Raw genomic sequence first — 54473 nt, 5'->3', positions numbered from 1 at the left:
CGCGGTCGCCAAGCTCGCCACCGAGCGGGACGTGCACGTCATCGTCGTCAGCAAGCCGCAGAAGGACGGCCCGACCGAGAAACTCGTGCGGGAACTGGCCCTCGGCGACCGCGTCCGGTTCGTCAGCGGCATCAGCGACGGCGACCTGGGCGACCTGCTGGCGTCCGCGGAGATCGCCGTCGTCCCGTCCCGCTACGAGGGCTTCTCGCTGCCGGCCGTGGAGCACATGGCGTCCGGGACGCCGCTGGTCGCGAGCCGCGCCGGCGCGCTGCCGGAGGTGGTCGGCGACGCGGGCGTCCTCGTCCAGCCCGGGGACGTGGAGGAGCTGGCGGCGACCCTGCGCCGGCTGCACGACTCCGCCGGCGAGCGCGCGCGTGCCGGCGCCGCCGGCCTGGCCCGCGTCCAGGAGCGTTTCGCCTGGCCCGCGGTGGCCAAGGCCACGGTGGAGCACTACCGGGCCGCCATCACCCAGCAGAACTACCTGCGGCTCGCCGCGGGCAAGGCCAAGGGCTGAGGGACGTCCCGACGGCGTTCCCCTGTATGGAAGGAGCACGACCCTGCTGACCGTGGATTTCCAGCGGTTCCGCGTCACCCCCGGAGACCGCGTCCTCGACATGGGATGCGGCGCCGGACGGCACGCTTTCGAGCTGTACCGCCGGGGTGCGCACGTCATCGCCTTCGACCAGGACGCCGAGGAGCTGTCCGCCGTCGAGAAGATGTTCGGGGCGATGAGCCTCGAAGGCGACGTGCCCGAGGACGCGACCGCAGAGACCGTGCAGGGTGACGCGCTCGACCTGCCGTTCCCCGACGACCACTTCGACGCGATCATCGCGTCGGAGGTGCTGGAGCACATCCCCGACGACATGCGGGCGATGCGCGAGCTGCTGCGCGTCCTGAAGCCGGGCGGCAGGCTCGCGGTGACGGTGCCGAGCTGGCTGCCCGAGCGGGTGTGCTGGGCGCTGTCGGAGGACTACCACACCGCGCCCGGCGGGCACGTGCGGATCTACACCCGCGCTGAGCTGGAGGCCAAGCTGAAGTCCGTCGGCTTCCGGGTCGGCGGCCACCACCATGCGCACGGGCTGCACGCCCCGTACTGGTGGATCAAGTGCGCGGTCGGGGTGAACAACGACGGCAACCCGCTCGCCAAGGCCTACCACCAGATCCTCGTCTGGGACATCATGAAGCGCCCCCTCGCCACCCGGCTGGCCGAGCGCGCACTGAACCCGGTGATCGGCAAGAGCGTCGTCGTCTACTTCGCCAAGCCCGCGGCGCCGGGCACGCCTGCGGCCCCGGCCAAGGAGACCGCGGATGCGGTCTGAGACCGGCCCGCCTTCCGTGAGCGGGGTCCTGTCGACGGACGACGTCGTCGCGACGGCCCAGAGCATCGCCGCGCAGCAGGAGGAGTCCGGCGCGATCCCCTGGTTCTCCCCCACCGGCGGCGTCCCGGGGCACGTGGACGCCTGGAACCACATCGAGGCCGCGATGGCGCTGTCGGCGGCCGGGCTGGGCGCGGAGGCCAGGCGGGCGTACGAGTGGCTGCGGAGCGTCCAGCGGCCGGACGGGTCGTGGCCCGCGAAGTGGGTGCTGGGCGAGGTCACCGAGCCGGGCGGCGAGTCCAACCACGCCGCCTACTTCGCGGTGGGCGTCTGGCACGAGCTGCTGATGACCGGGGACGAGGAGTTCGCGCGGCGGATGTGGCCCGCAGTCCGGCGGGCGATCGAGTTCGCCCTCGGCCTGCAGACCCGGCGCGGGGAGATCATCTGGATCCGGCACGAGAACGGCGAGGCGTCCGACCACGCGCTGCTGACCGGCTGCTCGTCGATCCACCAGTCGCTGCGGTGCGCGGTCGCGCTGGCCGAGCATCTCGGCGAGCACCAGCCGGAGTGGGAGCTGGCCGCCGACCAGCTCGGGCACGTCGTCGCCGCGCATCCGGAGGCGTTCGCCGACAAGAGCCGCTGGTCGATGGACTGGTACTACCCGGTGCTCGGCGGCCCCGTCCGCGGTGAGGACGCGGCACGGCGGTTCGACGAGGGCTGGGACACGTTCGTCGTGCCGGGCCTCGGCTGCCGCTGCGTGTCCGACCAGCCGTGGGTGACGGCGGCCGAGAGCTGCGAACTGGTGCTGGCGCTGGACGCCGCCGGCGAACGCGACCGGGCGCTGGAGCTGTTCCGCACCATCCAGCATCTGCGGCACGAGGACGGCTCGTACTGGACGGGCTGGCAGTTCGAGAACCGGCGGCACTTCCCCGGGGACCGTTCCACCTACACGGCCGCGGCGGTCATCCTGGCGGCGGACGCGCTGGCGGACGCCTCCCCCGGCGCCCGGCTGTTCAAGGAGATCGCGGGACGGCCGCTGGGGCCGTCCGAGGCGTCCGACCCGCTCGCGTGCGGCTGCGCCCTGGTCTCGGTCGCCAACCCGATGCGAACGAACCTCTAGGACGGTCCGAGAGCCGCGAAGGGCCGCACCGGACTCCCGTGCGGCCCTTCGCCGTGGCCTTCGTCCAGCGTCAGGCGTCCGGGCGGCGGGGGTGGACCGGGTCGGTGTCGTTGACGCGTTCCAGGACGCGCAGCGAGCCTTCGGCGCGGCGTTCCTCGAACGCGCCGCTCTCCAGTGCCCGCAGGTACACGTGGTACGGCGGCTGTCCGCCGTCCTCGGGGTCGGGGAAGACATCGTGGATCACGAGGGCCCCGCCGACGGCGACGTGCGGGACCCAGCCCTCGTAGTCGCCCTGCGCGTGCTCCTCGGCGTGGCCGCCGTCGATGAACAGCAGCGCCAGCGGTGTCCGCCAGAAGGCCGACACGGTGCGGGACTGCCCGACGACGGCGACGACCTCGTCTTCGAGCCCGGCGGCCGCGATCGTCTTCCGGAAGGCGGGGAGCGTGTCCATCCGCCCTGTGCTCGGGTCGACGAGGGAGGGGTCGTGGTGCTCCCAGCCCGCCTGGTTCTCCTCCGAGCCGTGGTGGTGGTCGACGGTGACCAGGATCGTTCCCGCCGCCCGGGCCGCGGCCCCCAGGTAGACGGCGGACTTGCCGCAGTAGGTGCCGACTTCCAGCATCGGGCCGGCGCCGGCGAGGCGCGCCCCGTACTCCAGGGCCGTCTCGTACAGCGCGAGGCCCTCGCCGTCCGGCATGAAGCCCTTGGCGTAGCGCGCGGCCCGCAGCAGGTCGGCGGGGATTCCGGGGGTGGGCGTGCCGGTCGTCCCCGGGCCGGTGGACGCCTTGGTGTGGGTCATCGATTCCTCCCAGTCCGGCACCTTATCCGAGATCCGCTCAGTGGGACCCGCCCTTGCCGCCCCATATGGAACCTGTTCTACTTTCGGGGTCGGGAGACCACTCCGAATCACATTCGGTAAGTTGGCGGGCGAAGGTGGTACCGGCATGCTCACGGCGGGAACGGAGAAGGCGATGAGAGTACGAGTCGATCCTCTGGTGTGCGAGGCGAACGCCGTGTGCGTCGGGCTCGCACCCGAGGTCTTCGACCTGAACGAGGATGACGAACTGGAGATCCTGAAGCCGGACGTCCCGCCGGAGGAAGAGGACCGCGTCCGGCATGCGGTCCGCTCGTGCCCGAAGGCCGCGCTGACGCTGGAGGAGTAGGCCCCGGCGGCGCGGTGTGCCGCCCCGGGGCGCGTTCACGAGGGCGGCACGCGGTGCCGGGACGCACGCGTATCATCCTTGTCGTTCGGTCGGACTCCCTAGTCGATCATGGAGCGCGGGTGGTGCACGGTCTCCGGAGGCTCCTGGCCGCGAGCGTCCTCGTCGCACCGCTGGCCGCGCCGGCCTCCGCGCACGCCGCGGCGCCGTCGGTGCGCATCCGCGACATCCAGGGCGCCGCGCACATCTCGCCGCTGAACGGCTCCGCCGTCGCCCGGGTCCCCGGCGTCGTGACCGCGCTGACCGGCAACGGGTTCTGGATGCAGGACCCCCGCCCCGACAAGGATCACGCGACGTCCGAGGGCGTGTTCGTCTTCACCCGGACCCGGCCGGACGTGGCGGCGGGCGACTCCGTCCGGGTGGACGGCGAGGTCGCCGAGTTCCGTCCGGGCGGCGCCTCGTCCGGCGGGCTGACCCGCACGGAGATCGACGCCACCGCGACCACCGTCGAGGCGCACGGCACGGCGCCACCGCCACCGGTCGTCATCGGCCCGAAGGGCCGCAGGCCGCCCGGGCGGGTGATCGACCGCGGGTACGGCAACGTCGAGCGGGGCGGCGCGTTCGATCCCCGCCGCGACGGCATCGACTTCTACGAGTCCCTCGAAGGGATGCGGATCGAGATCCGCGACGCCGTCGCGGTGGGCCCGTCCCGCTACGGCGAGATCCCGGTGCTGCCCGCGAACGGCGCCGGCTCCGGGACGCGGACGCCGCGCGGCGGCATCCTGCTCCGCGACGGCGACGCCAACCCCGAGCGGATCATCCTGGACGACGCCCTGGCCCCGCTGCCCGGGATGAACGTCGGCGACCGGCTCCCCGGCGCGAACCGCGGCGTCCTCGACTACGAGTACGGCGACTACCACCTGCTGCTCACCACGACCCCGCGCCGCGCGTCCGGCGGGCTGCCCCGCGAGGTCACCCGCCCGCAGAAGCCCGGCGAACTCGCCGTCGCCACCGCCGGGCTGGACGGGCTGAACCCGGACGCGCCGCCCGCGCGGTTCGCCGGGCTCGCCGGCGACATCGTGACCGGGCTGCGCTCCCCCGACCTCATCGCGGTCAGCGGCCTCGGCGACAACAGCGGACCCGACGACGACGGCACCGTCGCCGCCGACCAGACCGTCGCCCAGCTGATCACGGCGATCAGCGCGGCGGGCGGCCCCGCCTACGACTGGCGGTCGGTCGCCCCGCGCGACAACGCCGACGGCGGCGAGGAGGGCGACAACCTGCGGGGCGGGTTCCTGTTCCGCACCGACCGCGGCCTCGCGTTCGTCGACCGCCCCTCCCTCACCGAGCCGCTCCCGGACGAGCCGCCCGAGGGCCCCGACCCGGCCGTGACGCCGGTCCGCGCCGTCCGGCACGGCGGGGCGGCCGGGCTGTCGCTCAGCCCCGGCCGCATCGCGCCGGGCGACGCCGCGTGGGCGGGCACCCGCAAGCCCCTCGCCGGGGAGGTCACCTGGCAGGGCCGCCGCATCATCGTCATCGCCAACCAGTGGTTCCCCCGCACGACCGACGACCAGCCGCTGTTCGGCCGGCACCAGCCGCCGGCCCGCCCCACCGAGTGGCGGCGTGCAGCGCAGGCGCGCATGGTGGCGGGGTTCGTGCATTCGGTCCGGAAGGTGGACACGGACGCACGGGTGATCGTCGCGGGTGAGCTCAACGACGGTGAGACCTCCTCCCCCGTCCGCACCCTCGTCCAGGGCACCGGGCTCACCGACCTGCCGGCGCGGCTGCCCCCGGGCGACCGCTACACGGCGGTCACCGGCGGCAACTCCGAGGTCCTCGACCACATCCTGCTCAGCCCGTCCCTGCGCAAGGACCGGCACGAGTTCGACGTGGTGCACCGCAACGCCGAGTTCGCCGGCCCGGACGACCGCGACCCCACCGTCGTCCGTATCAAGGTGTCGGGCGAATAGCCGCGGCCGCGATCGCGGCATTTCCGGAGAGTGAACACCCACGTTCACACGGTTACGGCAGTCCAATTTGGGATGTGCCAAAAAGATCGTCTGGGACCGGCCCTGAATGCCGCCGGTGTTTTCTCCCGGACCCCCGGGGCAGCGAGTGATCGTCAGACCCCCACCGGGAGGAGACGCCTTACATGGCGACCCGATACCGGCCGCACATCAGCCTGGTCGGCCTCATCTACATCATCATCGGCGTGTTCATCGCCTGGGACCGCGGTTACATCGACGAAAGCCTGATCCGCCGCGTGGGCAGCGCGCTGCTGGCCATATTCCTCTGGGTCCTGATCCTGCTCGGCGTGGACCTCCACATCGACGCCTGAGCCGCGAGCCAGGCACGGGCCGTCCCGAGTTCCCCGCCACGGGACGGCCCGTGTCCTGCACGACAGAGTCACCTCGCGCCGACGGTCATAGACCGCACAGTGCGGCGGACGGTACTTTCCGCGCATGACGAAAAAAGACTGCAGTTGCGGACACGGCGGCGGATGCTCATGCCCGAAGGGATGCTCCTGCGGCTGCAACGGCTGACCGCCCCCGCCGCTACCGCGGGACGCGGGCCTTCCAGAGAAGCGGGATCTCCGAGCGCGGGCCGTCCGTGACTCCTGTGGCCAGGACGGCGGGACCCATGGCGGTCAGGACGGTGAGCCGCTGGTCGCCCGCCCCGGACAGCCCGGGAACCGGGAGCCGCCGCCACGTGCCGCCGTCCGCGGACGCCAGGACCACCGCGTTCCGCGCCGAGGTGACCGCGGCCACGACGAAACCGTCCGGCGTCGACGTGATCGCGGTGGCGTTGAAGTCGCCGCCGAGCCCCCGCGCGCCCCAGGTCGTCCCGCCGTCGGCGGAGACCAGCGGGGCACCGTCCGCGCCGATCGCCACCAGGATGTTCCCGTGGGCGGCGACATCGGTGAGCGGCCCGGTGGCGAGACCGGCCGGAAGTTCGGCGGCCGTCCACGTCACGCCGTCCGCCGACGTCCAGACGGCCGGCGCCTCCCCCCGGGCACCGACCGCCACGTACTTCGCGGCCGCCGCCGCCACATCGGACGGGGCGCCGTCGAGGTCGGTCCGCTTCCACGTTTTGAGATCGGCCGTGCGCCACATCGCACCCGCTCCGGCCGCGACGTAGCCGGCCGGCCCGGTCACGACGGCCACGGGCGGAGGTCCGGCGGGGAACGCGGCCTTCTGCCAGGACGCCCCATCCTGCGAGGTCATCACGAGCGGTGCGGGTTTCGCGCCGGACGTGCGGCCCACCGCGAGCCATCCCTTGCCGCCGTGGACGACGTCCGAAAGCCAACCGCCGGCGCCGGGGAACCGGGCACGCTGCCAGGTGCGGCCGTCCGGGGCCGTCCAGATCGCCGCGCCGCCATTGGTGCCGCCCACCGCGACGGAGCGGCCCGGAACCGCCGCGAGGGACCTGATGGCACGTTCCGGGCGGACGGCCCCCGGCACGGTCCGCAGATCCACGCCGTGCAGGTAGGCGTCGTCGCCCTGCCCCCCGGAGATCGCGATCGTGCCGCCCGAGGCGACCGTCAGCCCGCTGCTCCGCACGGGCGCGGCGACGGTGCCGCCCGGCTTCCAGGTAGCGCCGTCGGTGCTGCGCAGAATCCTGCGGGCGCCCTTCTCGCCCTGCACCAGCACCGCGAAACCGGCCCGCGTCCCACCGAACAGCTCGATGCCGTACCCCGGGAAGCGGCTCGCGACCCGCCACTTCAGGCCGTCCGCCGACGTGAGCAGAACCCCGGAGCGCGCCGTCTTGCGGCGCTTCTTCGGGCCGCTCGTGCGCTTGGCCTCGCGGACGGTCGCGAACCCGCCGGGGCCGGACGTGAGGCCCTTCGCGGGCCCGTAGGAGCCCTGCGCCTGGGGGATTCTCACGCCGGTCCACGTCCGGCCGCCGTCCGTCGAACGCCAGGTCCCGGGGGTGGGCACCGTGCGCGTGACCTTCTTCCCGCGCCGCTTCCGGGTGACCTTCCTCGGGTACGTCCCGTGGGCCACCAGGACCGTCCCGGAGGACGCAACGCGATCAAGGCCGCTGATCCCCTTGAGGCCCTCGACGCGCTGCCAGGCGCCGCCGTCCGCCGAGAGCCAGGCGACGGCCCGGCCGTCCGCGGCGCCGACGGCCACGAAGCCGTCGCCGGTGCGGGTCACGTCGTTCATGGTGTCGGACGACCGGAACGCGGCGCCGAGGGTGTGCCTGGTCCAGGTCTTGGCGTCCTGGCTCGTCCACGCCACCGTGCCGCCGTCGGACGACCGTCCGAGCGCCGCCCACAGGCCGTTGCCGCCGGAGACCATGCCCGGGTCGTCGCCGAACGGGAGTTCCGAGCCGTCCGGCGTGGCGATCCGCCCCAGCGACCAGGCGTGGCCTCCGTCGACGGAGAAGAGGAACCGGGTCCGTTCCCGTCCCGGGACTCCGTCGCTCTCGGTGCCCGCGGCGACCAGCGTCCCTCCGGCGGCGGCGACGGTGGCGAGGTCCTGGACGAGCCCGTCGGTCGTGGCGGCCGGGTCGGGCGCGAAGAGTGCGTCCGCCGCCACCGGACCCGGGATGCCCGGCTCGTCCGAGCCGCTCTCCTCCTGGGACACCGTGAAGATCACGCCTCCGGCGACCAGGACGAGCCCGGTCACGACCGCGAGCCGCGAACGCAGCCGGCGCGCCGGGCGCGGGGGCGGCGCCTGCTTCCGTGCGGCCATGCCGGGCCCGGCGACCAGGACATCGTCGGGGTCGGGCGCGGCCTTCCGCGGCGCGGGCTTCTTCGGGGCGGCCTTCTCCGGGGCGGGCTTCGTGCTCTCGGTCTTCGCCGGGGCCGGCCCGGCGGGCTCGGGCTCCGTCGTCGCGTCCGGACCGGTCTCCGGCGCCTCCGCCAGGCGGACCGCGTTGACGCCCGCCGCGTCGCCGACGGCCCGTTCGCGGGGCGGGGCACCATGGCCCCAGCTCAGCCCGGCGGCCCGCCACGCCTCGTACGCGCGCTGCCAGGGTGACAGCGCCGTCCGCATGCCGGCGAGGTCGCCGGCGACGCCGAAGGTCAGCCGTCGCCGGACCTGGCGGGAGCCGCCCGTTTCCTCCTCGGCCGTCCGCCGGGCCTCGTCCCGCTCCGGGGTCCTCGCCGTCACACGCGCTCCTTCACGGTCCTGTCGGACCACCATCGAATCGCGCCACGCGGGTGCCTGTACGGACATCCTGGTGACCGGCGGCCAATGGGGCCGCGGGAGCGTTCTATCACCTCAGGCCCGGCGTATTCGATCTTTCGCCTCGATCGTTCCCTTGTAGGCATAACCCCGGACATGCACGACCGGTGAACCGGCGGACGGAACGCCGTGGACCTCGGTGGAGACGCCCACACCGTCGGTCTCCACGCGAACACCCGGAGGCACGATGATCTCCACCGAGGACTTGTAGGCCAGGATCCGGAGCGTGGTGACGGGCCCGTCCAGCTCGGCGGCCCGCAGGTCGAGCAGGCTCGTCCCCTTGTAGACGACGGTGGTGAACCGCTCGGGCAGCCGCCAGCGGCCGGCGCGCGTGATCGAGCTCTTGTAGGCGACCTGGAACCGCCCGGCGGGTCCGGAGCCCTCCGCAACCGCCCGTCGCCCGTCACCGGGCAGGTCGGCGGCCACGGCCCCGAGGTCCTCATGGGTGACCGCGGCCAGGACCAGGTCGATGCGCTCGTCGAGTTCGGCCTCGCTCAGCCGCCCCTCGGCGAAGGAGGTGTGCAGCCGGACGAGCATCTCGTCGCGGTCACGGTCCGAGGCGCGCAGCGCGGGCGCGGTCTGGGGATGCTGCTCGACGCTCATCGCATGTCTCCTTCGGGACGGTCCGCCTCCGCAGACTCGTCCCTCCCCCTGGTGGAGGGTCAAGTCCAAGACACGATGTATCTTAACCTGCCGCCCCTCTGCTTTCGAGACATTGGCCGCATCCCGACGCGCGATCTTGCCTGCGGCCCCGCCGGACCTCCGTCCGCTAAATTCGGAGAAGCCGAGGTTAGGGGGATGATCCATGGGCGGGACACTCGGCCGCGCACATGGTCCGTACACGCTGTACGACCTGGACGCGCTGCCCGAGGAGGGCCGCCGCTACGAACTGGCGGACGGGTGGCTGAACGAACTGCCGGGCGACCTGTGGCACGACCACGCCGCCGAACGGCTCAAGGGCATCCTCAAGGACGCGGCCCGCCAAGCCGCCGCCGACGTCCACGTCGCGGGGGCCCCGCAGGACGTGACCACCCCCGCGGGCATCCGGAAGCCGGACGTCTTCGCCGTGACCCGCGACGTGGCCCGCGCCGCCCTGGAACGCCAGACCCGCACCTACTACGGCCCGGACCTCATCCTCGTCGCCGAGGTCGTCACGCCCCGCACCGTCAACGAGCAGACGGACCGCGTCCGCAAGGTGAGCGAGTACGCCCTGACCGGCATCCCCCACTACTGGCTGGTCGACCTGGAACCCCGCCCGACGATCACCATGCTGGAACTCAGGGACGACCACTACGAGGTGGCCGCCAAGGCCCGCTCCGGCGAAACGATCACGCTGGACCGCCCCTACCCGATCGTCTTCGACCCCGCCCGCCTCTCCGAAATGGACTGACCATTCATGATGGTGACCATGACCAGCGGTGCGGCGATTGAGAGCGCCCGCGTCGCCGCGGGCCTCAGCCAGCGCGCCCTCGCGGACACGACCGGAATCTCGCAGTCCACCCTGTCGCGGATCATCTCCGGGGACCGTGCGCCGAAGATGCCGGAGGTGGTGGCGATCGCGTGGGCGACAGGGCACACGGTCGCCCAACTCACGGGGGTGGGGACGGCGGCCGACCGAGCGCAGTGTGCGGCACGGGCTGCCAACGCTTCCGATATGGACCGGATGCGCGAAGCCCTCCTGGACTTCCTGGAACTGGACGACTTCCTGCACGACCAGGCCGTCCCCGCCACGATCTGACGGACGGACAGAGGGACTCGTTCACGAAGAACCTTCTCCGATTTGGCAGAGCTGCCCGCCATGATCAGCACACGAGCGCAGTCCTCCGTCTGGATCACACGGTGAATTACGGCAATTCACGTGGATCACAACTACACCCGCCCTGCACGCTCGGTACCGGCTGAAGTGGCGGTTTCGGGCACGGACCGAACGCGACACTGATCAAGGGGAGTTCAGGTGATTGACGTGCGGCCCAGCCAGCAGATGCGAGACCTCGGTGTCGTCCAGCACGGCGCCGGCATCCTCGCCGAACCGGTCCGCGCCTTCGACCTGCCCGCCGAGCGCGACGAGGCCGAGCGCGTCACGGACGAACTGTTCGCCGCCATGGAGCGGATCGAACAAGTCCACCCCTTCGCCAAGGGCATGGGTATCGCGGCCCCGCAGATCGGCATCGGACGTGCCGTGGCCGTCGTCCAGCCGCCCGGCGACGCCCCGGCCATCATCCTGTTCAACCCGCGGATCACCGACCATTCCGAGGAGATAGACGAGCAGTACGAGGGCTGCCTGAGCTTCTTCGACGTCCGTGGTCTGGTTCCCCGCCCTTTGAAGATCACCGTCGAGGCCACGGCTCTGACCGGCGCAAGGGTGACCATCGAGTACACGCGCGGCCTCGCCCGCCTCATCCACCACGAGATCGACCATCTCGACGGCCTGCTGTACACCGCCCGGATGCGAACCGGAGTCGACCCGATCCCGGTGGAGGAGTACCGGCAGACCGGCCGAGCCTGGGTATACGAGGGTGCGTGATCGCCCTCCGTCCGCCTGGTGGAGGTCATCCTCGCGGTTGCCGCGCCCTGACGTCCGCCCCGCCCGCGGTCGCGGTCCGCAGGCGCGGGCGAACGACCGGCCAAGGCCGGCGCCTCGGTCAGAGGTCCAGGTCGCCCGCCTTGACCTTGACCAACAGGTCACCGAAGGCGGTGCGGTCCATGGCGAGGTGGCCGCCCTCCGGGTTCTTGCTGTCCCGGACACCGACGGCGGCCGCCAGCTGCGCGACCTCGACGCACTCCTGGTCGGAGTTGCTGCGAGTGCTCTTGCGCCAGGCCATGCCCTGCGCGATCTCGACGCAATCCTGGTCGGAGTTGCTGCGGCTGCTCTTGCGCCAGGCCGCAGCCGTGAAGCCGGCATTCATCGTCCGTCCATCTCCCTTGCTACTCGCAGGAACAGCGCCGAACTCTCGTCCTCCGGGAGAGCGTCGTTCCATATGACCGCGAACGCGTCGGCGTAGCGGTCGATCTCGTGGGGTTTGTCAAGATACAGAGCCCCGGTGAAGCCTTGCACGTACACCGTGGGCGGCTCGTGGCTGCGGCCGTCTCCAGTGGTCAGGAACCGCATCAGGATGAACGGTCCGGTGTCGAGCCCCCGATGGGCGCCGGCCGAGCTCGGGCGAGTAATGCTCAAAGGTCTGTGCCGCTTCCTAAAGGCCGATGTAGAGGTCGAAGCTGTCCGGGATCACGTCGCCGTAGGCGTTCCACCATCCCTTTTCCTTGGTCTCCCTGGCGAGGCCCATCAGGGCCGCCTTCAGGTCGCGGGGCGCTCCGTACACCCGACACATGAGCTCCACATCGTGGGACCGCAGCGACGTCTGCCCGGTCTCGATGCGCCACATCTTCGCCTCGGACCATTCGAGCGCATTCGCGGCTGCTTGTACCGTCATGCGCGCATCTGTCCGCAGTTGGCGCAGATGGCGGCCGAGTTGCCTTCGGGGGACGGTCGATCCGGTCGGGGGCGCCGGCATTTGACATCACCTCTATTCGGGGTCGTCTTTCACTCGAAATGAAAGCATCGGTCGGCATGATCTGCAACATGGGCCCTGACCTGCGAATTCTTCATTAGCAAATTCGCTTTAAGTCTTGCAGTTCGCGTCTTCATGGTGCTCTACTCGACCTCGCCGCAGAGGTGACTCGAAATATTCTCCCCCTCGAACAAGAAACTCGATCACCTCCGGCAGAGCAATTCATCCCAGACATGAAATATGTCCGAATACACAGGCGGAGGATGATCCTGAGAATCACGACCCCCACTCGCCGGATCCCTGGAGGGTGATCACGTGGGAGCGCACGAACGGCGTTCCGGGGGACGCGTCATCCCGCCGCCCCCTCCAGAGCCGCAGGCCGCGCGCCGTCCTGGTGCGCCGGTCCCGCAGAGGGAGCGGATCACCTTCCTGGTCCGGCTCAACGAGAGGTTCGTCCGGGTCGCGGGGTTGCTCACGGCCTTCACGTCGGTCGACGGTTATCCGGTCCTCAACGTCATCCCGCACAAGGTCCCCGGACGTGCGGCCACGGTCGGGTGCCTTTACCGCGACGGGCAGTGGTGGTTCTACGACGTCCGCACCAGCGCGCTGATCCGTCCCGCGAACGAATTGGACGCGGCGGCGTCCCAGATCAGGGTGGCCATCACACGGGCGGCACGGTGACCGAGCCGACACCCGCGGGCCCGCCGCGCAAGATCTTCGTCTGGGACGTCCGGGGCCGGGACGCCGGGTGGGCCGGAGTGACGGACGACCGGGACGCCGCGATGCGCAACGTCCACCAGGTGCTCCGCGACGGCGGTCCCGACGGCTGGGGGACGGTCCGCCGCGTCGCGCTCGACCCGCTCGGCCGCGTCCGCTACGTCCACCTCAGGACGGTCGCCGAGGCATGGCGGGACGAGGGAACCGGCGCCGTGGTGTGGTGGGACGCGTGAACGCCGCACAGTACCTCGCCGCCCTCGCCTCCGCACTCACCGCCACCGGCTGGTCGGCTCGTCTTGAGGACCCGGAAAAGCTGCGGATACTTCCGCCCGACCTGGCACGGCGCGGACAAAGCATCCAGGTCAAAGCCGGAGTCGGTGGCGTGCCGTGGTTCGTCACGTCGACCGGTGACCCGCTGCGGCCCTGCCATGACCTCACAGGCGCGGTGGCGGCCATCGGCGCGCAGCCCGTGCCGCACCACACGAGTCAGGCGTGGAGGCGACGTCGGAAACGGAACGGCCTGCCTCGGGGCTGCTTCCGTTGACTTCGGGATGCTTCGGGCGGGTCACCGGCAAGATCGTCTTGACCGTCTAGGCTCGATGAGTGCTGCTGCTGACGACGCTTGACGCCTGGCGGGCCCAGCCCGGCCCGCGGTTCGTTCTGTCCGAGGCCGGGGCGGTGTGGGCACCGGACGACGCCGCCGCGCTGGCCGTCGCCGACGACGTGTTCGGGGACGGGCAGGTCGTCGCCGTCACGCTGGATCCGGCGCCGGGTGCCGTGCCGGGACGCGGGGTGATCGACCGGACGACGGCGGTCCGCGTCCGGTACCTGCGGCGCGGCCCTGACGGGCGGCACGTCGCGATGCTCGATCGTCCCGCGACGGCGGAGGCCCTCGATCTGCTGCCGCACCCCGAGGGCGGCTGGTACCGGGAGACGTGGCGGTCGGACGTGGCGTTCACCCCGGGCGGCTATCCGGGCGAGCGGGCCAGCGCCACCGGCATCTACTTCCTGCTGCCGCCCGGCGAGGAGTCCATGTGGCATGTCGTCCGGTCGGCGGAGGTGTGGCTGTGGCATCGGGGAGGCCCGCTGGCGCTGTTCCTCGGCGGCGGCGGCGAGTGGCCGTCCGCGACCCCGGAAACGGTAACGCTGGGCGCGGACGTGGCGGGCGGGCAGGTCCCGCAGGCCGTCGTGCCGGCGGGCGTGTGGCAGGCCGCCCGCCCGTCCGGCGGCGAGGAGGTCCTGGTCAGCTGCGTGGTCTCCCCCGGCTTCGACTTCGCCGACTTCCGCGCCCTGCCCTGACCCCGCTCAGCGCACCGGCTTGCGGCGCGGGCGCACCGTCTGCTCGGCCCGGGACGGCGCCCGGGTCGCGTCGTGAAGGTGCGGTGCGCCGGCCCCGTGCGTGGCCTCACGGGGCCGGCGCACCGCAGGTCCATGGACTCAGTCGGACGAGAACGCCGAATCGAAGGACGACGCCGGGATCTCCATCGCGTTGAGGGCGCGGACGAACTCCAGCGCCTCGGGGGCGCCCTGCAGGCGGTCCATGCCGGCGTCCTCCCACTCGACCGAGATGGGGCCGGTGTAGCCGATCGAGTTGAGGGCGCGGAAGACGTCCTCCCAGGGGACGTCGCCGCGGCCGGTGGAGATGAAGTCCCAGCCGCGCCGCAGGTCCGCCCACGGCAGGTGGGACGAGAGGCGTCCGCGGCGGCCGTCGCCGGTGCGGACCTTGGTGTCCTTGCAGTCGACGTGGTAGATCCGGTCGCGGAAGTCGAACAGGAAGCCGACCGGGTCGAGTTCCTGCCAGACGAAGTGGGACGGGTCGAAGTTGAGGCCGAACGCGGGACGGTGCCCGATCGCCTCCAGCGTCCGCACGGTCGTCCAGTAGTCGTAGGCGATCTCGCTCGGGTGGACCTCGTGCGCGAACCGGACGCCGACCTCGTCGAACACGTCCAGGATGGGGTTCCAGCGGTCGGCGAAGTCGGCGTAGCCGCGTTCGACCATCGCCTCGGGGGTCGGCGGGAACATCGCGACCGTGTGCCAGATCGAGGAGCCGGTGAAGCCGATGACGGTGTCGACGCCGAGCTTCGCGGCGGCGCGGGCGGTGTCCTCGATCTCGGCGGCGGCGCGCCGGCGGATCCCCTCGGCCTCGCCGTCGCCCCAGATCCGCTCCGGCAGGATCGCCTGGTGGCGCTCGTCCGGGTTGTCGCAGACGGCCTGGCCGACGAGGTGGTTGGAGATCGCCCAGACCTTCAGGTCGTGCTTGGCGAGCGTCTCCAGTCTGCGCGGGATGTAGGTGTCGTCGGCGAGGGCCTTGTCCACCTCGAAATGGTCGCCCCAGCAGGCGATCTCCAGTCCCTCGTAGCCCCAGCCGGACGCGAGCCGGCAGACCTCCTCGAACGGCAGGTCTGCCCACTGGCCGGTGAACAGGGTGATCGGTCGTGCCATGTCAGTCGCTCCCTTCGATGTCGACCCAGCGCCGGGACGCCGCACTGTCGGCGACGGCGGCGAGGACGCGCTGGATCCGGAGGCCGTCGGCGAACGAGGGGCTGGGGTCGGTGTCGTCCGCGATCGCCGTGAGCAGGTCGGCCATCTGGTGGGTGAAGGTGTGCTCGTAGCCGAGCACGTGGCCGGGCGGCCACCAGTTCCCGGTGTAGGGGTGGACGGGTTCGGTGACGACGATGCGCCGGAACCCCGCGGTCGCCCCGTCCTCCGTCCCGTCGTAGAACCACAGTTCGTTCAGCGACTCCAGGTCGAAGTACAGGGCGCCGGACGAGCCGCTGACCTCGATGCGCAGCGCGTTCTTGCGTCCGGTGGCGGCGCGGGTGGCCTCGAAGGAGGCGAGCGCTCCGCCGTCGGTGCGGCCGATGAACAGGGCGGCGTCGTCCACGGTGACCTGGGCGGTGCCGCCCCCGGGCGCGGGGCGTTCCGGGACGAAGGTCTCCAGCGTCGCCGACACCCCCGTCACCCTGTGCCCGGTGATGAACTGCGCGGTGTCGACGATGTGCGAGGCGATGTCGCCGAGCGCGCCCGACCCGGCCCTGTTCCGGTCCATCCGCCAGTTGAACGGGGCCTGCGGGTCGGTCAGCCAGTCCTGGAGGTACTGGGCCCGGATGTGCCGGACGGTCCCGATCCGCCCGTCGGCGACCAGCCGGCGGGCGAGGGTGACCGCGGGGACGCGCCGGTAGTTGAACCCGACCATCGACCGGATGCCGCGCTCGCGGGCCCGGTCCGCGGCGGCGGCCATCGCCTCGGCCTCCGCGACGGAGTTGGCGAGGGGCTTCTCGCACAGCACGTGCTTGCCCGCGTCGAGCGCGGCTACCGCGATCTCGGCGTGGCTGTCGCCCGGCGTGCAGATGTCGACGAGCTGGACGTCGTCGCGGCGGAGCAGCTCCTTCCAGTCGGTCTCCACCGACGCCCACCCGAGCGACGCGGCGGCCGCGCCGGCGCGCTCGGCGGAACGCCCGGCCAGCGCGGTCATGACCGGGGTCAGCGGCGGCCCGAAGAACGGCCCGACGCTGCGCCACGCCTGGGAGTGGGCGCGTCCCATGAACGCGTGCCCGACCATCCCGACTCCGACGGTCGTCATATCCTGCTCACCTCTCTGTCTGGCCGGCGCGTCCACCCCGGACGGGGCGGACGCGCCGGCGCCCCCGTCGCTCAGGACTCGAAGCCGAGCGGCATGTAGCGGTCGACGTTGTCCTTGGTGATCGTCTCGGACGCCAGTGTGATCGACTGCGGCACCTGCAGCTCGACCAGGTCGGCCATCCCCTTGCCCTGCGCGATCAACCGGCCCAGCTTGATCGCGGAGGCCGCCATCGTCGGCGAGTAGGTGACGGTCGCCTCCAGCACGCCGCCGGCCTTGATCTCCCGCATCGCGTTGGCGGACCCGGCGCCGCCGACCATGAAGAACTCCTTGCGGCCGGACTGCTTGATCGCGGCGAGCACGCCGACGCCCTGGTCGTCGTCGTGGTTCCAGACGGCGTCGATCTTGCTGTGCGCCTGGAGGAGGTTGGAGGCGACCTGGTTGCCGGACTCGACGGTGAACTTCGCGTCCTGCTTGGCGGTGACGGAGAAGCCGTAGGACTTCAGCGCGTCCGCGAAGCCCTTGCTGCGGTCCTGGGTCAGCGGCAGCGTCGCGATGCCCTGGATCTCCACGATGACCGGGTCGGCGACGCCCTTGTCCTTGAGCTTCTTGCCGATGTAGTTGCCGGCGGAGACGCCCATGCCGTAGTTGTCGCCGCCGACCCACGTCCGGTACGACAGGTTGTCGGGGAAGACGCGGTCGAGGTTGACGACCGGGATGCCGGCGTCCATCGCCTTGCGCCCGACCTGGTTGAGCTGCTCGCCGTCGTTGGGCAGGATCACCAGGACGTTGACCTTCGCCCTGATCAGCGACTCAACGGCGGAGATCTGCTGGTTGATGTCGTTGGTCGGCTCCACCGGCTTGAACGTCACGTCGGAGTACTTCTTGGCCTGCGCCTCGGCGTTCTTGGCGATCGCCGCGATCCAGCCGTGGTCCGCGGCGGGCGCGGAGAACCCGACGGTGACCTTCTTGCCCGGCTTGTCGTTGTCGCCGGCCAGCGTGCCGGCCTGCGGGGACGTGCCGGAGTCGCCGCTCTCGGAGTTGCCGGTGCAGGCCGCGGCCAGACCGCCGGCCGCGACGACGGCGCCGCCGAACAGGACGCCTCTGCGGGTGGGACGGGGGCCCTGCTGATGCGGGCGCTGTTCACGCATGTCGTGCTCCTGATTGAGGGGTGGGCTGGCAGGGGGTGTCAGGTGGGCGAGCGAAGCCCGCGTCGCTGCAGCAGCACGGCGCCCACGATGATGGCGCCCTTGGCGATCAGCTGGTCGCTGGTCTGCAGGCCGTTCAGGATGAACAGGTTGGTGATGAGGGTGAACACCAGCACGCCGAGGATCGACCCGACGACGGTGCCGCGCCCGCCGGTGAGCAGCGTGCCGCCGATGATGACGGCGGCGATCGCGTCCAGTTCGTACAGGTCGCCGTGGGTGCTGGAGCCGGTGGTGGTCCGCGCCATGATGATGATCGCGGCGATTCCGCAGCAGAACCCCGACAGCGCGTACAGCGACAAGGTGTGGCGGCGGACGTCGATGCCGGCGAGCCGTGCCGCCTCGGGGTTGCCGCCGACCGCGAACGTCCGGCGGCCGAACGTGGTGCGGTTGAGCAGCAGCCAGCCGGCCAGCCCGACCGCCGCGAAGATGTACACGACCAGCGGCAACCCGAGGATCTTGGTCGTGGACAGCGCCACGAGGGCGTCGTTCTCGGGACGGATGAGCTGCGTCCTGCGGTCCGACATCCGCTGCGCCAGCCCCCGCGCCGCGACGAGCATCGCGAGGGTGACGATGAACGGCACCATCCGCCCGTAGGAGATCAGCAGCCCGGTCACGACGCCCGTGCCGGTCCCGACGAGGATCGCGCACAGGGCCATCACCGCCGGGCCGTACGACTGCGTCGCCACGGTCGTCGCCCACACCGACGCCAGCGCCATCACCGACCCGACGGACAGGTCGATCCCGCCACCGATGATCACGAACGTCTGGCCGACGGTGATCACGCCGATGGTGGCGGCGAGCACCAGGATGGCGACCATGTTCCCGGACGTGGCGAAGTTGTCGGGCTGGGTCGCCAGCCCGACTCCCGCGAGCAGCACCAGCGCGGCGGCCAGCCCGAGATGGTGGATCTCGCCGGGCCACCGCGCCGCGCCGCCGCCCCTGGCGAACGGCCGCCACGGCCCGCCGGCCCCGGCCTTCTTGGTCAGCGAGACGGGCGCCCCGCCGGACCGGGGGGTGTCCCCCTCGGAATGCCCCGTGTCCTTCCGGGGGGTCTGGGGGGTCGTCCCCTCGGAATGCCCCGTGTCCTTCCGGGGGGTCTGGGGGGTCGTCCCCTCAGAATGACGCGCGGTCACAGGGCGCTCCCTTCCATGATCATGTTGAGCACGGTGGCCTCGTCGAGGTCGCGGGCGTCGCCGGTGTGGACGACCCGCCCCTCGCGGATGACGAGGACCCGGTCGGCGAGCCCGAGCACCTCGGGGACCTCGCTGGACACCAGCAGCACCCCGATGCCGCGTCCGGCCAGTTCGCGGATCACCGCGTACAGCTCGGCGCGGGCGCCGACGTCCACACCGCGGGTCGGCTCGTCCAGGATCAGCAGCCGCAGATCGGCGGCCCCGAGCAGCCAGCGCGCCAGCACCACCTTCTGCTGGTTGCCGCCCGACAGCGTCACGACCGGGCGTTTCGGGTCGGGCGGGCGGATGTCGAGCGCCTCGATCTGGCGGCGCACGTCGGCGACCTCGCGGCGGCGGTTGAGCCAGCCGAACGAGGCGTACCGGGACAGGCCGGCGACGCTGACGTTCCCGGCGACGGTCTCGTTCATCAGCAGCGCCTGGCTCTTGCGCTCCTCGGGCGCCATGCCCATGCCGCGCCGCACCGCCGCGCCGGTGTCGCCGGGGCGGACCGGCCGGCCGTCGACGAGCACCCGCCCCCGTGCGGGACGCCGCGCGCCGTAGACGGTCTCCAGGATCTCCGAGCGTCCGGAGCCGACGAGCCCGGCGAGCCCGACGATCTCGCCGGCGCGGACGGTGAGCGACACGTCCTCGAAGGCGCCGGGAAGCGCCAGGTTCTCGACGCGGAGCACCTCGGGCCGGTCGTCGTCGCGCGGGGGCCTCGGGCGCTCCGGGAAGACGTACTCGACGTCCCGGCCCGTCATCAGCGAGACGATCCTGTCGGTGGACGTGGTCCGGGCGGGCAGCCCGACGGCGACGGCCCTGCCGTCCTTGAGGACCGTCACCCGGTCGCCGATCTCGCGGATCTCCTCCAGGCGGTGCGAGATGTAGATGACCGCGACGCCGGCGGAGGTCAGCTCCCGGATGATGCGGAACAGGTTGTCCACCTCGTCGTGGGCGAGCGCGGCGGACGGCTCGTCCATCACGAGGATGCGGGCCTCGTGCGACAGGGCGCGGGCCATGCTGACGACCTGCTTGCCCGCCGCCGGCAGCCGTCCCACCTCGCGGCGCGGCGGGATCTCCGCGTGCCCGAGCCGGCCGAGCAGCTCACGCGCGGCCTTCTCCGCGTCGCCGCGCCGGGTGAAGCCGAACGTGGCCTTCTCGTGGCCGAGGAAGATGTTCTCCGCGACCGACAGCCCGTCCACCAGGTCGAGTTCCTGGTAGATGGTCGCGATGCCGGCCCGCATCGCGGCTGTCGGCCCGGCGAGCCGCACCGGCTCCCCGGCGAACAGGATCTCGCCCTCGTCCGGCTGGTGCGCGCCGGCGAGCACCTTGATGAGCGTCGACTTCCCGGCGCCGTTCTGCCCGAGCAGGCAGTGCACCTCGCCGGGACGGACGTCGAGGTCGACGCCGTCCAGGGCGCGGACGCCGGGGAACTGCTTGACGATGCCGCGCATCAGCAGCAGGGGTTCGGTTTCGGGCGAGCCCATCGGGTCTCCTCGGTGGAGAAGTGGGTCAGGACGCGGAGAAGACGTGGTCGCTGATGAGTCGGGCGCCGCCGACCACGCCGGCGGCCCCGGCGAGTTCGGACAGCACGATCGGGAGGTTGCCGGTCGCGAGCGGGGCGGACCGGCGGTAGACGACGCTGCGGATCTCGGCGAGCAGCGCGTGGCCGAGACCGGCGACGCCGCCCGCGATGATGACGAGCCCGGGGTTGAAGAAGCTGACCAGCCCGGCGAGCACCTGCCCGACATGCCGGCCGCCCGCACGGATGATCTGCACGGCGACCGGGTCGCCCGCGGCGGCGGCCTCGCCGACGTGCACGGCCGACAGCTGCCCGTGGGTCTCCAGCAGCGCGGCGAGCTGCGGTGACCGGCCCGACCGGGCGGCCGCCTCCGCGTCCCGGGCGAGCGCCGCGCCGCCGAAGTAGGCCTCCAGGCAGCCGGCGTTGCCGCACGCGCAGATGGGGCCGTCGTCGTCGACGCGGATGTGGCCGATGTCGCCGGCGCTGCCGGACACGCCGCGGTAGATGGCGCCGTCCACGACGATGCCGCAGCCGATGCCGGTGCCGATCTTGACGAGCAGGAAGTCGTCGACGGAGCGGGCCAGCCCGGCATGCAGTTCACCGAGCGCCATGAGGTTCACGTCGTTGTCGACCAGCACCGGGCAGCCGAGCTCCTGCCCGATCGCGTCCCGCACCGGGAACCGGTCCCAGCCGGGCATGATCGGCGGGACGACCGGCATGCCGTCCCGGAAGCTGACCGGCCCGGGCACGCCGATCCCGGTGCCGTGCACCTGCGCGGTCAGGCCCTCGTCGCGCAGCTTGCCGAGCAGGTCGAGGGCCCGGTCGAGCACGACGGTCGCACCCTGCCGGACGTCGCACTCCTCGCTGACATGCCCGAGCACCTCCATGGTGCCGTCGGTCACGGCGACGTCGATCGAGGTGGCGCCGATGTCGAAGGCGACGAACCGCAGGTCCGGCGACAGCCGCACGATCCCCGACCGCCGCCCGCCGCGGGACGCGGCCAGCCCCGCGCCCTCGACCAGCCCGAGTTCGACGAGCCGGTCCAGTTCCACGGCCAGCTTCGACCGCGACAGCCTCACCACGTCGCCCAGCTCGGCGCGCGAGCGCGGGCCCTCGTCACGCAGGAGCCGCAGCAGGCGCGCCTGATGAACGTTCTGCGGACGAGCCGACATGCGCATCACGCCCGTCCTCTCGGAGCCGGTCCGGGGTCGTGTGACTCCGGTCTCATGGCGAGACCGTAACCGGCTTTCGCTGCTTTGAGAAGACCTTTCCTCTAGACCAATCGAACTTCTTCCACTCAAAGGACAAAGTCGCGGACCAGCGCACACACGAAGGCCCCCGGACCAGAGGGTCCAGGGGCCACGTGCTCAAGCGCTATGCGTACTGGCGGCCGCTCATGGTGCGCATGATGTGCTCGACGAGGGTGATGAGGACCCGCTTGGCGTCCTCCCTGTCGCGCACGTCGCAGGAGATCACCGGGATGTCGGGGGACAGGTCGAGCGCGTCTCGGACCTGCTGGGCCGTGTGCTGCCCCGACCCGTCGAACCGGTTGACGCCGATGATGAACGGGACGCCGCGCCGCTCGAAGTAGTCGACCGAGGCGAAGCAGTCCGCCAGGCGGCGGGTGTCCACGAGGACGACGGCGCCGAGCGCGCCCTTGGCCAGCTCGTCCCACATGAACCAGAACCGGTCCTGGCCGGGCGTCCCGAACACGAACAGCACCAGGCCGTTCGGCAGGGTGATCCGCCCGAAGTCCATCGCCACGGTCGTCGTCGTCTTGGACGCGACGGCCGTGGTGTCGTCGATCCCGATGCTCTTCTCGGTGAGCGCCTCCTCGGTGCGCAGCGGACGGATCTCGCTGACCGCGCTCACCAGGGTGGTCTTGCCGACGCCGAAACCACCGGCCACGAGGATCTTGACCGTCAGCGCGGATTCGCCCGGGGGGGCGACCGCGTCAGAGCGCACGGATTCCATCGATCACTTCCTTGAGTACGCGCTCGCCGGGGAACTGCGCCACCGGCGCGGGACGCCGGACCTGAATCAGCGAGTGGTCGAGCAGGTCGCCGAGCAGGACACGGACGACCCCGAGGGGAAGTTCCAGATCCGACGCTATCTCGGCGACCGACAACGGGGTGCGGCAAAGCTCCAAGATCATGTCATGTTCCGGCTCCTGCGCCCACGGGGACGCCGGAAGTGCGGGGCCGTCGTCGGCGGACGCCGGCGGGTCCGCCGCGACGATCAGTGCCACCAGATCGAACTCGACGCCGTCGTAGTGCGTCCGGCCACCGGTGAGCGCGTACGGGCGGACGACGGGCCCCGCGTCGTCGTCGTACCAGGCGCCGCCTCGCCCCTCCACCTCAGACGCCGCCGGGCTTGGCCGCGGCCACCCGCGGATTGGCCGACAGGTGCTGCCCGACGCGGGTGACGAGCATCGCCATCTCGTAGGCGATGACACCGAGGTCGGCGTCGGCGGAGGCGAGGACGGCCAGGCAGGCGCCGTGCCCGGCGGCGGTGACGAACAGGAACGACGACTCCATCTCCACGATCGTCTGCCGCACCGGTCCGCCGCCGAACGACTCCCCCGCCCCGCGCGCGAGGCTCTGGAAGCTGGCGGCCACGGCGGCCAGATGGTCGGACTCCTCGCGGGCCAGTCCGCTCGACGAGGCCATGCGGAGTCCGTCGCTCGACAGCACTACCGCGTTCTGCACCGCGGCGACACGCTGGACGAGGCCGTCGAGCAGCCAGTTCAGTTCACCGCCGGCTCCGCCCGGGACCTCCGCGCCGGGGTACTGGGCTTGTGTCATGGGGTGTCGTCCTCCTGGTCGGCTGGGTTTCGCACGGCCTCCGCCTCGGCGTCGGCCGCTTCCTGCCTGCCACGCTGCCAGCCACGCTGCATGGCGGACATCATCAATGCCATCGTGTCGGGCGAGCGCCCGTCGTCCACCTGCCGCTCGTCCACCTGCCGCTCGTCCACCTGCCGCTCGTCCGCCGGGCCCTCGTCCGCCGGGCCCTCGTCCATCGGCACGGCGTCCATCGGCACGGCGTCCATCGGCACGGGTGCGGCGAGCGGCATCCCGGCCGCTTCCGGCGCGGACGGCGGGCCGGCGGGCTCCGGCGGCGGCGCGGGCTCCACGGGCGGCGGCATGCCCTGGGCGGCCAGGTGCTCGTCCACCCGCTTCTTCAGCTGGGGCGCCAGATGCTGCTGCCGCCTGCGCTTGGGCAGCCCACCGGGAGCCTCCGGCGCCGCGGGCTCCGGCGGCGCCTCGGCACTCGCTTCGGCGGGCTCGGGCGCCGGCTCCGGCTGGACGAGATCGGGCTGGACGGGCTCGACGAGCCGCACGACGCCGTCCGGCTCGGCCCGGCGCGGCTCGGCGGCACCCGCCTCGACGGCCGGACGCGCGGGCGCCGACAGGGCCACGGCCGGACCCGGGAGCGTCTGCATGGGACCCGTGACGCGGCGCGCGACCGGCTCGGGCTCGGCGTCGGCGACGATGAGCGAGCCGGGAATCAGCGCGATCGCGGTCGTCCCCCCGTACGGGGACTGGCGGAGCGTGACCTGGATTCCGTGCCGCTGGGCCAGCCGCGCCACGACGAACAGCCCGAGCTGCGCACTGTCGGACGGGTCGAACTGGGGCGGACGGGCGAGCCGCGCGTTGGCGGTGCGCAGCGCCTCCTCGGTCATCCCGAGGCCGCGGTCCTCGACCTCGATCGCGAAACCGTTGGCGACCGGGTGGCCGCTGACCCGCACCGGCGACTGCGGCGGCGAGAACGTCGTGGAGTTCTCCACGATCTCGGCGAGCAGGTGGATGGTGTCGGCGACGGCGGAGCCGAGCAGCGCGACGCGCGGCAGCGGCTGCACCCGGACCCGCGGATAGTCCTCGACTTCGGCGACGGCGCCGCGGACCACGTCCACGAGCGGCACCGGGCGGCGCCAGCCGCGGCCGGCCGTCTTGCCGGCGAGGATGACCAGGCCCTCGGCGTGCCGCCGCATCCGGGTGGCGAGGTGGTCGAGCCGGAACAGGTCCGACAGCTCCGACGGGTCCTCGGTGCGGCGTTCCATGGTGTCCAGCAGGCTGAGCTGGCGGTGCAGCAGCGCCTGGTTGCGGCGCGCGAGGTTGACGAACACCTCGCTGATGCCGCGCTGGGCCGCGACCTCGCCCTCGGCCGCCCGGACGACGGCCTCGCGGGCGCGGTCGAACGACCCGGCGATCTGCCGGATCTCGTCGATGCGGTAGTCGGCCGCGGGCTCCGGCTCGGGTTCGGCGGCCCGCCCGGCGCGGATGTCCTCGGCGAGCTTCGGCAGCCGCCGGTGGGTGAAGTCGACCACGCCGCCGGCGAGCGCGCGGCATTCGCGCACCAGCCGCCGGGAGACCCGGACCGCGATGAAGGACGACAGCACGATCGCGACCAGCCCGAGGCCGCCGGCGAGGGCGAGCCGCGTGAAGGTGCCGACCGCGACGCCCTGGGCGTGGTCGGTGACGTCGTCGAGGACGTCGTTCTCCAGCTCGAAGAGCCGGCCGTTGACGGTGTCGGCGACGGAGCGCCAGTCGGAGGGCTCGATGACGGGCTCGTCGCGCGCGCCGGCCTGCGCCGGCTGTGTGCCGCTTCCCTGCGTCCCTCTCGGGGAGCGGGCCCTGCGCTCGGCGGCCGCCGGCGGCTCGGCGCCGTTGATGACCTGGTTCTCCATCTTCATGAGCTGCACGAAGGCCGTCGAGGCCATGAGCCGCTCGAAGTGGGCGCGGTGCGCGTCGGGCAGGTCGCGCCCGTTGTCCGTGTGGATCGTGTGGTGCGCCCCGACGAGCTTGGCGAACTCGGTCCGTTCGGCGTTGGTGATCCGTCCGGCGGCGAGCGCCCCGGTCAGCAGGGCGTCCTCGCGCGCCAGGTACTCGCGGGCGCGGCCGAACGAGGTGAGCGTGCGGGCGCGCGCGGTGATGGACCCCTCCGACGGCGTGGTCGCGCTGTACATCGCGAAGCCGGCGTCGATCAGCACGTTGTACTCGCCCAGCACGTGGGCGCGGCCGGCGGCCCGCTGGTCCACGCTGCGGCGCAGCTGCCCGAGACCGTCGAGCTTGTCGACGAGCCCGTCCAGCCGGGCGACGACCTCGGGCAGGATCGCCTCCCGCATGCCCTCGTGCCGGCTGCCCGCGCGGACCTCCTCGGCCGCCTTGTCGGTCGCCTGCCGCCGCGCCCGCATCGCTCCGGGATCCGCCGGCCGGGCGCCGCCGAGCACGGCCATCGACAGGCGCCGCTCGTTCTGCAGTCCGTCGATGAGCCGCTGCGTGGGCAGCACGGCGTTCTGCTGGAAGGTCCTGCTCTGCAGGAGCTGGTGCGCGTCGCCGTAGGTGATGCCGGTGACGAACACCCACAGCGAGGCCAGCGCCAGCAGCGGCACGAGGACCAGCAGGGTGATCCTCGCTCGGATGGAGGAGAGACGCGGGGCCATCACAGCTTCGGCGCTCGTGGGCGGAACATGCGGGGGAAACCTCCCGATGCGTGGAGTACGGGGGTGTGCGGGAGCCTACTACGTAGCGGGTTCCCGGTGGTCCGGAGATCGGGCGCCGTCCTGCTCCTCGGGCGGGTCGGGCCAGCTCAGGACGTGCTCCATCAGCGCGACCAGAACCTGCTTGGACGACTCGCGGCGCCGGACGTCGCACAGCAGCACCGGGACGTCCGGGTCCAGGTCGAGCGCGATCGCGACGTCCTCGGGCCTGTGCGAGCGGTGCCCGTCGAAGCAGTTGACCGCCACGACGAACGGGAGGCCGCGCCGCTCGAAGTAGTCGATGGCGGGGAAGCAGCCGGTCAGCCGCCGCGTGTCCGCCAGGACGACCGCGCCGATCGCGCCCGTCGCCAGCTCGTCCCACATGAACCAGAACCGCTCCTGGCCGGGCGTACCGAACAGGTAGAGGAGCAGTTGCTCCGACAGGGTGATCCGGCCGAAGTCCATCGCGACGGTCGTGGTCGTCTTCGCGCCGACGCCGGCCACGTCGTCGACCCCGACGCCGCGCTCGGTCAGCGGCTCCTCGGTGTGCAGCGGCCTGATCTCGCTGATCGAGCCGACCATCGTGGTCTTGCCGACGCCGAACCCGCCGGCGATGAGGATCTTCGTCGTGACGAGGGGGCGCGCGCTCGTGCCGGTCTCCTCAGAGGGCGCGTAGGCCATTGAGCACCTCCCTCAGCACTCCGTTGGGTGGACGGCGGCCCCGCGCGGGTTCCACCGCGGCGACCACCGTGATCAGGCCCTCGTCCCGCAGGTCGCCGAGCAGGACCCGGACGACGCCGAGGGGCAGGCCGAGGTCGGCCGACAGGTCGACGACCGGGACGGGACGCGCGCAGCCGCGCAGCACCCGCGTGTGGTCGGGGCTGTAGCGCAGCCGGTTCCCCGGCGGGGTGCCGGTGGCCGCCACGACCGCGATCAGCTCGAAGCCCGCACCCTCGGGACGGGTCCGTCCCCGGGTCATGGCGTACGGACGCACGACCGGACCGGCCTCCCGGTCCAGCCACCGCTCTGCCGACGGGGACATCGGTCACAGACCCCTCGGCGAGGACCCCCCGGCGCCCCCGAAGCCCTCACCCGCCGCTTCGTGCCCGGCTCCGAATCTGGGGGTCGCCTGCAGATGCTGGCCGACCCGCTTGACCAGCACCGCCATCTCGTAGGCGACGAGGCCCGCGTCGGCCTCCGCCTCGGCGAGCACCGCGAGGCAGGTGCCGTCGCCGGCGGCGGTCACGAACAGCAGCAGCGCGTCCATCTCGATGATGGTCTGGCGGACGTTCCCGCCGGCGAAGTGCCGGCCCGCGCCGCGCGCGAGGCTCTGCACCCCGGAGGCCAGCGCGGACAGGTGCTCGGCGTCCTCACGGCCGAGCTCGGTGGACGCGGCGATCGCCAGCCCGTCCCGGGACAGGATCACCGCCTGCCGCACCGCCGTCACCCGCTCGGCGAAGTCGTTGAGCAGCCAGTTCAGCTCGCCGGTCACGGTGTCGTGCATCATCGCGTCTCCTCATCGCCCACGTCCGACGCGCGTCCGCGCCGCCATCCCTGTTGTATCGATGCCATCAGCGAACGTGCCTCCTCGGGCGAGCGTGCGATGCCCCCGGACACGCCTCCGCCCATGCGCGGCGGGGGTGGCGGGGGTCTCTTGCGCAGTTGGGGAGCCAGGTTCTCCTGCCGCACCCTCCGGGGCAGGCCGGCGTGGGTTCCCGCGGGCTCCCAGTCCTCCTGGGCGTCCGCGTCCACCACCGCATCGGCGTCGACGACTTCTTCAGCGTCCACGATGTCGTACGCGTCACCCCGGGAACGGGCGGCGTCCCCGGACGGCCGGGACGGCTCGTCCCGCGGAAGCGGGACGGCGTCGTCCGACCACGGGTTCGGGGCCGGGCCGGGCGGGACGCCGGGCGCGGTGTTCCCGGGGAGGTCCCACGGCTTCGCGGGCCCGGCGAGCTCCGGCAGGACGGGCGGCGCCTCAAGGTCTCCGGCGTCCGCGGGCCGGCGGCGCCGGTGCGGCTCGTCCGCGGGCAGGGAGGCGACCCGCCCGGCCGGCTCGGCCTCGCGCAGCGGGACGACCGCATCGGAGCGCGGCGCGGTCGCCAGGACGGGCTCCTGGACCTCGCCGGTGAGCGTCCCGCCGCCGGCCGCCGGGTCCGCGCCGCCGTCGTGCGCGCGGTCCTCATCGGGCTCGGGCCCTGGCGGCAGCATGGCCGCCGCCATGTGCTCCGCGGGTACCACGAGCTCGTGCGGCAGCAGCACGATCGCCGTCACGCCGCCGTACGGGGACCGCTGCAGGGACACCGAGACGTTGTGCCGGGCGGCCAGGCGCGCGACGACGAACAACCCGAGCTGGTCGGTGTCGACCAGGTCGTACTCGGGCGGCTCGGCGAGCCGCCGGTTGGCCTCGTCGAGCAGCTCGGGCTTGACGCCGAGGCCGCGGTCCTCGATCTCGACGGCGAATCCGGTGCCGACGCGCTCGGCCATCACCCGCACCTCGGTGCTGGGCGGGGAGAACGACGCCGCGTTCTCCAGCAGCTCGGCCAGCAGGTGGACGACGTCGGTGACCGCCGCGCCGATCAGTCCGTCCTCGGACTCGGTGAGGACGGTCGCGCGGGTGTAGTCCTCGATCTCCGAGACGGCGGCGCGCAGCACGTCGGCGATGCGCACCGGATGCCGCCAGCCGCGTCCCGGCGTGGCGCCGGACAGGATGATCAGGCTCTCCGCGTGCCGCCGCATGCGGGTGGTGAGGTGGTCGATCCGGAACAGGTCCTCCAGGTCGTCGGCCTCGGCGCGGCTCTCCAGCCCGTCCAGCATCGTCAGCTGGCGGTGCAGCAGCGACTGGTTGCGGCGGGCGATGTTGAGGAAGAGGCGGCTGACGCCGGCGCGCAGCTCGGCCTGGCCGACGGCGGCGTCGACGGCGGTGCGCTGCACTTTGGAGAACGACTCGGCGAGCCGGGCGACCTCGGTGGTGCGGCCGGTGCCCAGGGGCGGCGCCTCCGCGTCGACGTCCACGCTCTCGTTGCGGCTCAGCCGGTCGACGAGGTCGGGCAGCCGGCGGTCGGCCAGTTCCTCCGCGGAGCCGCGCAGCCCGACGAGCTCGCGGACGAACCCGCGCGCGAACCGCAGCGACATCAGCACCGACAGGAGCACCACCAGCAGGCCGAAGCCGCCGACGAGGACGACCTCGATGTAGGCGTCCCGGCCGGCCTCGTCGGCGCGCTCGGCCGCGCGCTCGGAGTTGCCGAGCACCATGTTGTTGATCATCAGCACGAGCGGCTCCGCGGTGCGGCGCCACTCGTCGTTCCCGACGGGGAGCGGCTTGCGCGGGTCGGCGTCGGCGATCCGGTCCTCGATCTCCCGGAGGCCCTGGTACGCCGGGGACGCGAACACCTGCGCGGTCCCGGTCGCGTAGACCTCCGGGTCGAGCAGCGAGCGCTGCTTGATCCACTGCCAGCGCTGCTCGCCCACCATCTCCACGAACAGCCGGTGCTCGGCCGCCGTCAGCCGGCCGTCGGTGACGAGGGCGGAGGCGATCAGCGCGTTCTCGCGCTGCAGCAGCTCCAGGCCGCGCTGGGCGTGCCGGGTGGACAGCGTCCAGTTGTAGATCTCGGAGTCGTCGATGACCAGCAGGCCGTCGTACAGCCGGTGCATGTCGTCGACCATCGTGCTGAACCTGTTGATCGCCGTCAGCCGCTCGATGGACCGGTCGTCGACCGCGGACCGGATCCCGGGGAGCCCGCCGAACGCCTCCAGGACGTCGGAGACGCGCTCCTCCATCTCCTCCGTGGTGGCGTCGCGCGCGGCCTCGGAGGCGGCCTCGCGGCGGAAGTGCGCGATGGCATCGTCCACGCGGGTGCGCTGCAGGACGAGCGCGTTGGGCGCGGACGGCGCCTCGGAGCGCGGGGTGCTGAGGAACACGGCGGATACCTGGCGTTCCTTCGCCAGCTCCACCAGGACGCGCTGGCCGCTCGGCGAGAACGTGCGGTCGATCGTGTGGTAGCTGCGCTGGGCGAGCGCGTCGCGTGCGGTGACGGTGGAGGCGTGCCCCCACAGCGCGACGAGCGACAGCAGCGGTACGAGGAGCAGCGCGGTGGCCTTCGAGCGGATCGAGCGCGTGCGCCGGCGGCCGGCACGCGCGTCCGGGCGGCGGAGCGGGCCGTGACGCCCATCGGTCTTCACCGTGGGCTCCTGGGGGGTGTCCCCCCTGGATGGGGCGGATTCCATGTGACCTCGAACGTTCCGGCGCGGAGGATCCCTGGATCATAAAGGCGGTGCGCGACCGGCCCGCAACCCCTTTGGCGCCTTTTGGACGCATTGCCGTCATTCCGTGTCACCTGCGGGTATGCGCCCTGCCGCGCCATGGACACCGAACCTCCACAAAGAGATAGCGGCAAACCCGGACAATTTACTTCATTTCCCCCTGTTACCCGGGGGTGGTTGCGCCATACTGTGCTGCTTCACCCACCGCTCGCGTCGCGGCCGGCACGGGAAGGAGACCACGATTCATACAGGCAACGACGGCGGCTGGAACGAGGGCGCCCGCATCGGGCCGCCGAACACGTCCGGCGGGGCCGGGAGTCCGACTTCCGGGCCGCGGGGCGTTACGATGCCCGCCGTGAGTCCCGAAAGCCAGGCATCCGAGGCACTTCCGTCGCGACGGCGCCGCACACCCCGCGGCGGCCGGCACCGCGGCGACGAATCCTTCCTGCTGCCGCACGGATCCCCCACGCTCGTCCTGGCCGTTCCCGGCCCCGCCCGGCAGGCCGGTACCGAGATCGCCGCCGAGCTCGCCAGGCTCGTCGAGATCGAGCACACCGGCCAGCCCGCCCACATCGCGCACCTGGAGGGGGACGAGGCGAACCTGCACGCGGTCCTCGCCGGGCTGCGCCAAGAGGAGGACCGGCTAGCCGCCGTGGTCGTCCCGCTGTCCACCGGGCCCGACCCGGCACTGGACGCGGCCGTCCACGCCGCGGTGACGGCCGCCCCGGTGCGCGTGGTCGCCGCCGAGCCGCTCGGCCCGCACCCGCTCATCGCCGAGGCACTGCACGACCGGCTCGCCGACGCCGGCCTCGCCCGCGCCGACCGGATCAGGCTGATGACGATGGTGACCGCCGCGTCCGGCGTCATCGTGGCCACGCCGGGGGACGCCACGGCCGTGCGGCAGGCCGAGGTCACCGGCGTGCTCCTCGCCTCCCGGCTCGCGGCCCCCGTCTTCACCGCCTCACTGAACGACGAGGCGTCCGTCAAGGCCGCCGCGGAGCAGTTGCGCGCGGCCGGCGCCACGTCCATCGCCGTCGCCCCGCACCTGATCGGCGCCGAGCCCGAGGGAGCCCTGGTCGCGCCCGCGGCGTCCATCGTGGGCGCCGCCTACTCGGCTCCCCTGGGCGCCCACCCCGCCCTGGCGAGGCTCGCCGCGCTCCGCTACGTCGAGGCGCTCTCGCTGGCACTGTCCGACTAGCCCGGGCCCAGGGGGCGCGGGCCCCCTGGGCTGACGGACGACACCGGCGGACGACTCAGCGGTTCTTGAACTCGGGTGGGCGTTTCTGGACGGTGGCGGTCATGCCTTCGGCCAGGTCCTCGCTGAAGAAGGCGAGGGCCTGGACGGCGGTCTCCGCCATGAGCTGCCGCCGGAGCCCGGGCGCGTCCAGGGACGCGTTGAGCAGTTCCTTCGTGCGGCGCAGGCCGTACGGGGATTTGGTGAGCAGCTCGTCGGCGAGGGCCTGCGCGGACTCCAGGTCCGCGCCCTCGGGGGCGATCTCGGTGATGAGGCCCAGGGCGTCGGCGCGTTTCACGTCCAGGCGCTGGGCGCGGTAGCAGATCTCCGCGGCCTTGGCCGGGCCGACGAGGCGGGGCAGCAGCCAGGACAGGCCGCAGTCGCCGGCCGACAGGCCGAGGTTCACGAACGGCGGCACGAAACGGGTCGTCGGATCGGCGACCCGCATGTCGGCGGCCAGCGCCCAGGAGACGCCCATGCCGGCGACCGGCCCGCGCAGTGCCGCGATCACCGGCTGCGGGATCTCCCGCAGCCGCGCGGTGACCTCGCCGCCGCGGGCGATGCCCCGGTAGAGCCGCTGGACGCGGCCCTCCGAGCTCTCCTCGCCCGGGTCGCCGCCCTGGATGTCCATGCCCGAGCAGAACCCGCGGCCCTCGCCGGTGAGGACGACGACCTGGGTGTCGGGGTCGCGCGCCAGCCCGTGGAGGACGTCGAGCATCTCCTCGGTGAGCGCGCCGTCGACGGCGTTCAGACGCTCCGGGCGGGACAGGGTGATGGTGAGCACCCCGTCCCGCCGGCCGAGCTTGATCCCGCCCAACGTCTCAGGAGGTGAGCTGCTGGATGAGGGGGCCCATCTGCTCGCCCACGTTCTTGAACACGGTCATCGGCTCGGCCGCGTTGATGGCCGCCCAGTTGTCGCGGACGTCCTCGACCGACAGCGTCGCCTTCTGCCCGTAGCCGGGGCCCTCCGCCACGAAGATCTTCGCGATGCGGCCGCCGCCGACGGTGTAGACCTCGCCGGAGTCCTGGTTGCCCTCGTGGACGAGGTAGGCGACGAGCGGCGTGACCTGGTCGACGCCGAGCTTGTCCGCGAAGTCGGCGGGCAGCAGGTCCTCGGTCATCCGGGTCCAGGCGACCGGGGCGATCGCGTTGGCTTTGATGTCGTACTTGGCGCCCTCCTGGGCGAGGGTCTTGGTGAACCCGACGAGGCCCATCTTGGCCGTGGCGTAGTTGGCCTGGCCGAAGTTGCCGAACAGGCCGGCCGGGGACGAGGTGTTGACGATCCGGCCGTAGCCGTTCTCCCGCAGGTGCGCCCAGGCGGCGCTGGAGACGAGGAACGAGCCGCGCAGGTGCACGGCGATGACCGAGTCGAACTCCTCCGGGCTCATGTTCTTGAACGACTTGTCACGCAGGATGCCCGCGTTGTTGATGACGATGTCGACCTTGCCGAACGTGTCCAGTGCGGTCTGGATGATCGCCTGCGCGCCCTCGGGGGTCGCGACGTTGTCGGGGTTGGCGACGGCCTCGCCGCCGTTCTTCTTGATCTCGTCCACGACCTCCTGCGCGGGGCCGGCCGAGGCTCCGAGCCCCGACCGGTCGCCGCCGAGGTCGTTGACGACGACCTTGGCACCGCGCGCGGCGAGCTCCAGCGCGTGCTGGCGGCCGAGGCCGTGGCCCGCCCCGGTCACGACCGCGACACGGCCGTCGTAGCGCAGTTCCGACATCTCTGTCTCCTCACATCGCACCGACTGCGAACCCCGGACGATCACCCGGGGGTTACCAATTGGTACCAGTAAACCGAATCCCGCTCGGCCGCGGTGCCCGGGGGCTCGTTCCATCCTGGACGCCCGGCCGGTCCTGCGTACGATGGGACGTGGGAGGAAGTTGCGCCGAATGCCGCATTTCGCTGGTATCGCGGCGTAGTCTCCTCCCCTACGCAGGTTCACTCATCGAAGCCGCGAGGAGCAACGGAGGTCCCGTCTCGATGAGCACCGCCGCCGCTCTCACGCCGAGCCGCCGCACCTACCGCGTCGTGCAGTGGGCGACCGGCGCGGTCGGCCGCACCGTGATCAAAGGCGTCCTCGACAGCGACGACATGGAACTGGCCGGCGCCTGGGTGCACACGCCCTCCAAGGCCGGTGTCGACGCCGGCGTCCTCGCCGGCCGCGATCCGATCGGCGTCGCCGCGACCGGCGACGTCCACGACATCCTCGACCTGGACGCCGACTGCGTCCTCTACGCCCCGAGCCCGGCACGGGACCGGTTCGCCGAACTCGACCTGATCTGCTCGCTGCTGTCGTCCGGCAAGAACGTCGTCTCCCTGAACGGCCTCCTCTACCCGCAGGCGCACGGCCCGCACTACGTGAACGAACTGGAGCAGGCCTGCAAGCGCGGCGGCGTCTCGGTCCACGGCAGCGGGATCAGCGGCGGCTTCATGGCCGACGTCATGCCGCTGACGCTGGCGCGGCTGTCCCGGCGGATCACCCACGTCTACGTCAGGGAGGTCTCCGACTTCGCCCGGCACCCGTCCTGGCAGATGGTCCACCACATGCTCGGCTTCGGGAAGACCGAGGAGGCGTACGGGCGCGCGCTGCGGCCCGCCCGGACCGCGATGCGGGCGCTGTTCTCCGAGAGCCTGCACCTGGTCGCGGCCGGGCTCGGCGTCGACCTGGACGAGATCGACGTGGACGTGGAGCACCGGCTCGCCCGCACCGACCTGGCCCCCGCCGCCGGGCCGATCCCGCGCGGCACGGTCGCGGCGGCCCGCTGGACGTTCAGCGGCCTGGCCGCCGGACGGCCCGTGATCACCATCGAGGCCGTCCACAAGGCCGACGCCTCGCACATGTGCGAAGAGTGGGGACGTCCGGGATACTCGCTGCGCGTGGACGGCCGGCCCTCCCTCACGATGGCGACCGACGAGGGGTGGGTCTCCGACGTGATCTCCGCCGCCGCGGCCCACGCGCTCAACTCCGTCCCGGTCGTCTGCGCCGCCGAGCCGGGCATCCGCACCTACCTGGACCTGCCGGTGATCGGCGGCCGGATGCGGGTCTGAGCGGCCGCACCACCGTTCGAGCCGGGGATCCGGCGGTTATCGTGGGCCCTGGGACCACGGCGTCGGGAGGAGTACGGCATGAGTGTCCAGGAGGTCGAGGGGGGACGGTTCGTCCGGCAGGCGAACCGGTTCACCGGCCGGATCACCGCCGACGGGTCGAGCGGCCTGCCCGCCGAGCCCGGCCGCTACCGGCTGTTCGTCTCCTACGCGTGCCCGTGGGCGCAGCGCAGCCTGATCGTGCGGCGCCTGCTCGGCCTGGAGGACGCGATCAGCGTCGCCGTCGTCGACCCGATCCGGGACGAGCGGGGCTGGCGGTTCCCCGACCGCGACCCCGTGACCGGGGCGGTGTTCCTCTCCGAGCTCTACCTCGGCACCGACCCGTCCTTCGAGGGCCGCTACACCGTCCCGTGCATCTGGGACACCGAGACGAAGCGGCTGGTCACCAATGACTTCCCGAACATCACCACGATGATGGAGACGGAGTTCACCGCCCACCACCGTCCGCCGGGCGCGCCCGACCTGTACCCGGAGGCGCTCCGCCCCGAGATCGACGAACTGAACGACCTCGTCTACACGACCGTCAACAACGGGGTCTACAAGGCCGGGTTCGCCACCTCCCAGGGCGCGTACGAGGAGGCCGTCGACGCCCTCTTCGCGACCCTCGACCGGCTCGAAGAGCGCCTCGCCGGCCGGCGCTACCTGTTCGGCGACGAGATCACCGAGGCCGACGTCCGGCTCTATCCGACGCTCGCGCGCTTCGACGCCGTCTACTACTCGCACTTCAAGTGCAACGTGCGCCACCTCACGGACTACCCGAACCTGTGGGCCTACGCCCGCGACCTGTACTCGGTTCCCGCGTTCGGGGAGACCACGAACTTCGACCACATCAAACGCCACTACTACGTGACGCAGCGCAACATCAACCCGTCGGGCGTCGTCCCCAAGGGCCCCCTCGTCGACTGGACCGTCCCGCACGGCCGGGACAGCTGACCTCGTCACATCGTTATGCTGGCGAACCTCCAGTAATCCCCATGAGAGGCACGACCCGACCATGCGTAGCCAGTTCTTCGGAAACATGGACCAGGGGCAGCAGCTCCCCGGTCACTTCGCCCTTCAGAACTCCAAGATGCTCCGGATCCACCTCAACGGGGACGTCCTCGCCCGTCAGGGCTCCATGGTGGCCTTCCAGGGCCAGATGGAGTTCGACTACGAGGGCTCCGGCGGCATCGGCAAGTTCATGAAGAAGGCCCTGACCGGCGAGGGCGTCCCGCTGATGCGCGTCAAGGGCCAGGGCCTGCTGTTCGTCGCCAACAACGCCGACGACATCCACCTGTTCTACCTGGAGAACGAGGGCCTCACGGTCAACGGCTCCAACATCCTCGCCTACGACTCGCACCTGCAGTCCGACATCCAGCGCGTCCAGGGCGCGGGCATCGCCGCGGGCGGCCTGTTCAACACCACCCTCACCGGCACCGGCTTCGTCGCCCTGACCACCCACGGCACCCCGGTCATGCTCGACTGCGGCCGTGCCCCCACCTTCGCCGACGGCCAGTCCGCCGTCGCCTGGAGCACCAGCCTCCAGGTCGGCGTGAACCGCACCTTCAAGGCCGGCGCCCTCATCGGCCGCGGCAGCGGTGAGGCCATGCAGCTCGCCTACCAGGGCCAGGGCTTCGTCCTCATCCAGGCCAGCGAAGGCCCGACGGTCGCCCCCCACACCCACTGATCCCGACGCCGAAGGCGGGATCGGCGGAGGACCGCCTTCGCGGGTGACGCGCGTCCAAGGAAATCGGACCTGGTGAACACTGCCGAAGTCACGGTCCTGACTTCGGCATGTTCGGCCATATTGGCGCGGCGCGGGCGCGACGCCCAGCGTGCTGGCTTGGGGGGCGAGCAAGAACGAGTAGCCTTGATGCGTCTTAGAAATTACCTGCGAGCTGCGGAAGAGGGCGATCTCCGCCGTGTCGACAGAGTCGTCGCAAACTAGTGCCGACCCAACGATGACAGACTTCGGTGCCAACGAGTGGCTGGTCGACGAGCTGTACCAGAAGTACCTCGAGGACCCCAGCTCGGTTGACGAGGCTTGGTGGAACTTTTTCGCGGACTACCGGCCGGACAGCCGGCCCGGGTCCGTGACGCCGGCGTCCCCCGGGGCGCCCCAGGCCTCAGCCCAGAGCGCGGCGCCGAACGGCACGGGCGCTCCGCCGACACCACAGCGGCCGGTCGAGCCCCCCAAGGCCTCCGCGCCCGGGGCCAAGGCCGCCCCGAAGGCGGACAAGAAGGCCGCGAAGAAGCCGGCGCCTCCGCCGGTGCCGGCGGGCGCCGAGGAGGTCAGGCTGCGCGGTGTCGCCGCCAGGACGGTCACCAACATGGAGTCCAGCCTGAGCGTGCCGACCGCGACGAGCGTGCGCACCATCCCGGCCAAGTTGCTGATCGACAACCGCATCGTCATCAACAACCACCTGAAGCGCGGGCGCGGCGGCAAGGTCTCGTTCACCCACCTGATCGGGTACGCGATCGTCAAGGCGCTCGCCGCGATGCCGGAGATGAACACCGCCTACACCGAGGTGGACGGCAAGCCGGTGATGATCCGGCCGGAGCACGTCAACTTCGGCCTGGCGATCGACCTGCAGAAGAGCGACGGCTCGCGGCAGCTGGTGGTGCCGAGCATCAAGGCCGCCGACACGCTGGACTTCCGCCAGTTCTGGGCCGCCTACGAGGAGATCGTCCGCAAGGCGCGCGGCAACAAGCTCACCATCGAGGACTACCAGGGCACCACGATCAGCCTGACGAACCCGGGCACGATCGGGACGGTGCACTCGGTGCCGCGGCTGATGGCCGGCCAGGGGACGATCATCGGCGTGGGCTCCATGGAGTACCCGGCCGAGTTCGCGGGCGCGTCCAGCGACACGCTGTCGCGGATGGGGATCAGCAAGGTGATGACGCTGACCTCCACCTACGACCACCGGATCATCCAGGGCGCGCAGTCCGGCGACTTCCTGCGCCGCATCCACGAGTTGCTGCTCGGCGCGGACGGCTTCTACGACGAGATCTTCGAGGCGCTGCGCATCCCGTACGAGCCGGTGCGCTGGGTCAAGGACATCTCCGCGAGCCACGAGGACGACGTCGCCAAGGTCGCCCGGGTGCACGAGCTGATCCACGCCTACCGGGTCCGCGGCCACCTGATGGCCGACACCGACCCGCTGGAGTACAAGCAGCGCCGCCACCCCGACCTGGACATCCTCCGCCACGGCCTGACGCTGTGGGACCTGGAGCGCGAGTTCGCGACGGGCGGGTTCGGCGGCAAGCCGACGATGAAGCTGCGCGAGATCCTCGGCGTGCTGCGCATGGCCTACTGCCGGACGGTCGGCATCGAGTACATGCACATGCAGGACCCGGAGGAGCGGGCCTGGATCCAGGAGCGCGTGGAGGTCCCGCACGACAAGCCGTCGCGCGAGGAGCAGTTGCACGTGCTGCGCCGGCTGAACAGCGCCGAGGCGTTCGAGACGTTCCTGCAGACGAAGTTCGTCGGGCAGAAGCGGTTCTCGCTGGAGGGCGGCGAGTCGGTCATACCGCTGCTGGACTCGGTGATCTCGGCGGCGGCGAAGGACAGCCTGGACGAGGTCGTCATCGGCATGGCGCACCGCGGCCGGCTGAACGTGCTGGCCAACATCGTCGGCAAGTCCTACGGGCAGATCTTCGGCGAGTTCGAGGGCAACCTCGACCCGCGCAGCGCGCAGGGCTCCGGCGACGTGAAGTACCACCTCGGCGCGTCCGGTGACTTCGTCGCCGACGACGGCTCCAAGATCCACTGCGAGCTGGTCGCGAACCCGTCGCACCTGGAGACGGTCGACCCGGTGCTGGAGGGCGTCGTCCGCGCCAAGCAGGACCTCCTCGACGTCGGCGAGGCCGGCTTCAGCGTCCTGCCCGTGCTGCTCCACGGCGACGCCGCGTTCGCGGGGCAGGGCGTGGTGGCCGAGACGCTGAACCTGTCGCAGCTGCGCGGCTACCGCACCGGCGGCACCGTGCACGTGGTGATCAACAACCAGGTGGGCTTCACCACCGCCCCCGAGTACTCGCGTTCCAGCGTCTACTCCACGGACGTGGCCCGGATGATCCAGGCGCCGATCTTCCACGTCAACGGCGACGACCCGGAGGCGTGCGCGCGGGTGGCGCGGCTGGCGTTCGAGTACCGGCAGACGTTCAAGAAGGACGTCGTCATCGACATGGTCTGCTACCGGCGCCGGGGCCACAACGAGGGTGAGAACCCGTCGTTCACCCAGCCGCTGATGTACGACCTGATCGACGCGAAGCGGTCGGTCCGCAAGCTGTACACCGAGGCCCTGATCGGCCGCGGCGACATCACGGTCGAGGAGGCCGAGCAGGCGCTGCGCGACTACCAGGAGCAGCTGGAGCGGGCCTTCACCGAGACCCGCGAGGCCGTGAAGCGGCCCCAGGAGCCGGGTTCGGTCGTGAAGCCGGACGTCGAGGAGCGGATCCCGATCGACCACGGCAAGGCCGGGTCGGCGATCCCCCAGGAGACCGTCAAGCGGATCATCGAGTCGCAGGTCAGCCTGCCGGAGGGCTTCACCCCGCATCCGCGGCTCCAGCCGATCCTGCAGCGCCGCGCCCAGATGATCGAGGACGACGCGATCGACTGGGCGACCGGCGAGCTGCTGGCGATGGGCTCGCTGCTGATCGACGGCCGCCCGGTGCGGCTCGTCGGGCAGGACACCCGGCGCGGGACGTTCGGCCAGCGGCACGCGGTGCTGGTGGACCGCAAGACCGGTGAGGAGTACACACCGCTCAAGCAGTTCGGGCAGGGCGTGTCGAAGTTCTACGTCCACGACTCGCTGCTCAGCGAGTACGCGGCGATGGGCTTCGAGTACGGCTACTCGATGACCCGCCCGGACGCGCTGGTCGCGTGGGAGGCCCAGTTCGGCGACTTCGCCAACGGCGCCCAGAGCGTCGTGGACGAGTACATCTCGTCCGGTGAGCAGAAGTGGGGCCAGCACTCCGGTGTGGTGCTGCTGCTGCCGCACGGCTACGAGGGGCAGGGGCCCGACCACTCGTCCGCCCGCATCGAGCGCTTCCTGCAGCTGTGCGCGCAGGACAACATGACGGTCGTGTACCCGACGACTCCGGCGAACTACTTCCATCTGCTGCGCTGGCAGGTGCTGTCGGGCCGCAACAAGCCGCTGGTGGTGTTCACGCCGAAGTCGCTGCTGCGGCTGAAGGCGGCCACGTCGCCGGTCGCGGAGATCACCGGCGGCGCGTTCCTGCCGGTGATCCCGGACGCCGATCCGGCGATCGACCCGGCGGGCGTGCGGCGGGTGCTGCTGACCACCGGCAAGATCTATTACGAGGTGATGAAGTCCCGGGAGGCGGCGGGCGCGAACGACACCGCGGTCGTGCGGGTCGAGCGGCTGTACCCGCCGCCGGTGGACGAGATCAAGGCGGAGCTGGCGAAGTACCCGGCGGACGCCGAGGTCGTGTGGGTCCAGGACGAGCCGGCCAACATGGGCGCCTGGCCGTTCATGGCGCTGAAGCTGTCGCACCACATCGAGGGTCTGCGGATGTCACGGGTGTCGCGCCCGGCGTCCTCGTCCCCGGCGGTGGGTTCGGCGAAGATGCATCAGGCGGAGCAGGAGGCGCTGCTCGCCCGCCTGTTCGGCGAGCAGAGATAGGCGGCCGGGGGGGAACCCCGGCATCACGGATCAGAACGACGTAGACCCGAGGGCTCCGGTGCGCTGCGCCGGGGCCTTCGGCGTCCGCGCGCGGAATCGCAGCGGGTGGAATCGCAGAGAGTGGAATCAGGCCATGTACTTCACCGATCGGGGCATCGAGGAGCTGACGGACCGGCGCGGCGAGGAGGAGGTCAGCCTGGCGTGGCTGGCGGAGCGGCTGCGCGAGTTCGTGGACCTCAACCCCGAGTTCGAGACGCCCGTCGACCGGCTGGCCACCTGGCTCGCCCGCCTGGACGACGAGGACGACGATTGACCGTCGCCGTGAACGCGATACATCTTGACTTTTCAAGAACGCGACATATCGTGTTTACTGGTCAGAGGACGCTCGGACGAAGGGGCAGATCCCGATGTCGCGCTGGACGATCGACGAACCGACCACACTCGACTTCGACGGCGCGGTCGCGCTGCGGGCCACCCTGATCGCGGGGAACATCTCGGTGCTCGCCTCCGACGAGCGGCCGTCCATCATCGTCGGCGACGTCGAGGGCCCGCCACTGGTGATCACCCATGAGGCCGGCATGCTCACGATCACCCACGAGAAGCTGTGGGAGGGCGTGCTGACGTGGCTGCGCACGCAGCGATGCCGCGCCTCCATCACCGTGACCGTCCCGCACGACTGCCCGCTCACCCTGAACCTGGTGTCGGCGGACGCCGTCGTGACCGGCATGACGGCCCGCACGTCCATCAAGAGCGCGTCCGGCGACGTCACGCTCGACGAGGTGGCAGGCGCGATCGACGCCAACACCGTCTCCGGCGCGATCGAGGCACAGGGCCTGGACGGGACGGTGTCGTTCACGTCCGTGTCCGGCGACCTGTCCCTGGCCGGCGGGTCCCTCGACCACCTGGCGGCGCGGGCGGTCAGCGGCCGCATCGCCGCCGACGTCAGCCTGACCGGCGACAGCAGGGTCGACGTCAACACCGTCTCCGGCGAGGTCGCGCTGCGCATCCCCGAGTCCGCCGGCGCCCAGGTCACGCTGAACTCGGCCGCCGGGCGGATCGAGACGTCCTTCCCCGAACTCGGCCGGCAGGAGCGGCCCGTGGCGCACAGCGTCGCCGGCAAGCTCGGGGACGGCTCGGGGCGGCTCACGGTCAACACGGTGTCCGGCCCGATCACCCTCCTCGGCCGCGACGACGCCGAACCGGAGATCACCGCACCCCGAACGCAGAAGTGAGGAACCCAACGTGAGCCCCGTTTTCGGCCACGGCAGGCTGCGGCTGTACCTGCTGAAGCTGCTGGAGGAGAGCCCGCGGCACGGCTATGAGGTGATCCGGCTGCTGCAGGACCGGTTCCTCGGGGTCTACTCGCCCTCCCCCGGCACGATCTACCCGCGGCTGGCCCGGCTGGAGTCCGAGGGCCTGGTCACCCATGAGGTGATCAAGGGCAAGAAGGTGTACTCGCTGACCGACAAGGGCCGCGGGGAACTGGAACGCCGGATGGACGAGCTGGCCGATCTGGAGGAGGAGATCGCCGCCTCGGCGCAGGAGTTCGCGCGCGGCGTGCAGGAGGACGTCCGGCAGACCGTCCGGTCGCTGCGCGAGGAGCTCACGCAGGCCGCCCGGACGATGCGCGACGAGGGCAAGGCCACGTCCAAGGAGGCGTGGAAGGAGACCGCCGACCGGCAGAAGGACGAGTGGCGGCGGCTCTGGCGCGATCAGAAGCAGGCGTGGAAGGAGGAGTGGCGGCAGAACTGGGACGAAGCCTGGAAGACGGCGACCGGTTCGCGCGAGGACATCGTCCGGCTCAAGCTGGAGCGCCTGCTCCGCACGTTCGTCGAGGACGTCCGCAAGGCCGCGAAGCACTCCCGCCTCGACGACGACGGCCTCGCCGCCGCCCAGGCGATCCTGGAGGAGGCCCGCGCCCGCCTCAAGGACGAGGTCCTCCACCGGAACGGGCATGGCACCGGCAAGGACGAGCACGCCAAGGACGAGCACGGCGGGCCGTGACCGGGACGCCCCCGGCCACGGCCCGCACCACCCGGCTCAGGGCGTGAAGACGATCTTTCCGAAGAGGTCGCCCTCGGCCATCGCGGCGAAGCCCTCGCGGGCCCGGCTCAGCGGCAGCATCCGGTCGATCGGCGGCCTGGTGCCCGTCTTGACCAGGAACCGCGCCAGCCGCTCCAACTGGTCGCGCGTCCCCATCGTGGAGCCGATCACCTGGAGCTGCAGGAAGAACACCCGGTTCAGCTCCGCCGGCGGCACCTGGCCGCTGGTGGCGCCCGACACCACGATCCTGCCGCCGGGCTTCAGCGACTTCAGCGAATGCGACCAGGTCGCCTGCCCGACGGTCTCGATGACGGCGTCCACCCGCTCGGGGAGCCGCGCGCCCGTCTCCAGCGCCGCGTCCGCCCCGAGCTCCTGCGCCCGCTTGCGCTTGGCCTCGCTGCGGCTGGTCGCGTAGACGCGGTAGCCGGCCGCCGACGCCAGCGCGATCGCGGCGGACGCGACGCCGCCGCCCGCGCCCTGCACCAGGACGGACGCGCCCGGCTGCAGGCCGGCCTTGTCGAACAGCATCCGGTAGGCGGTGAGCCACGCGGTCGGCAGGCAGGCCGCCTCCTCGAACGACAGCTCGGCGGGCTTGGGGACGAGGTTGCGGCGCGGCACCGCGACCCTCTCGGCCAGCGTCCCCGGATGCGTCTCCGAGAGCAGCGACCGCTTCGGGTCGAGGGTCTCGTCGCCGCCGCCCCGCGCGGGGTCGCCGATCACCGAGTGGACGATGACCTCGTTGCCTGCCTCGTCCACCCCGGCCGCGTCGCAGCCGAGGATCATCGGGAGGCTGTCGGCGGACAGCCCGACCCCCTTGAGGGACCACAGGTCGTGGTGGTTGAGCGCGGCGGCCTTCACCGTGACGGTCGTCCAGCCGTCCGGGACCTCGGGTTCTGGCGCCTCCCCCGCCGTCAGCCCGGTCAGCGGATTGTCTGCGTCGATCTGCGTAGCCGTGACAGCGAACATGAACGCACACTAACCGCCCGCCCGGCACCCCGAACGGCCCGCCCCCGGTCCGAGGGGTTGTCCTTGCGTCCCGCAGCGCAGAACGCTCGGCTGGGAAAACCCAGCCGAGCGTCTCGCCAAGCTCGATGAAGCGGAAAGTGCGGCCCGAAGAGCCGTCAACCGGCCCTAAAAGTCCAGTTCCCCGGCCTTGATACGACCGAGAAGGCTCGACAGTGCCTCCCGGCCGACAGCGAGGTGGGGGGTGCGGGGGTTCTTGCTGTCTCGGATACCGACAGAGCCGCCCAGCGAGGCCAGCTCAACGCACTGACCACCTTCCCCGCCGCTGTAGCTGCTCTTGCGCCACTGCGTGGCCTGCTTGTTCATCCACTCTCCATCAACGAACGGATCAGAGCTTCGGAATCGGCCGCTGTCAGGGCTGATTCCCTGATTACTTCGAACCCTACTCCAAGCTCTGTGACCTGCGAGCCCGCCTCCAGTAGGCGACCTCGCCCCCCAACGGACTCCTCGTACCCCATATCGGGATCGCTGTCGAAGGATAGGACGGTAAAACTACTCTCCGGGAAGACCTGGGCATTGGCCGGGATGACGTAGATGGCGATGTTGGGCTCTTGAATGAGCTTCAGCAGGTGAGAGAGCTGCTGCCGGGTGATCTCGGGGTCACCTGCCATCTTCCGGAGGACTCCCTCCTCCAGAAGGACGACGACGTTCGGGGGAACATCCCGTTGCAGGATCTCCTGTCGTTCCATTCGAGTCGACACCAGCTCCTCGACCCTGTCGGGACGCCTGCCGACCTTCACGACGGCTCTGGCGTAGTCCTCGGTTTGGAGTAGGCCCGGGATGTAGTTCTGGTTGTACATCCGGATCTGGGAGGCCCGGGCCTCCTCCTCGACGTACTCCCAGAAGCCGGGCGGGAGACCGGCCTCCTCGGCGATGCGGGGGAGCAACGCCTCGAAGAACTTCTTCATGCCGAACAGTTCGTCCATGGCGGCGGAGAGCTTCACGTTGGGACGGCGCCTCTTGGTCTCCACGAGCCCGATGAACTTCCCCGTGTAATCGACTTTGGCGCCGAGGGCCTCTTGAGAAAGGCTCCTGGCTTCTCGTAGCCGCTTCATATGGAACAGGTAGAGGTCGAGAGCCGATGCCATGGGGTCAATGTCCGGCATGTCCGAACCTCTCTGGCCTGCCTACAGCGGACTGTAGGCGTAGGGGGGCATGCGTAGGCGCAGTTCCCTAGCAGAGGGTAGCCCGGCGCTTGAGGATATGTGTCAGACAGCACAAGGCCACGACGAATTCGGAAGCATCATGCACCCCCAGAGCCACTCGAATCCCCACAAAGACGACTTCGACCTCACTCTGAAACCCGTTCGCGAGTCGGTGAAGATCGCCCGGGATCTGGTCGCCGTGGCCTGGGACCACTGGGGACTGGGGGACGACTTCGTTCCCCGTCTCGTCGCTTCCGAGTTGGTAACGAATGCCATACTCGCCTCCGAAAAGTACGGGGTCACCCAGGACATCCGCTTCCGCTGCCATCTGGAGGGCCGCCGCCCGGTCATCGAGGTCTGCGACAGCATCCCGGAACCGGCCATTCTCATCCCCATGTCGGACCGTTCCGAAAGCGGTCGGGGTCTCCCCCTGGTCGCCGAACTGTGCGCGCGGTGGTGGATGCGCTGGGAAGACGATGACCGGAAAGTCATCGGCGCAGAGCTGACGGTGTCGGCGTGACTCCTGATCTCTGGTCGCCGGCCTGGCCCATCCTGCCTCAAGTTCGGAGAAGGCACATGACACCCGCAGTCCAAGCCCCTGCCCGCAACCCCCGGGAGCTGATCTCCTCTGACCTGTTCGACCGGCTCGTGGGGCGTCTTCGGGACGAGTATCTGTACGTCGCCCGCTTCTACGCCGAGTCAACGGTGGAGCAGATGCTCTGCTTCCTCGCGACGACCGCCGAGTACGACCCGTCCAGCCCGCCCGAGGGCATCGTGCAGGACGAGGAGGAGTTCAACCACCTCACGCCGTCGAAGGAAATCGACGACGCCTTGCACGCTTTCCTGGACCTGACCGCGGACTACCGGGAATTCTGCAAGAAGCTGACGGGCGACCGGTTCATCGACCACGTCCCGGTCACCAACTCATCCATCACCAGCGGCCGGTCGGTCGCCATCACCGTCCGGGCGATGCGCCACTGCGGATGGCCGGTGGACGACCGGTTCTGGGAGACGGGAACGAGCTGCTGCTCGGACATCTGCCAGGGCCGCCTCACCAAACTGTAGGGACATATGAACCGAAGCGACTGGAATGACCGAACGTCCTCATCACCCCCGGAGACGCGGTCTACATCGTGGACTGGGCCTTCGTCAGCCATGGAGCCCCGTGGGTGGAGATGGGACAGATGATCCCCTGGCTGCTGTCGGCCGGGCATACCCCCGCCTCGGCCGAGGAGTGGCTGCACCAGTTCCCCGCCTGGCGGGAGGCAGAACCCGCGTCCATCGACCAGTACGCCCGATCGCACACCGCCGTGTGGACCCGCCGCCACAAGATGATCTCCGCGGAGTGGATCGGCCCCTACCTGGCCGATGTGCGGCGCTGGGCAGAGTACCGAGGAGTCCTGCGATGAGTCAGCAGAACCCCCACACGTCCAATGCCGTTCAGGTACACACCTTCGAGATGCTCACCACACCGGGCGGTGAGCACGTTCAGATCGACTGGCGGATGGTGCCTCTCGTCCAAGCGCTCTGGGACACGGGCATCGGGACCTTCCAATGCTGCGAAGACGTCGGCGCAAGCATCTACGGCGGAGGGTGGCTGTACCCGAAGCCGCGCAGGATCCGCTACGCCGCTTTCTGGGATGGCTTCGCCTGGCTGCAGATGCCCCTTGAAGACGCCGAGCGGCTCGTCGCCCTGGCGGCGGACATCACCGCGGGACAGGGCTGGGAGTGCAGCAGCCCGATCACAGCTCTTGGGCGTCGGCCCGGCGCGAACCTGTACTTTCCCGCCCGGCAAATCGACCAGGTACTCGCCTTGCTCATGACGTGAGGCGGATCCCTGCCGTCCCGAAGTGAGGGTAGGTGGTCTATCGGCTTAGCGAACGGCACAAGACGTGAACCATGGAGGCCCCGCGTGGCGTGGGGCCTCTTCACGTGCACGACAGGAGACCCCGACACATGGGATCGAAGACGACGGAGTTCGATGCTCTCCTCACCCCGGCTGAGGTGGCGATGATGTTCCGCGTGGACGCCAAGACGGTCACGCGGTGGGCGCGGGCGGGGAAGCTCTCCACCGTCCGCACGCTCGGGGGACACCGCCGCTACCGAGAAGCGGAGGTTCGGGCACTGCTCGCGGAAGCCTCGCGGCGGCGAACGGAATAGGCGATGGTGACGAAGGGGCCCCAGATGAAGTGGGGCCCCTTCGCCGTGGAAGAAACCGGAGGGCGATCAGAGAACCTTGGAGAGGAAGTCCTGGGTGCGCCGGTGCTGCGGGTTGGCCAGGATCTCGCGGGGCGTGCCCTTCTCGACCACGACGCCGTCGTCCATGAAGACCAGCGAGTCGCCGACCTCGCGGGCGAATCCCATCTCGTGGGTGACCACGACCATGGTCATGCCGTCGAGGGCGAGCTGCTTCATGACCTCCAGGACCTCGCCGACCAGCTCGGGGTCCAGGGCGGACGTCGGCTCGTCGAACAGCATCAGCGCGGGCTCCATCGCGAGCGCCCGCGCGATCGCCACCCGCTGCTGCTGCCCGCCGGACAGCTGCGACGGGTAGGACTGCGCCTTCTCGCTCAGCCCGACCCGTTCGAGCAGGGTGATCGCCTGCTGCCGGACCTGGTCCCTCGGCAGCCCCTTGACCCAGATCGGCGCCCCCATGACGTTCTCCAGCGCCGTCCTGTGGGGGAAGAGGTTGAAGCGCTGGAACACCATGCCGATCTCGCGGCGCTGCGCGGCGACCTCCTTGTCGCGCAGTTCGTAGAGCTTGCCGCCCTGCTGCCGGTAGCCGACCAGGTGGCCGTTCACCCACAGCCGCCCGGCGTTGATCTTCTCCAGGTGGTTGATGCAGCGCAGGAAGGTGGACTTGCCCGACCCGGACGGGCCGACGACGCACATCACCTCGCCCTGCCGGACCTCCAGGTCGATGCCCTTCAGCACCTCCAGCCGGCCGAACGACTTGTGCACCCGCTCGGCCTTGACCATCAGGCCGCCGCTCTCGGCCGCGGGAGGCCGCTTGGCGAGGGGGTCGCTCACCTTGTCGTCACCCACGATGTCGTCACCTCCGCTCATTGGCCGCCGCCTCCGCCCCGGAAGCGGATCCGGTGCCCGCGCGGCGTCGTTCCCTTGCCGACTCCCCGGCTGAAGTAGCGCTCAAGGTAGTACTGGCCGATCATCAGGACCGAGGAGAGCAGCAGGTACCACAGGCACGCCATCACCAGCATCGGGATGATCTTGTAGGTGCTGGCGTAGATGGTCTGCGCGGTGAAGGTCAGCTCGGAGAACGGGATGGCGGCCACCAGCGAGGTGTTCTTCATCATGGAGAGCACTTCGTTGCCGGTCGGCGGGACGATGACCCGCATCGCCTGCGGCAGCACGATCCGGCCCATGGTCTGCATCCGGGACATGCCGAGGGCGCTCGCCGCCTCCTGCTGGCCCTCGTCCACCGACAGGATCCCGGCCCGGACGATCTCGGCCATGTAGGCGGCCTCGTTGAGGATCAGCCCGAGCCCCGCCGCGAGCATCGGGGTGACCAGCGCCTGCGTCTCCCAGGTGTGGAACTCCGGCCCGAACGGGATGCCGATGCCGACCGTCGGGAACAGCGAGCCGATCGCGCCCCAGATGAGCAGCTGCGTGTAGAGCGGCGTGCCGCGGAAGAACCACAGGTAACCCCAGGCCGCACCGCTCAGCAGCGGGTTGGCCGACAACCGCATCAGGGCGAGGACGGTGCCGAGCAGCATGCCGCCCACCATCGCGGCGACGGTCAGCGCGATGGTGCGCCAGACGCCCTTGAGCACCGCTTCGGAGGTGATGTACTTGCGCTGCTCCGGCCAGTCCAGCGCATCACTGGTCACCAGGAAGTGGACGAACATCGCGATCAGCACGACCACGACCGCCGCCGCGACCCAGCGGCCGGGATGCCGGACGGGGACGGCCCGAATCGCTTCGGGCCGCCCCTTCTCGACGTCGACCGTCATGCGATCAGCTCTGTGCGGCGTTGATCGCCGGTTCGGTGATCGCGCCGCTCTCCACGCCGTACTCCGTCAGGATCTTCTTGTAGGTGCCGTCGGCGATGAGCGCCTTCACCGCGCCCAGCACGGCGTCCTTGAACTGGCCGGAGTTCTTGCCGAAGGTGTAGCCGTACGGCGCGGTGTCGTAGACCTCGCCGATGATCTCCAGCTTGCCGGTCTTCTTGACCGCGTCACCGATGATCGGCGAGTCTGCGGCCATCGCGTCCACCTTGCCGGCGACCAGGTCGTTGTTGACCTCGGTCTGCTGCTTGCGGACGACCTGCTTGATGGCCGGCTTGCCGGCGTCCGTGCACTCCTTGCTCTTCGCCGTGAGGTCCTCGACCTGCACGGTGCCCTGCTGAACGCCGATGCTCTTGCCGCAGGCGTCCTCGGGGTTGACGCCCTTGGGGTTGCCCTTGAGCGCCGCCCAGGCCGTCCCGGCCGAGTAGTAGGTGACGAAGTCGACGGCCTGCTCGCGCTCCTTGGTGTCGGTGAACGAGGAGATGCCGGCCTCGTACTTGCCCGACTGGACACCGGGGATGATCGTGTCGAAGCCGGCGTTGTTGTACTGGGTCTTCAGGCCGAGCTTGGCCGCGACGGCGTCGAAGAGCTCGATGTCCCAGCCGACGATCTTCTGGGTGGCCGGGTCGACGGACTCGTTCGGCGGGTAGGACGCGTCCGTGCCGATGACGATCTTGCCATCGCTCTTGATCGCGTCCGGGACCATGGCCGCCAGCTTCGCGTCCGCGCTCGTGTTCGAGCCGGAGTCGCCGGAGTCTCCCGAGTCGTTACTGTCGCCACATGCGGACAGGGCGAGTGCGCCCGTCAGCACGAGCGCGCTCGCCGCGACGGCGCGACGGCGCAGAGAACCGATGCTCATGGTCCCCCTCCAAGTGGTTGCGTTCGGATCCGTACAGATCCGAAGGTCAGGTGCATATTTTGGCGTACAACCTCCCTGATCTGGATAAAGGGTCCGAAACAATCACGCAACGACGGAGCGCCGGAACCGTACGCCACCCCCGTCCCGCGTGTACCCTCTGCGACCGGCCTGCCACATGTGGCGACCGTCCCCAGCCCCCACGTGACGGTCACCACCACCCCGGCCGCCGGGTCGGCGGGGGGCGGTATGAGAGAATCGCACAACGGGTGACCCCCGTACGTCGCGAGATGACCTCCAGGTGACCGGCCACCACGCCTCCACCACCGCGGCGGCATCGCAAGAAAGCCAACTTTCACTGACAGGGGTCGCTGTGGCTGCTGAGCCCATTCCCACCGAACCATCCTCGCTCGACGATGATCCGGCCTTCTCGCTGCACCGCGGCGGCAAGCTGGAAATGCGGTCGACCATTCCGGTCCGCAACAAGGACGATCTTTCGCTGGCCTACACGCCGGGCGTCGCCCGGGTGTGCACCGCGATCGCCGACCGCCCCGAACTGGCCTACGACTACACCTGGACGTCCAGGGTCGTCGCCGTCATCACCGACGGCACCGCCGTGCTCGGCCTCGGCGACATCGGGCCGGCCGCGTCCATGCCGGTCATGGAGGGCAAGTCCCTGCTGTTCAAGGAGTTCGCCGACGTCGACTCCGTGCCGATCGCGCTGAACTGCACGGGCGTGGACGAGATCGTCGACACCGTGATCCGGATGGCGCCGAGCTTCGGCGGCATCAACCTGGAGGACATCAGCGCCCCCCGCTGCTTCGAGATCGAGGACCGGCTCCGCGCCGCGCTCGACATCCCCGTCTTCCACGACGACCAGCACGGCACCGCGATCGTGGCGCTCGCCGCCCTCAAGAACGCGGCCCGCCTGGTCGGCAAGCCGCTGTCGGAGCTGCGCGCGGTCGTCGCCGGCGCGGGCGCGTCCGGCATCGCCGTCTCCAAGATGCTGATCGAGGGCGGCATCGGCGACATAGCGCTGTCGGACAGCAAGGGCCTCATCTACGAGGGCCGGGACGGGCTGAACCCGGTCAAGACGCAGATCGCCGCGATCACCAACCGGTCGCACCTCAAGGGCTCCACGGAGGAGGCGCTGCGCGGCGCCGACGTCTTCATCGGCCTGTCCGGCGGCACCGTCCACGAGTCGTGCGTCGCCACGATGTCGGAGAACGCGATCGTCTTCGCGCTGTCCAACCCCACCCCCGAGGTGCACCCCGAGGTGGCGCGGCGGCACGCCAAGGTCGTGGCGACCGGCCGCAGCGACTACCCGAACCAGATCAACAACGTGCTGGCGTTCCCGGGCATCTTCCGCGGCGCGCTGGACGTCCGGGCGCGCTCGATCACCGAGGGCATGAAGCTGGCCGCGGCCAACGCGCTCGCCGACATCGTCGGCGAGGACCTCACCGCCGACTACGTCATCCCCGGCCCGTTCGACGACCGCGTCGCCCCGGCCGTCACCCGTGCGGTGGCCGAGCAGGCCCGCACGGAGGGCGTCAACCGGATCTGATCCGGGCCGCATTCCCGATCTTGCATTGCGGACGGCCCGCGTTCCCGCCGTGGAACGCGGGCCGCGCCGATGATCGCGAATTCGTTCGGTTTCGTTTCGCCGGCATCCCCTGGTCACGGCCCCTTTTCCCAAGAATCCGTGTATTTTCCGCCACGGGGGAATAACACCTGGCCAGTTCGTCCGATCAGGTCGAGTCCGTCAGGGAGCGAAAGTGAACCTCGCCTCGTACGCAGACTTGGCGATCGATCTCGTGAACACGCAGCGCGACCGGGAGGACGACCTGCGTGATCTCGAAGGGCTGCGGGCCCTGCTGGTGCACCGGCCGCATCTCGGGGGGCGGATCGCGCACCGCGATCTCGACGCCATGCGCGAACTCCGCGCGCAACTCCGCGCGATCTTCGACTCCGCCGCACGCGGGGACGAGGACGACGCCGTGGACCGCCTCAACACCCTGCTGATCCATCATCCGGTCCATCCGAAGGTCTCCCGCCACGACGGCCAGGACTGGCATCTGCACTTCAACGAGGCCGGGTCGATACCCGACCGTTATGCGGCCCGTGCGGCGATGGGCCTCGCGGCGAAGATCGCGTCCCGGGGCATCGACCGGCTCGGGCTGTGCAAGGCGGACGGCTGCGAGCAGGTGTTCTTCGACACGACCGCGAACCGCTCGCGCCGCTACTGTTCCGACCGCTGCGCCGGCCGGCCGAGCGTGACCGCCGCCTGCGACCCGAGTGCGCCCCGCGTGACCATCCCGGCGCGCGAGGGCGGCCAGTAGCGGGCGACGACCCGCCCGACCACCAGTGCGTCGGGCACGGCACCGAAGTCCCAGCTGTCGCGGCGGCCCGGGGCGCCCTGGTTGTCGCTCTCCAGCCACCATCCGTCCCCCGACCGGTGGCCGGCGCGTTTGACGATGAGGAGCCCGGGACGCTCCGGATGCCGCGCGACGACGATGTCGCCCGGCACGAGACAGGCCCCGGCGCGCACGAGCAGCCAGTCCCCCGGCCGCAGCCCGGGCAGCATCGAGTCGCCGGCGACCTCGACGGCCGGCAGCCGCCGCAGCGCGACCACCGCGGCCACCGCCGCGGCGGTCAGTCCCCACACCACCGGGCCCCACACCACCGGGCCCCACACCACCGGGCGCACCCGCATGATCCTCCTCGTCGGCCCGCATAGATCGGCGGGCGGCGGTCATGAACACTGCTGGAAGGGTTCCGGACCGCGCCGCGGCCCGGGTCTTAGGGCGAAATACCGAGCGCCCTGGCCGGACGTGCCCGGGAGCACAAGGGTAATGTCGGTGCCCTGACCATGATCCGCAACGAGGGAAGGGATTCGCAGGTGTTGCTCAAGCTTCTGCGCCCGAAGACGACGGTCTCCGCGCACTGCGACCTGCCGTGTGGCGTCTACGACCCGGCGCAGGCCCGGATCGAGGCCGAGTCGGTCAAGGCGATCACTGAGAAGTACGCCGCCAACGAGGACCCCGAGTTCCGCGCCCGGGCGATCCTGATCAAGGAGCAGCGCTCGGAGCTGGTCAAGCACCACCTGTGGGTGCTCTGGACGGACTACTTCAAGCCGCCGCACTTCGAGAAGTACCCGCAGCTCCACCAGCTGTTCAACGAGGCCACCAAGCTCGCCGGCGGTGGCGGCGGCACCAAGGCCACCATGGACACCAAGGTCGCCGACGACCTGCTCGCGAAGATCTCCGAGATCAGCGACATCTTCTGGGAGACCAAGAAGGGCTGACCGGCCCGGACTATGAGGCCCAGCCCGGGACCGGGCTGGGCCTTGTTCATGCTCGGCCCGCCTTCAGGATCGGGCCGCCCTGGTGAGGGCGTCGCCGGTGAGGCGGTAGACCGTCCACTCGTCCTGCGGGCGTGCGCCGAGGGACTCGTAGAAGCCGATGGCCGGCGTGTTCCAGTTGAGGACGGCCCATTCGACGCGGCCGTAGCCGCGTTCGTCGGCGATGCGGGTCAGTTCGGTGAGCAGGGCCTTGCCGTGGCCGTGACCGCGGACGTCCGGGTCGACGTACAGGTCCTCCAGGTAGATGCCGTGCGTGCCGTTCCACGTGGAGAACGTGAGGAACCACAACGAGACCCCGACGACCCGGCCCTCATGCTCGGCGACATGAGCGAAGACCTTGGGGTCGTCGCAGAAAAGACTCTCGCGCAGTTGCTCCTCGGTGGCCTTCACCTCGTGCAGGGCGCGCTCGTACTCCGCGAGGTCGCGGATCAGCCGCAGGATGCCGGGGACGTCGTTCGGGGTCGCGAATCGGATCACATCGGAAGGTTATTCGAGCGGGGCGAGCGGCACGGACGGGTCGGCCCAGCGGTCGTTGGGGACGAGCGGGTACCAGCCGGGCCGGCCGGGGTCGCGGTCGTAGGGGTAGCCGCCGAGTTCCCGGTACAGCTCGGCGTACTCGGCGACCTTGTCGCGGTCCAGGCGGACGCCGAGGCCGGGGCCCGGCGGAACCGTGATCCTGCCGTCCGCGTAGCGCATCGGGCCGCCCTCGATGACGTCGTCGGTGAGGTGGTGGTAGTGGGCGTCGGCGGCGTAGGTGAGGTTCGGCAGGACGGCGCCGAGGTGCAGCATGGTGGCGAGCTGGATGCCGAGCTCGCCGGAGGAGTGCACGGCCACGCCGATCTGGAACGTCTCGCACACGGCGGCGGCCTTCACACAGGGACGGATGCCGCCCCAGAACGTGGTGTCGAGGAGGACGACGTCCGCGCTGCGGCGCAGCACGTTGGCGGCGAGCTGCTCGAAGTTCACGACGACGGTGTTGGTGGCGAGGGGGACGTTCACCCGCTCGCGCACGAGCCGGAGCCCCTCCAGGCCGAGGACGGGGTCTTCGAGGTAGTCGTTGTCGAGGTCCTCGATCGCCTTCCCGAACCGCAGCCCCTCCTCCAGGCTGAGCACGGAGTTGGGGTCGTAGCGGAAGCGGTCGCCGGGGAACGCGTCCGCGAGCACCTTGTAGCACTCCAGTTCGTGGCCGGGCGGGAAGACGCCGCCCTTGAGCTTGTGGACGCCGAACCCGTGCAGGTCCTTGAGCGCGCGGGCGTGCTCGACGAGCTGGTCCGGGGTGCGGACCTCCGGTGCCCCGCCCGCGCCCGGATACCGGTAGAAGAGGTAGGACGCGAACGGAACGGAGTCGCGGATACGGCCGCCGAGCAGGTCGTGCACCGGGACGCCGAGGTACTGGCCGACGAGGTCCAGGCAGGCGAACTCGATCGCGGCGAGGATCTGCGTGCGGTTGTTGTAGAGGCTCGCCGTAGGGTTGGCGATCTTGAAACGGAGGGTCTCCAGCTCGAACGGGTCGTGTCCCTCCAGATGCGGCGCGAGGGCCTGGAAGGCGGCCTCGGCGCTCTGCCCGCCGCCGCCCATCTCGCCGAGCCCGACGAGGCCGTTGTCGGCCTCGACCTCCACGATCGTCCGGACGAAGCGGCCCCAGTGCGCGCCGTTGCTGTGCAGGAGCGGCGCCTCCAGCGGCACGGTGACCGTGGTGGCGCGGATACCTGTGATCTTCATGTGCTTCCGATCCATGCTCGACGCCGTGCCGTTCAACGCAGGACGGTGACGGTGACGACGCCGCACGCGGGCAGCCGTACCGTCATCGTGCCG

61 protein-coding genes (2 of these 61 cut by a window edge) are annotated in these 54473 nt (G+C 71.0%); 29 read left to right on the top strand and 32 right to left on the bottom strand.

The window, feature by feature from the left end; all coding sequences use genetic code 11:
* The 3 genes in view from ACGFK0_RS06995 to ACGFK0_RS06985 are tightly spaced (at most 43 nt apart) and all read left to right on the top strand, a layout consistent with a single transcriptional unit that may run on beyond the window.
* On the top strand, nt 1-514 hold the 3' end of the coding sequence (locus ACGFK0_RS06995) for a glycosyltransferase family 4 protein (protein WP_392901272.1). Its footprint begins 794 nt before the window's first position; 514 of the gene's 1308 nt are visible here — the last part of the coding sequence; its start codon lies beyond the left edge, outside the window; the stop codon is at nt 512-514.
* Between the two features lie 43 nt (nt 515-557).
* On the top strand, nt 558-1319 hold the full coding sequence (locus ACGFK0_RS06990) for a class I SAM-dependent methyltransferase (protein ID WP_392901455.1): 762 nt from the start codon (nt 558-560) through the stop codon (nt 1317-1319).
* On the top strand, nt 1309-2436 hold the full coding sequence (locus ACGFK0_RS06985; protein WP_392901270.1) for a prenyltransferase: 1128 nt from the start codon (nt 1309-1311) through the stop codon (nt 2434-2436). The genes ACGFK0_RS06990 and ACGFK0_RS06985 overlap by 11 nt, the downstream gene beginning before the upstream one ends.
* A 70-nt stretch (nt 2437-2506) precedes the next feature.
* Here ACGFK0_RS06985 and ACGFK0_RS06980 read toward each other — a convergent pair whose 3' ends face one another.
* Nucleotides 2507-3232 carry a class I SAM-dependent methyltransferase gene (locus tag ACGFK0_RS06980; RefSeq protein WP_392901268.1) on the bottom strand — a complete coding sequence of 242 codons (726 nt, stop codon included), beginning with the start codon at nt 3230-3232 and terminating at the stop codon, nt 2507-2509.
* 172 nt (nt 3233-3404) lie between these two features.
* Between ACGFK0_RS06980 and ACGFK0_RS06975 the strand changes: the two genes are divergently transcribed.
* The 3 genes from ACGFK0_RS06975 (at nt 3405) to ACGFK0_RS06965 (ending at nt 5931) form a co-directional block, all read left to right on the top strand.
* Entirely contained in the window at nt 3405-3596 is a 192-nt protein-coding gene (locus tag ACGFK0_RS06975) for a ferredoxin (protein WP_392901266.1), read from the top strand.
* 119 nt (nt 3597-3715) lie between these two features.
* Nucleotides 3716-5563, top strand: coding sequence for an endonuclease/exonuclease/phosphatase (locus tag ACGFK0_RS06970; RefSeq protein ID WP_392901264.1), 1848 nt, complete (start codon nt 3716-3718; stop codon nt 5561-5563).
* A gap of 182 nt (nt 5564-5745) precedes the next feature.
* Nucleotides 5746-5931, top strand: coding sequence for a hypothetical protein (locus tag ACGFK0_RS06965; protein ID WP_358454906.1), 186 nt, complete (start codon nt 5746-5748; stop codon nt 5929-5931).
* Nucleotides 5932-6148: 217 nt separating this feature from the next.
* On the opposite strand, the gene ACGFK0_RS06960 is transcribed toward ACGFK0_RS06965, so the two are convergent.
* Nucleotides 6149-8710, bottom strand: coding sequence for a hypothetical protein (locus tag ACGFK0_RS06960; RefSeq protein ID WP_392901261.1), 2562 nt, complete (start codon nt 8708-8710; stop codon nt 6149-6151).
* Between the two features lie 111 nt (nt 8711-8821).
* Complete coding sequence (locus ACGFK0_RS06955; protein ID WP_392901259.1) at nt 8822-9388, bottom strand: DUF1707 domain-containing protein; 567 nt, start codon at nt 9386-9388, stop codon at nt 8822-8824.
* Between the two features lie 202 nt (nt 9389-9590).
* Here ACGFK0_RS06955 and ACGFK0_RS06950 point away from each other — a divergent pair, with 202 nt between their 5' ends.
* The 3 genes from ACGFK0_RS06950 (at nt 9591) to ACGFK0_RS06940 (ending at nt 11309) form a co-directional block, all read left to right on the top strand.
* Nucleotides 9591-10175 carry a Uma2 family endonuclease gene (locus ACGFK0_RS06950; protein ID WP_392901257.1) on the top strand — a complete coding sequence of 195 codons (585 nt, stop codon included), beginning with the start codon at nt 9591-9593 and terminating at the stop codon, nt 10173-10175.
* Between the two features lie 18 nt (nt 10176-10193).
* Nucleotides 10194-10523, top strand: a complete 330-nt coding sequence (locus tag ACGFK0_RS06945) for a helix-turn-helix domain-containing protein (protein ID WP_392901255.1) — start codon at nt 10194-10196, stop codon at nt 10521-10523.
* Between the two features lie 216 nt (nt 10524-10739).
* A complete protein-coding gene (locus ACGFK0_RS06940; RefSeq protein WP_392901253.1) occupies nt 10740-11309 on the top strand; it encodes a peptide deformylase in 570 nt (189 codons plus the stop codon).
* A gap of 118 nt (nt 11310-11427) precedes the next feature.
* Here the strand turns inward: ACGFK0_RS06940 and ACGFK0_RS06935 are convergent, their stop codons facing one another.
* The 3 genes from ACGFK0_RS06935 to ACGFK0_RS06925 form a co-directional block, all read right to left on the bottom strand.
* Nucleotides 11428-11691, bottom strand: a complete 264-nt coding sequence (locus ACGFK0_RS06935) for a DUF397 domain-containing protein (RefSeq protein ID WP_392901251.1) — start codon at nt 11689-11691, stop codon at nt 11428-11430.
* Nucleotides 11688-11894 (bottom strand): Scr1 family TA system antitoxin-like transcriptional regulator, encoded by a 207-nt coding sequence (locus ACGFK0_RS06930; protein ID WP_392901249.1) that lies wholly within the window; start codon nt 11892-11894, stop codon nt 11688-11690. Before ACGFK0_RS06930 ends, ACGFK0_RS06935 begins: the two co-directional genes overlap by 4 nt.
* 82 nt (nt 11895-11976) lie before the next feature.
* Complete coding sequence (locus ACGFK0_RS06925) at nt 11977-12216, bottom strand: helix-turn-helix domain-containing protein (RefSeq protein WP_392901247.1); 240 nt, start codon at nt 12214-12216, stop codon at nt 11977-11979.
* Between the two features lie 393 nt (nt 12217-12609).
* Between ACGFK0_RS06925 and ACGFK0_RS06920 the strand changes: the two genes are divergently transcribed.
* From ACGFK0_RS06920 to ACGFK0_RS06905, 4 genes are read left to right on the top strand one after another with little or no spacing between them, the layout of a single operon-like run.
* Nucleotides 12610-12975: a hypothetical protein gene (locus ACGFK0_RS06920; RefSeq protein WP_392901246.1), complete on the top strand. Its 366-nt coding sequence runs from the start codon at nt 12610-12612 to the stop codon at nt 12973-12975.
* Nucleotides 12972-13244: a hypothetical protein gene (locus ACGFK0_RS06915; RefSeq protein WP_392901244.1), complete on the top strand. Its 273-nt coding sequence runs from the start codon at nt 12972-12974 to the stop codon at nt 13242-13244. Before ACGFK0_RS06920 ends, ACGFK0_RS06915 begins: the two co-directional genes overlap by 4 nt.
* On the top strand, nt 13241-13555 hold the full coding sequence (locus ACGFK0_RS06910; protein ID WP_392901242.1) for a hypothetical protein: 315 nt from the start codon (nt 13241-13243) through the stop codon (nt 13553-13555). Before ACGFK0_RS06915 ends, ACGFK0_RS06910 begins: the two co-directional genes overlap by 4 nt.
* A gap of 59 nt (nt 13556-13614) precedes the next feature.
* The gene (locus tag ACGFK0_RS06905) at nt 13615-14310 is read left to right on the top strand and encodes a cupin domain-containing protein (protein WP_392901240.1); all 696 of its coding nucleotides are present in this window, start codon (nt 13615-13617) and stop codon (nt 14308-14310) included.
* Nucleotides 14311-14448: 138 nt separating this feature from the next.
* Here ACGFK0_RS06905 and ACGFK0_RS06900 read toward each other — a convergent pair whose 3' ends face one another.
* From ACGFK0_RS06900 to ACGFK0_RS06835, 14 genes are all read right to left on the bottom strand, one after another.
* A complete protein-coding gene (locus ACGFK0_RS06900; RefSeq protein ID WP_392901238.1) occupies nt 14449-15453 on the bottom strand; it encodes a sugar phosphate isomerase/epimerase family protein in 1005 nt (334 codons plus the stop codon).
* A gap of 1 nt (nt 15454) precedes the next feature.
* Nucleotides 15455-16594, bottom strand: coding sequence for a Gfo/Idh/MocA family protein (locus tag ACGFK0_RS06895; RefSeq protein WP_392901236.1), 1140 nt, complete (start codon nt 16592-16594; stop codon nt 15455-15457).
* A gap of 71 nt (nt 16595-16665) precedes the next feature.
* Nucleotides 16666-17742 (bottom strand): ABC transporter substrate-binding protein, encoded by a 1077-nt coding sequence (locus tag ACGFK0_RS06890; protein WP_392901234.1) that lies wholly within the window; start codon nt 17740-17742, stop codon nt 16666-16668.
* Nucleotides 17743-17780: 38 nt separating this feature from the next.
* On the bottom strand, nt 17781-18932 hold the full coding sequence (locus ACGFK0_RS06885; RefSeq protein WP_392901232.1) for an ABC transporter permease: 1152 nt from the start codon (nt 18930-18932) through the stop codon (nt 17781-17783).
* The gene (locus tag ACGFK0_RS06880) at nt 18929-20458 is read right to left on the bottom strand and encodes a sugar ABC transporter ATP-binding protein (protein ID WP_392901230.1); all 1530 of its coding nucleotides are present in this window, start codon (nt 20456-20458) and stop codon (nt 18929-18931) included. The genes ACGFK0_RS06885 and ACGFK0_RS06880 overlap by 4 nt, the downstream gene beginning before the upstream one ends.
* A gap of 25 nt (nt 20459-20483) precedes the next feature.
* Nucleotides 20484-21671: an ROK family protein gene (locus ACGFK0_RS06875; RefSeq protein WP_392901228.1), complete on the bottom strand. Its 1188-nt coding sequence runs from the start codon at nt 21669-21671 to the stop codon at nt 20484-20486.
* A 196-nt stretch (nt 21672-21867) separates the two neighbouring features.
* Complete coding sequence (locus ACGFK0_RS06870; RefSeq protein WP_392901226.1) at nt 21868-22467, bottom strand: ATP/GTP-binding protein; 600 nt, start codon at nt 22465-22467, stop codon at nt 21868-21870.
* The gene (locus ACGFK0_RS06865; RefSeq protein WP_392901224.1) at nt 22448-22849 is read right to left on the bottom strand and encodes a DUF742 domain-containing protein; all 402 of its coding nucleotides are present in this window, start codon (nt 22847-22849) and stop codon (nt 22448-22450) included. The genes ACGFK0_RS06870 and ACGFK0_RS06865 overlap by 20 nt, the downstream gene beginning before the upstream one ends.
* 1 nt (nt 22850) lies before the next feature.
* Entirely contained in the window at nt 22851-23297 is a 447-nt protein-coding gene (locus ACGFK0_RS06860; protein ID WP_392901222.1) for a roadblock/LC7 domain-containing protein, read from the bottom strand.
* On the bottom strand, nt 23294-25936 hold the full coding sequence (locus ACGFK0_RS06855) for a nitrate- and nitrite sensing domain-containing protein (RefSeq protein ID WP_392901220.1): 2643 nt from the start codon (nt 25934-25936) through the stop codon (nt 23294-23296). The genes ACGFK0_RS06860 and ACGFK0_RS06855 overlap by 4 nt, the downstream gene beginning before the upstream one ends.
* A gap of 78 nt (nt 25937-26014) precedes the next feature.
* The gene (locus tag ACGFK0_RS06850) at nt 26015-26653 is read right to left on the bottom strand and encodes an ATP/GTP-binding protein (RefSeq protein ID WP_392901218.1); all 639 of its coding nucleotides are present in this window, start codon (nt 26651-26653) and stop codon (nt 26015-26017) included.
* Nucleotides 26634-27014, bottom strand: a complete 381-nt coding sequence (locus ACGFK0_RS06845; RefSeq protein WP_392901216.1) for a DUF742 domain-containing protein — start codon at nt 27012-27014, stop codon at nt 26634-26636. The genes ACGFK0_RS06850 and ACGFK0_RS06845 overlap by 20 nt, the downstream gene beginning before the upstream one ends.
* 3 nt (nt 27015-27017) lie before the next feature.
* A complete protein-coding gene (locus ACGFK0_RS06840; RefSeq protein ID WP_392901453.1) occupies nt 27018-27476 on the bottom strand; it encodes a roadblock/LC7 domain-containing protein in 459 nt (152 codons plus the stop codon).
* The gene (locus ACGFK0_RS06835; RefSeq protein ID WP_392901214.1) at nt 27476-30154 is read right to left on the bottom strand and encodes a nitrate- and nitrite sensing domain-containing protein; all 2679 of its coding nucleotides are present in this window, start codon (nt 30152-30154) and stop codon (nt 27476-27478) included. Before ACGFK0_RS06835 ends, ACGFK0_RS06840 begins: the two co-directional genes overlap by 1 nt.
* A gap of 436 nt (nt 30155-30590) precedes the next feature.
* Between ACGFK0_RS06835 and ACGFK0_RS06830 the strand changes: the two genes are divergently transcribed.
* The gene (locus ACGFK0_RS06830; protein WP_392901212.1) at nt 30591-31433 is read left to right on the top strand and encodes a sirohydrochlorin chelatase; all 843 of its coding nucleotides are present in this window, start codon (nt 30591-30593) and stop codon (nt 31431-31433) included.
* Between the two features lie 55 nt (nt 31434-31488).
* Here the strand turns inward: ACGFK0_RS06830 and ACGFK0_RS06825 are convergent, their stop codons facing one another.
* Nucleotides 31489-32286: an enoyl-CoA hydratase/isomerase family protein gene (locus tag ACGFK0_RS06825; RefSeq protein WP_392901210.1), complete on the bottom strand. Its 798-nt coding sequence runs from the start codon at nt 32284-32286 to the stop codon at nt 31489-31491.
* Nucleotides 32287-32290: 4 nt separating this feature from the next.
* Nucleotides 32291-33193, bottom strand: coding sequence for an SDR family oxidoreductase (locus tag ACGFK0_RS06820; RefSeq protein WP_392901208.1), 903 nt, complete (start codon nt 33191-33193; stop codon nt 32291-32293).
* A gap of 260 nt (nt 33194-33453) precedes the next feature.
* Here ACGFK0_RS06820 and ACGFK0_RS06815 point away from each other — a divergent pair, with 260 nt between their 5' ends.
* The 7 genes from ACGFK0_RS06815 to ACGFK0_RS06785 all read left to right on the top strand — a co-directional run bounded on the left by ACGFK0_RS06815 (nt 33454) and on the right by ACGFK0_RS06785 (nt 42209).
* Nucleotides 33454-34521: a dihydrodipicolinate reductase gene (locus ACGFK0_RS06815; protein ID WP_392901206.1), complete on the top strand. Its 1068-nt coding sequence runs from the start codon at nt 33454-33456 to the stop codon at nt 34519-34521.
* Nucleotides 34522-34599: 78 nt separating this feature from the next.
* Entirely contained in the window at nt 34600-35511 is a 912-nt protein-coding gene (locus ACGFK0_RS06810; protein WP_392901204.1) for a glutathione S-transferase family protein, read from the top strand.
* Between the two features lie 61 nt (nt 35512-35572).
* Nucleotides 35573-36244, top strand: a complete 672-nt coding sequence (locus ACGFK0_RS06805) for an AIM24 family protein (protein ID WP_392901202.1) — start codon at nt 35573-35575, stop codon at nt 36242-36244.
* Nucleotides 36245-36479: 235 nt separating this feature from the next.
* On the top strand, nt 36480-40205 hold the full coding sequence (locus ACGFK0_RS06800) for a multifunctional oxoglutarate decarboxylase/oxoglutarate dehydrogenase thiamine pyrophosphate-binding subunit/dihydrolipoyllysine-residue succinyltransferase subunit (protein ID WP_392901199.1): 3726 nt from the start codon (nt 36480-36482) through the stop codon (nt 40203-40205).
* 133 nt (nt 40206-40338) lie between these two features.
* Nucleotides 40339-40518 (top strand): DUF6104 family protein, encoded by a 180-nt coding sequence (locus tag ACGFK0_RS06795; RefSeq protein ID WP_392901197.1) that lies wholly within the window; start codon nt 40339-40341, stop codon nt 40516-40518.
* Between the two features lie 94 nt (nt 40519-40612).
* Entirely contained in the window at nt 40613-41437 is an 825-nt protein-coding gene (locus ACGFK0_RS06790; RefSeq protein ID WP_392901195.1) for a DUF4097 domain-containing protein, read from the top strand.
* Between the two features lie 10 nt (nt 41438-41447).
* A complete protein-coding gene (locus ACGFK0_RS06785) occupies nt 41448-42209 on the top strand; it encodes a PadR family transcriptional regulator (RefSeq protein ID WP_392901193.1) in 762 nt (253 codons plus the stop codon).
* Between the two features lie 36 nt (nt 42210-42245).
* Here the strand turns inward: ACGFK0_RS06785 and ACGFK0_RS06780 are convergent, their stop codons facing one another.
* From ACGFK0_RS06780 to ACGFK0_RS06770, 3 genes are all read right to left on the bottom strand, one after another.
* A complete protein-coding gene (locus ACGFK0_RS06780) occupies nt 42246-43214 on the bottom strand; it encodes a zinc-binding dehydrogenase (RefSeq protein ID WP_392901191.1) in 969 nt (322 codons plus the stop codon).
* Between the two features lie 165 nt (nt 43215-43379).
* Nucleotides 43380-43577: a DUF397 domain-containing protein gene (locus ACGFK0_RS06775; protein ID WP_392901189.1), complete on the bottom strand. Its 198-nt coding sequence runs from the start codon at nt 43575-43577 to the stop codon at nt 43380-43382.
* Nucleotides 43574-44377, bottom strand: a complete 804-nt coding sequence (locus ACGFK0_RS06770) for a Scr1 family TA system antitoxin-like transcriptional regulator (protein WP_392901187.1) — start codon at nt 44375-44377, stop codon at nt 43574-43576. The genes ACGFK0_RS06775 and ACGFK0_RS06770 overlap by 4 nt, the downstream gene beginning before the upstream one ends.
* Nucleotides 44378-44516: 139 nt before the next feature.
* Here ACGFK0_RS06770 and ACGFK0_RS06765 point away from each other — a divergent pair, with 139 nt between their 5' ends.
* From ACGFK0_RS06765 to ACGFK0_RS06745, 5 genes are all read left to right on the top strand, one after another.
* Entirely contained in the window at nt 44517-44936 is a 420-nt protein-coding gene (locus tag ACGFK0_RS06765) for an ATP-binding protein (protein ID WP_392901185.1), read from the top strand.
* Between the two features lie 56 nt (nt 44937-44992).
* Complete coding sequence (locus tag ACGFK0_RS06760) at nt 44993-45481, top strand: hypothetical protein (RefSeq protein ID WP_392901183.1); 489 nt, start codon at nt 44993-44995, stop codon at nt 45479-45481.
* Nucleotides 45482-45585: 104 nt separating this feature from the next.
* Complete coding sequence (locus ACGFK0_RS06755; RefSeq protein WP_392901181.1) at nt 45586-45825, top strand: hypothetical protein; 240 nt, start codon at nt 45586-45588, stop codon at nt 45823-45825.
* Complete coding sequence (locus ACGFK0_RS06750) at nt 45822-46244, top strand: hypothetical protein (RefSeq protein ID WP_392901179.1); 423 nt, start codon at nt 45822-45824, stop codon at nt 46242-46244. The genes ACGFK0_RS06755 and ACGFK0_RS06750 overlap by 4 nt, the downstream gene beginning before the upstream one ends.
* A gap of 128 nt (nt 46245-46372) precedes the next feature.
* A complete protein-coding gene (locus ACGFK0_RS06745) occupies nt 46373-46576 on the top strand; it encodes a BldC family transcriptional regulator (protein ID WP_392901177.1) in 204 nt (67 codons plus the stop codon).
* Between the two features lie 66 nt (nt 46577-46642).
* Here ACGFK0_RS06745 and ACGFK0_RS06740 read toward each other — a convergent pair whose 3' ends face one another.
* From ACGFK0_RS06740 to ACGFK0_RS06730, 3 genes are all read right to left on the bottom strand, one after another.
* Complete coding sequence (locus ACGFK0_RS06740) at nt 46643-47395, bottom strand: amino acid ABC transporter ATP-binding protein (protein WP_392901451.1); 753 nt, start codon at nt 47393-47395, stop codon at nt 46643-46645.
* Between the two features lie 83 nt (nt 47396-47478).
* The gene (locus ACGFK0_RS06735) at nt 47479-48387 is read right to left on the bottom strand and encodes an amino acid ABC transporter permease (RefSeq protein WP_392901174.1); all 909 of its coding nucleotides are present in this window, start codon (nt 48385-48387) and stop codon (nt 47479-47481) included.
* A gap of 4 nt (nt 48388-48391) precedes the next feature.
* Entirely contained in the window at nt 48392-49300 is a 909-nt protein-coding gene (locus ACGFK0_RS06730) for an ABC transporter substrate-binding protein (protein ID WP_392901172.1), read from the bottom strand.
* A gap of 370 nt (nt 49301-49670) precedes the next feature.
* On the opposite strand from ACGFK0_RS06730, the gene ACGFK0_RS06725 reads away from it, so the two are divergent.
* Together ACGFK0_RS06725 and ACGFK0_RS06720 are read left to right on the top strand one after the other, a co-directional pair.
* A complete protein-coding gene (locus tag ACGFK0_RS06725) occupies nt 49671-50861 on the top strand; it encodes an NADP-dependent malic enzyme (protein WP_392901170.1) in 1191 nt (396 codons plus the stop codon).
* A gap of 235 nt (nt 50862-51096) precedes the next feature.
* Complete coding sequence (locus ACGFK0_RS06720) at nt 51097-51636, top strand: CGNR zinc finger domain-containing protein (RefSeq protein ID WP_392901168.1); 540 nt, start codon at nt 51097-51099, stop codon at nt 51634-51636.
* Here the strand turns inward: ACGFK0_RS06720 and ACGFK0_RS06715 are convergent.
* Nucleotides 51537-52010: a S24 family peptidase gene (locus ACGFK0_RS06715; protein WP_392901166.1), complete on the bottom strand. Its 474-nt coding sequence runs from the start codon at nt 52008-52010 to the stop codon at nt 51537-51539. The two genes, ACGFK0_RS06720 and ACGFK0_RS06715, sit on opposite strands and share 100 nt — an antisense overlap.
* Nucleotides 52011-52166: 156 nt before the next feature.
* Between ACGFK0_RS06715 and sodN the strand changes: the two genes are divergently transcribed.
* Entirely contained in the window at nt 52167-52601 is a 435-nt protein-coding gene (gene sodN, locus ACGFK0_RS06710) for a superoxide dismutase, Ni (protein ID WP_392901164.1), read from the top strand.
* Nucleotides 52602-52664: 63 nt separating this feature from the next.
* Here sodN and ACGFK0_RS06705 read toward each other — a convergent pair whose 3' ends face one another.
* The 3 genes in view from ACGFK0_RS06705 to ACGFK0_RS06695 are tightly spaced (at most 32 nt apart) and all read right to left on the bottom strand, a layout consistent with a single transcriptional unit that may run on beyond the window.
* Nucleotides 52665-53135 carry a GNAT family N-acetyltransferase gene (locus ACGFK0_RS06705; protein ID WP_392901162.1) on the bottom strand — a complete coding sequence of 157 codons (471 nt, stop codon included), beginning with the start codon at nt 53133-53135 and terminating at the stop codon, nt 52665-52667.
* A gap of 9 nt (nt 53136-53144) precedes the next feature.
* On the bottom strand, nt 53145-54380 hold the full coding sequence (locus ACGFK0_RS06700; RefSeq protein WP_392901160.1) for an enolase C-terminal domain-like protein: 1236 nt from the start codon (nt 54378-54380) through the stop codon (nt 53145-53147).
* A 32-nt stretch (nt 54381-54412) separates the two neighbouring features.
* Nucleotides 54413-54473, bottom strand: partial view of a glycoside hydrolase family 38 C-terminal domain-containing protein gene (locus tag ACGFK0_RS06695; RefSeq protein WP_392901158.1) — the final stretch only. 3056 nt of this gene lie beyond the right edge of the window; only the last 61 of its 3117 coding nucleotides appear in the window; its start codon lies beyond the right edge, outside the window; it ends in the stop codon at nt 54413-54415.

Origin of the sequence: Spirillospora sp. NPDC048823 (assembly GCF_043198445.1) — a bacterium.
Classification (GTDB): domain Bacteria; phylum Actinomycetota; class Actinomycetes; order Streptosporangiales; family Streptosporangiaceae; genus Spirillospora.
Note: the sequence above shows the minus strand (reverse complement) of the source record. Positions and strands in the feature narration are given on the sequence as shown.

Excerpts from the sequence above, each read along its gene's own strand:
- ACGFK0_RS06855 (WP_392901220.1), bottom strand. The coding sequence starts at position 25,936 with ATGGCCCCGCGTCTCTCCTCCATCCGAGCGAGGATCACCCTGCTGGTC.
- ACGFK0_RS06780 (WP_392901191.1), bottom strand. The coding sequence starts at position 43,214 with ATGTTCGCTGTCACGGCTACGCAGATCGACGCAGACAATCCGCTGACC.
- ACGFK0_RS06860 (WP_392901222.1), bottom strand. The coding sequence starts at position 23,297 with ATGACACAAGCCCAGTACCCCGGCGCGGAGGTCCCGGGCGGAGCCGGC.
- ACGFK0_RS06820 (WP_392901208.1), bottom strand. The coding sequence starts at position 33,193 with ATGTCGGAACTGCGCTACGACGGCCGTGTCGCGGTCGTGACCGGGGCG.
- ACGFK0_RS06900 (WP_392901238.1), bottom strand. The coding sequence starts at position 15,453 with ATGGCACGACCGATCACCCTGTTCACCGGCCAGTGGGCAGACCTGCCG.
- ACGFK0_RS06810 (WP_392901204.1), top strand. The coding sequence starts at position 34,600 with ATGAGTGTCCAGGAGGTCGAGGGGGGACGGTTCGTCCGGCAGGCGAAC.
- ACGFK0_RS06805 (WP_392901202.1), top strand. The coding sequence starts at position 35,573 with ATGCGTAGCCAGTTCTTCGGAAACATGGACCAGGGGCAGCAGCTCCCC.
- ACGFK0_RS06975 (WP_392901266.1), top strand. The coding sequence starts at position 3,405 with ATGAGAGTACGAGTCGATCCTCTGGTGTGCGAGGCGAACGCCGTGTGC.
- ACGFK0_RS06935 (WP_392901251.1), bottom strand. The coding sequence starts at position 11,691 with ATGAATGCCGGCTTCACGGCTGCGGCCTGGCGCAAGAGCAGCCGCAGC.
- ACGFK0_RS06745 (WP_392901177.1), top strand. The coding sequence starts at position 46,373 with ATGGGATCGAAGACGACGGAGTTCGATGCTCTCCTCACCCCGGCTGAG.
- ACGFK0_RS06890 (WP_392901234.1), bottom strand. The coding sequence starts at position 17,742 with ATGCGTGAACAGCGCCCGCATCAGCAGGGCCCCCGTCCCACCCGCAGA.
- ACGFK0_RS06985 (WP_392901270.1), top strand. The coding sequence starts at position 1,309 with ATGCGGTCTGAGACCGGCCCGCCTTCCGTGAGCGGGGTCCTGTCGACG.
- ACGFK0_RS06795 (WP_392901197.1), top strand. The coding sequence starts at position 40,339 with ATGTACTTCACCGATCGGGGCATCGAGGAGCTGACGGACCGGCGCGGC.
- ACGFK0_RS06700 (WP_392901160.1), bottom strand. The coding sequence starts at position 54,380 with ATGAAGATCACAGGTATCCGCGCCACCACGGTCACCGTGCCGCTGGAG.
- ACGFK0_RS06735 (WP_392901174.1), bottom strand. The coding sequence starts at position 48,387 with ATGACGGTCGACGTCGAGAAGGGGCGGCCCGAAGCGATTCGGGCCGTC.
- ACGFK0_RS06770 (WP_392901187.1), bottom strand. The coding sequence starts at position 44,377 with ATGCCGGACATTGACCCCATGGCATCGGCTCTCGACCTCTACCTGTTC.
- ACGFK0_RS06730 (WP_392901172.1), bottom strand. The coding sequence starts at position 49,300 with ATGAGCATCGGTTCTCTGCGCCGTCGCGCCGTCGCGGCGAGCGCGCTC.
- ACGFK0_RS06750 (WP_392901179.1), top strand. The coding sequence starts at position 45,822 with ATGAGTCAGCAGAACCCCCACACGTCCAATGCCGTTCAGGTACACACC.
- ACGFK0_RS06965 (WP_358454906.1), top strand. The coding sequence starts at position 5,746 with ATGGCGACCCGATACCGGCCGCACATCAGCCTGGTCGGCCTCATCTAC.
- ACGFK0_RS06880 (WP_392901230.1), bottom strand. The coding sequence starts at position 20,458 with ATGGGCTCGCCCGAAACCGAACCCCTGCTGCTGATGCGCGGCATCGTC.
- ACGFK0_RS06850 (WP_392901218.1), bottom strand. The coding sequence starts at position 26,653 with ATGGCCTACGCGCCCTCTGAGGAGACCGGCACGAGCGCGCGCCCCCTC.
- ACGFK0_RS06980 (WP_392901268.1), bottom strand. The coding sequence starts at position 3,232 with ATGACCCACACCAAGGCGTCCACCGGCCCGGGGACGACCGGCACGCCC.
- ACGFK0_RS06790 (WP_392901195.1), top strand. The coding sequence starts at position 40,613 with ATGTCGCGCTGGACGATCGACGAACCGACCACACTCGACTTCGACGGC.
- ACGFK0_RS06815 (WP_392901206.1), top strand. The coding sequence starts at position 33,454 with ATGAGCACCGCCGCCGCTCTCACGCCGAGCCGCCGCACCTACCGCGTC.
- ACGFK0_RS06760 (WP_392901183.1), top strand. The coding sequence starts at position 44,993 with ATGACACCCGCAGTCCAAGCCCCTGCCCGCAACCCCCGGGAGCTGATC.
- ACGFK0_RS06950 (WP_392901257.1), top strand. The coding sequence starts at position 9,591 with ATGGGCGGGACACTCGGCCGCGCACATGGTCCGTACACGCTGTACGAC.
- sodN (WP_392901164.1), top strand. The coding sequence starts at position 52,167 with ATGATCCGCAACGAGGGAAGGGATTCGCAGGTGTTGCTCAAGCTTCTG.
- ACGFK0_RS06840 (WP_392901453.1), bottom strand. The coding sequence starts at position 27,476 with ATGCACGACACCGTGACCGGCGAGCTGAACTGGCTGCTCAACGACTTC.
- ACGFK0_RS06845 (WP_392901216.1), bottom strand. The coding sequence starts at position 27,014 with ATGTCCCCGTCGGCAGAGCGGTGGCTGGACCGGGAGGCCGGTCCGGTC.
- ACGFK0_RS06775 (WP_392901189.1), bottom strand. The coding sequence starts at position 43,577 with ATGAACAAGCAGGCCACGCAGTGGCGCAAGAGCAGCTACAGCGGCGGG.
- ACGFK0_RS06925 (WP_392901247.1), bottom strand. The coding sequence starts at position 12,216 with ATGACGGTACAAGCAGCCGCGAATGCGCTCGAATGGTCCGAGGCGAAG.
- ACGFK0_RS06875 (WP_392901228.1), bottom strand. The coding sequence starts at position 21,671 with ATGCGCATGTCGGCTCGTCCGCAGAACGTTCATCAGGCGCGCCTGCTG.
- ACGFK0_RS06945 (WP_392901255.1), top strand. The coding sequence starts at position 10,194 with ATGACCAGCGGTGCGGCGATTGAGAGCGCCCGCGTCGCCGCGGGCCTC.
- ACGFK0_RS06765 (WP_392901185.1), top strand. The coding sequence starts at position 44,517 with ATGCACCCCCAGAGCCACTCGAATCCCCACAAAGACGACTTCGACCTC.
- ACGFK0_RS06895 (WP_392901236.1), bottom strand. The coding sequence starts at position 16,594 with ATGACGACCGTCGGAGTCGGGATGGTCGGGCACGCGTTCATGGGACGC.
- ACGFK0_RS06715 (WP_392901166.1), bottom strand. The coding sequence starts at position 52,010 with ATGCGGGTGCGCCCGGTGGTGTGGGGCCCGGTGGTGTGGGGCCCGGTG.
- ACGFK0_RS06740 (WP_392901451.1), bottom strand. The coding sequence starts at position 47,395 with ATGGTCAAGGCCGAGCGGGTGCACAAGTCGTTCGGCCGGCTGGAGGTG.
- ACGFK0_RS06955 (WP_392901259.1), bottom strand. The coding sequence starts at position 9,388 with ATGAGCGTCGAGCAGCATCCCCAGACCGCGCCCGCGCTGCGCGCCTCG.
- ACGFK0_RS06930 (WP_392901249.1), bottom strand. The coding sequence starts at position 11,894 with ATGCGGTTCCTGACCACTGGAGACGGCCGCAGCCACGAGCCGCCCACG.
- ACGFK0_RS06870 (WP_392901226.1), bottom strand. The coding sequence starts at position 22,467 with ATGGAATCCGTGCGCTCTGACGCGGTCGCCCCCCCGGGCGAATCCGCG.